Origin of the sequence: Achromobacter sp. 2789STDY5608621, assembly GCF_001299375.1 — a bacterium.
Lineage (GTDB): Bacteria > Pseudomonadota > Gammaproteobacteria > Burkholderiales > Burkholderiaceae_B > Achromobacter > Achromobacter insuavis.
Genome location: NZ_CYTU01000003.1, coordinates 295,223 through 337,040, shown reverse-complemented (window position 1 = coordinate 337,040; position 41,818 = coordinate 295,223). Strand labels below are relative to the sequence as shown.

The 41,818-nt window shown below is 66.5% G+C and carries 43 protein-coding genes; 35 read left to right on the top strand and 8 right to left on the bottom strand.

The window, feature by feature from the left end:
• A partial coding sequence (locus AOZ53_RS34655) for a RidA family protein (RefSeq protein ID WP_082385526.1) occupies positions 1-384 on the top strand: 384 nt, incomplete at its 5' end.
• Positions 385-415: 31 nt separating this feature from the next.
• Here AOZ53_RS34655 and AOZ53_RS05635 read toward each other — a convergent pair.
• Positions 416-1,333: a LysR family transcriptional regulator gene (locus AOZ53_RS05635; RefSeq protein ID WP_054429971.1), complete on the bottom strand. Its 918-nt coding sequence runs from the start codon at positions 1,331-1,333 to the stop codon at positions 416-418.
• Positions 1,334-1,476: 143 nt separating this feature from the next.
• Here AOZ53_RS05635 and AOZ53_RS05630 point away from each other — a divergent pair, with 143 nt between their 5' ends.
• The 3 genes from AOZ53_RS05630 to AOZ53_RS05620 all read left to right on the top strand — a co-directional run bounded on the left by AOZ53_RS05630 (position 1,477) and on the right by AOZ53_RS05620 (position 3,435).
• Positions 1,477-2,625 (top strand): DSD1 family PLP-dependent enzyme, encoded by a 1,149-nt coding sequence (locus AOZ53_RS05630; protein ID WP_054487167.1) that lies wholly within the window; start codon positions 1,477-1,479, stop codon positions 2,623-2,625.
• Between the two features lie 28 nt (positions 2,626-2,653).
• Complete coding sequence (locus AOZ53_RS05625; RefSeq protein WP_054429968.1) at positions 2,654-3,049, top strand: RidA family protein; 396 nt, start codon at positions 2,654-2,656, stop codon at positions 3,047-3,049.
• 113 nt (positions 3,050-3,162) lie between these two features.
• The gene (locus AOZ53_RS05620; protein ID WP_054429966.1) at positions 3,163-3,435 is read left to right on the top strand and encodes a hypothetical protein; all 273 of its coding nucleotides are present in this window, start codon (positions 3,163-3,165) and stop codon (positions 3,433-3,435) included.
• A gap of 4 nt (positions 3,436-3,439) precedes the next feature.
• Here AOZ53_RS05620 and AOZ53_RS05615 read toward each other — a convergent pair whose 3' ends face one another.
• The gene (locus AOZ53_RS05615) at positions 3,440-3,739 is read right to left on the bottom strand and encodes a DUF2513 domain-containing protein (RefSeq protein WP_054478538.1); all 300 of its coding nucleotides are present in this window, start codon (positions 3,737-3,739) and stop codon (positions 3,440-3,442) included.
• A 122-nt stretch (positions 3,740-3,861) separates the two neighbouring features.
• Between AOZ53_RS05615 and AOZ53_RS05610 the strand changes: the two genes are divergently transcribed.
• The 5 genes from AOZ53_RS05610 (at position 3,862) to AOZ53_RS05590 (ending at position 6,429) form a co-directional block, all read left to right on the top strand.
• Positions 3,862-4,260 (top strand): hypothetical protein, encoded by a 399-nt coding sequence (locus AOZ53_RS05610; RefSeq protein ID WP_054429962.1) that lies wholly within the window; start codon positions 3,862-3,864, stop codon positions 4,258-4,260.
• Between the two features lie 90 nt (positions 4,261-4,350).
• Positions 4,351-4,671, top strand: coding sequence for a hypothetical protein (locus AOZ53_RS05605; protein ID WP_006395877.1), 321 nt, complete (start codon positions 4,351-4,353; stop codon positions 4,669-4,671).
• A 370-nt stretch (positions 4,672-5,041) separates the two neighbouring features.
• On the top strand, positions 5,042-5,245 hold the full coding sequence (locus tag AOZ53_RS05600) for a cold-shock protein (RefSeq protein WP_006220190.1): 204 nt from the start codon (positions 5,042-5,044) through the stop codon (positions 5,243-5,245).
• Between the two features lie 124 nt (positions 5,246-5,369).
• Positions 5,370-5,933, top strand: a complete 564-nt coding sequence (locus AOZ53_RS05595) for a DUF924 family protein (RefSeq protein WP_054487166.1) — start codon at positions 5,370-5,372, stop codon at positions 5,931-5,933.
• Between the two features lie 289 nt (positions 5,934-6,222).
• Positions 6,223-6,429, top strand: a complete 207-nt coding sequence (locus tag AOZ53_RS05590) for a cold-shock protein (RefSeq protein WP_006225311.1) — start codon at positions 6,223-6,225, stop codon at positions 6,427-6,429.
• 98 nt (positions 6,430-6,527) lie between these two features.
• Here AOZ53_RS05590 and AOZ53_RS05585 read toward each other — a convergent pair whose 3' ends face one another.
• Positions 6,528-7,073 carry a TIGR00645 family protein gene (locus AOZ53_RS05585; protein WP_006395875.1) on the bottom strand — a complete coding sequence of 182 codons (546 nt, stop codon included), beginning with the start codon at positions 7,071-7,073 and terminating at the stop codon, positions 6,528-6,530.
• A gap of 258 nt (positions 7,074-7,331) precedes the next feature.
• Between AOZ53_RS05585 and AOZ53_RS05580 the strand changes: the two genes are divergently transcribed.
• The 5 genes from AOZ53_RS05580 to lon all read left to right on the top strand — a co-directional run bounded on the left by AOZ53_RS05580 (position 7,332) and on the right by lon (position 14,319).
• Complete coding sequence (locus AOZ53_RS05580) at positions 7,332-8,087, top strand: metalloprotease LoiP (RefSeq protein WP_054429958.1); 756 nt, start codon at positions 7,332-7,334, stop codon at positions 8,085-8,087.
• 168 nt (positions 8,088-8,255) lie between these two features.
• Positions 8,256-9,566 carry a trigger factor gene (gene tig / locus AOZ53_RS05575; protein WP_054429956.1) on the top strand — a complete coding sequence of 437 codons (1,311 nt, stop codon included), beginning with the start codon at positions 8,256-8,258 and terminating at the stop codon, positions 9,564-9,566.
• Positions 9,567-9,570: 4 nt separating this feature from the next.
• Positions 9,571-10,224, top strand: a complete 654-nt coding sequence (gene clpP, locus AOZ53_RS05570; RefSeq protein ID WP_006395872.1) for an ATP-dependent Clp endopeptidase proteolytic subunit ClpP — start codon at positions 9,571-9,573, stop codon at positions 10,222-10,224.
• A gap of 95 nt (positions 10,225-10,319) precedes the next feature.
• Positions 10,320-11,618, top strand: coding sequence for an ATP-dependent Clp protease ATP-binding subunit ClpX (gene clpX, locus AOZ53_RS05565; RefSeq protein WP_006395871.1), 1,299 nt, complete (start codon positions 10,320-10,322; stop codon positions 11,616-11,618).
• 250 nt (positions 11,619-11,868) lie between these two features.
• The gene (gene lon / locus AOZ53_RS05560; protein WP_006395870.1) at positions 11,869-14,319 is read left to right on the top strand and encodes an endopeptidase La; all 2,451 of its coding nucleotides are present in this window, start codon (positions 11,869-11,871) and stop codon (positions 14,317-14,319) included.
• A gap of 115 nt (positions 14,320-14,434) precedes the next feature.
• Here the strand turns inward: lon and lexA are convergent, their stop codons facing one another.
• Positions 14,435-15,085, bottom strand: a complete 651-nt coding sequence (lexA, locus tag AOZ53_RS05555) for a transcriptional repressor LexA (protein WP_054429954.1) — start codon at positions 15,083-15,085, stop codon at positions 14,435-14,437.
• A 155-nt stretch (positions 15,086-15,240) separates the two neighbouring features.
• Positions 15,241-16,440, bottom strand: a complete 1,200-nt coding sequence (locus AOZ53_RS05550) for an amino acid aminotransferase (RefSeq protein ID WP_054487164.1) — start codon at positions 16,438-16,440, stop codon at positions 15,241-15,243.
• A gap of 77 nt (positions 16,441-16,517) precedes the next feature.
• Here AOZ53_RS05550 and uvrB point away from each other — a divergent pair, with 77 nt between their 5' ends.
• The 12 genes from uvrB to AOZ53_RS05490 all read left to right on the top strand — a co-directional run bounded on the left by uvrB (position 16,518) and on the right by AOZ53_RS05490 (position 28,427).
• Complete coding sequence (uvrB, locus tag AOZ53_RS05545; protein ID WP_231689756.1) at positions 16,518-18,644, top strand: excinuclease ABC subunit UvrB; 2,127 nt, start codon at positions 16,518-16,520, stop codon at positions 18,642-18,644.
• 248 nt (positions 18,645-18,892) lie between these two features.
• Positions 18,893-19,384, top strand: coding sequence for a low molecular weight protein-tyrosine-phosphatase (locus AOZ53_RS05540; protein ID WP_006386176.1), 492 nt, complete (start codon positions 18,893-18,895; stop codon positions 19,382-19,384).
• Positions 19,385-19,574: 190 nt separating this feature from the next.
• Positions 19,575-20,117 carry a Fe-S cluster assembly transcriptional regulator IscR gene (gene iscR / locus AOZ53_RS05535; RefSeq protein WP_035360559.1) on the top strand — a complete coding sequence of 181 codons (543 nt, stop codon included), beginning with the start codon at positions 19,575-19,577 and terminating at the stop codon, positions 20,115-20,117.
• An 18-nt stretch (positions 20,118-20,135) separates the two neighbouring features.
• Positions 20,136-21,347: an IscS subfamily cysteine desulfurase gene (locus AOZ53_RS05530; protein WP_006395865.1), complete on the top strand. Its 1,212-nt coding sequence runs from the start codon at positions 20,136-20,138 to the stop codon at positions 21,345-21,347.
• Positions 21,348-21,380: 33 nt separating this feature from the next.
• Positions 21,381-21,785, top strand: a complete 405-nt coding sequence (gene iscU / locus AOZ53_RS05525; RefSeq protein ID WP_006386173.1) for a Fe-S cluster assembly scaffold IscU — start codon at positions 21,381-21,383, stop codon at positions 21,783-21,785.
• Positions 21,786-21,787: 2 nt separating this feature from the next.
• Positions 21,788-22,111, top strand: coding sequence for an iron-sulfur cluster assembly protein IscA (gene iscA, locus AOZ53_RS05520; RefSeq protein ID WP_054429950.1), 324 nt, complete (start codon positions 21,788-21,790; stop codon positions 22,109-22,111).
• Between the two features lie 3 nt (positions 22,112-22,114).
• Positions 22,115-22,627 carry a Fe-S protein assembly co-chaperone HscB gene (gene hscB, locus AOZ53_RS05515; protein ID WP_054487162.1) on the top strand — a complete coding sequence of 171 codons (513 nt, stop codon included), beginning with the start codon at positions 22,115-22,117 and terminating at the stop codon, positions 22,625-22,627.
• A 73-nt stretch (positions 22,628-22,700) separates the two neighbouring features.
• Positions 22,701-24,563, top strand: a complete 1,863-nt coding sequence (gene hscA / locus AOZ53_RS05510) for a Fe-S protein assembly chaperone HscA (RefSeq protein ID WP_054429946.1) — start codon at positions 22,701-22,703, stop codon at positions 24,561-24,563.
• Positions 24,564-24,572: 9 nt separating this feature from the next.
• Positions 24,573-24,914: an ISC system 2Fe-2S type ferredoxin gene (gene fdx / locus AOZ53_RS05505; protein WP_006395860.1), complete on the top strand. Its 342-nt coding sequence runs from the start codon at positions 24,573-24,575 to the stop codon at positions 24,912-24,914.
• Positions 24,914-25,108: a Fe-S cluster assembly protein IscX gene (gene iscX, locus AOZ53_RS05500; protein ID WP_006395859.1), complete on the top strand. Its 195-nt coding sequence runs from the start codon at positions 24,914-24,916 to the stop codon at positions 25,106-25,108. The genes fdx and iscX overlap by 1 nt, the downstream gene beginning before the upstream one ends.
• Before the next feature lie 103 nt (positions 25,109-25,211).
• Complete coding sequence (locus tag AOZ53_RS05495) at positions 25,212-26,102, top strand: methylglyoxal synthase (RefSeq protein WP_054487161.1); 891 nt, start codon at positions 25,212-25,214, stop codon at positions 26,100-26,102.
• 222 nt (positions 26,103-26,324) lie between these two features.
• Positions 26,325-28,427: a TonB-dependent siderophore receptor gene (locus AOZ53_RS05490; protein WP_054487159.1), complete on the top strand. Its 2,103-nt coding sequence runs from the start codon at positions 26,325-26,327 to the stop codon at positions 28,425-28,427.
• A gap of 9 nt (positions 28,428-28,436) precedes the next feature.
• Here AOZ53_RS05490 and AOZ53_RS05485 read toward each other — a convergent pair whose 3' ends face one another.
• A complete protein-coding gene (locus tag AOZ53_RS05485) occupies positions 28,437-29,240 on the bottom strand; it encodes an enoyl-CoA hydratase/isomerase family protein (protein WP_054487158.1) in 804 nt (267 codons plus the stop codon).
• A 258-nt stretch (positions 29,241-29,498) separates the two neighbouring features.
• On the opposite strand from AOZ53_RS05485, the gene AOZ53_RS05480 reads away from it, so the two are divergent.
• The 8 genes from AOZ53_RS05480 to AOZ53_RS05445 all read left to right on the top strand — a co-directional run bounded on the left by AOZ53_RS05480 (position 29,499) and on the right by AOZ53_RS05445 (position 37,926).
• On the top strand, positions 29,499-30,296 hold the full coding sequence (locus tag AOZ53_RS05480; RefSeq protein ID WP_369816787.1) for an ABC transporter ATP-binding protein: 798 nt from the start codon (positions 29,499-29,501) through the stop codon (positions 30,294-30,296).
• Positions 30,296-31,174: a branched-chain amino acid ABC transporter permease gene (locus tag AOZ53_RS05475; RefSeq protein WP_054429938.1), complete on the top strand. Its 879-nt coding sequence runs from the start codon at positions 30,296-30,298 to the stop codon at positions 31,172-31,174. The genes AOZ53_RS05480 and AOZ53_RS05475 overlap by 1 nt, the downstream gene beginning before the upstream one ends.
• Positions 31,175-31,176: 2 nt before the next feature.
• The gene (locus tag AOZ53_RS05470; RefSeq protein ID WP_054487154.1) at positions 31,177-32,214 is read left to right on the top strand and encodes a branched-chain amino acid ABC transporter permease; all 1,038 of its coding nucleotides are present in this window, start codon (positions 31,177-31,179) and stop codon (positions 32,212-32,214) included.
• A gap of 41 nt (positions 32,215-32,255) precedes the next feature.
• On the top strand, positions 32,256-33,437 hold the full coding sequence (locus AOZ53_RS05465; RefSeq protein WP_054487152.1) for an ABC transporter substrate-binding protein: 1,182 nt from the start codon (positions 32,256-32,258) through the stop codon (positions 33,435-33,437).
• Positions 33,438-33,477: 40 nt separating this feature from the next.
• Positions 33,478-34,272, top strand: coding sequence for an ABC transporter ATP-binding protein (locus AOZ53_RS05460; RefSeq protein ID WP_054471927.1), 795 nt, complete (start codon positions 33,478-33,480; stop codon positions 34,270-34,272).
• A 62-nt stretch (positions 34,273-34,334) separates the two neighbouring features.
• Positions 34,335-36,125 carry an AMP-dependent synthetase/ligase gene (locus tag AOZ53_RS05455; protein ID WP_231690570.1) on the top strand — a complete coding sequence of 597 codons (1,791 nt, stop codon included), beginning with the start codon at positions 34,335-34,337 and terminating at the stop codon, positions 36,123-36,125.
• Positions 36,122-37,276, top strand: coding sequence for a thiolase family protein (locus AOZ53_RS05450; RefSeq protein WP_054487149.1), 1,155 nt, complete (start codon positions 36,122-36,124; stop codon positions 37,274-37,276). Before AOZ53_RS05455 ends, AOZ53_RS05450 begins: the two co-directional genes overlap by 4 nt.
• Complete coding sequence (locus tag AOZ53_RS05445; RefSeq protein ID WP_054429926.1) at positions 37,273-37,926, top strand: TetR/AcrR family transcriptional regulator; 654 nt, start codon at positions 37,273-37,275, stop codon at positions 37,924-37,926. The genes AOZ53_RS05450 and AOZ53_RS05445 overlap by 4 nt, the downstream gene beginning before the upstream one ends.
• 13 nt (positions 37,927-37,939) lie before the next feature.
• On the opposite strand, the gene AOZ53_RS05440 is transcribed toward AOZ53_RS05445, so the two are convergent.
• Together AOZ53_RS05440 and AOZ53_RS05435 are read right to left on the bottom strand one after the other, a co-directional pair.
• Positions 37,940-38,767, bottom strand: coding sequence for a YggS family pyridoxal phosphate-dependent enzyme (locus AOZ53_RS05440; protein ID WP_180188962.1), 828 nt, complete (start codon positions 38,765-38,767; stop codon positions 37,940-37,942).
• The gene (locus AOZ53_RS05435) at positions 38,764-40,011 is read right to left on the bottom strand and encodes a benzoate/H(+) symporter BenE family transporter (RefSeq protein WP_054429923.1); all 1,248 of its coding nucleotides are present in this window, start codon (positions 40,009-40,011) and stop codon (positions 38,764-38,766) included. The genes AOZ53_RS05440 and AOZ53_RS05435 overlap by 4 nt, the downstream gene beginning before the upstream one ends.
• A gap of 178 nt (positions 40,012-40,189) precedes the next feature.
• On the opposite strand from AOZ53_RS05435, the gene AOZ53_RS05430 reads away from it, so the two are divergent.
• A complete protein-coding gene (locus tag AOZ53_RS05430; RefSeq protein WP_054487147.1) occupies positions 40,190-41,701 on the top strand; it encodes a MocR-like pyridoxine biosynthesis transcription factor PdxR in 1,512 nt (503 codons plus the stop codon).
• Positions 41,702-41,818 lie beyond the last annotated feature (117 nt).

Below are 41,818 nucleotides of genomic sequence, written 5' to 3'. Positions count from 1 at the left end.
GTCAATCCCGACACCGTCTTCAACACCGTGCAGTACGGCTTCAGCCAGGCCGTCATCGTCACGGGCCAGCGCCGCATGTTGCTGTCCGGCCAGGTCGGCGTCGATGCGCAGGAGCGCACCGTCGGCCCCGGCCTGCGCGAGCAGACCGATGCCGCGCTGGACAACATCGGGCGGGTGCTGGCCGCGGCGGGGGGCACGCTGGCGCAGGTCATCATGCTGCGCATCTACATCTGCGAAACGGCGCGCGAGGATCAGGAAGCGATCGCCCAGGCGCTGCGCGACCGCTTTCCGGTCGATCCGCCGCCGTCGTCCTGGATCATCGTCAGCGGCCTGTCGCTGCCCGAGTGGCTGGTCGAGATCGAGGCCGAGGCCATGCTGGACTGATCCGGCGCCAGGCGCGCAGCCGGCGCTCGCCTCAGGCGGACGCCTTGTCGCGCCACGGCGGCGCCGCGAAGGCCTCGCGCAGGTGGGCCAGGAAGCCGGCGGTGCGCGCCGGCAGCTCCTGGCGCGACTTGACCAGCGCCACCACGTTGGCTTCGGGCAGCGTCCAGCCCGACAGCAGCGGCACCAGGGCGCGGGTTTTCACATGCTCGGCCACATCCCATTCCGATCGCGCCACGATGCCGTGGCCGGCCAGGGCCCAGGCCACGGCGGCGGCGCCGGCGTTGCTGGACAGCACCGGCGCGATGCGCACGCCCACCGCCGGCCCGCGCCCGCGCTTGAAGCGCCACAGGGTCACGTCTTCCTCGTTCTCGCGCAGGGCGATGCAATCGTGTTCGCGCAGGTCCTCGGGCTTGGCGGGCGCGCCATGCCGCGCCAGATAGGCGGGCGAGGCGCACAGGATGCGCCGGTTCGGCGCCAGCGGATAGGCCACCAGCGTGGAATCGCGCAGTTCGCCGATGTGGATCATCACATCCCAGTCGTCGCTGGCCAGGCGCGGCGGTCCATCGGACAGGAGCAGGCTGGCGGTCACGTTCTCGCTTTCCTGGCGAAAATCGGCCACCAGCCCGGCGACGTAGCGCTGGCCGAAGCCCAGCGGCGCTACCACGCGCAGGTGGCCGGCCACCACGCCCCGCCGGCCTGCCAGCTCATCGGCCAGGTCATTCAATTCGCCGCAGATCTGGCCGGCCCGCAGCGCCAGCAGCCGGCCTTCGTCGGTCAGCGCGGTGCCGCGTCCCGAGCGGTTGACCAGCCGCACGCCCAGGCGCTTTTCCAGCGCGTGCAGGCGCTGCGTCACGGCCGGCGGCGTCACGTCCAGCGCGCGCGCCGCCTGCGCCAGCGAGCTGGTGGCCGCCAGGCTCAGGAAAAACCGCAGGTCGTCCGTCGTAATCATTCAGAAACGCCTTAATGATTGATTAAGTCCTTATTAAACACGCAAGCCGCGTGGCGCGCCATACTGCGGGCATGCGGTCGCGTCCCGGGCGGCGCCCGCGTCAATTCTCTTTCATCCGCCCCTCCCGTTTCGCCGATACCGCCATGACCACAGCCTCCGCCACCCTCGATACGCTGGAAACGCCCTGCCTGCTGCTGGACGAAACTCGCATGACGCGCAATATCGAGCGCCTGAACGGCCTGATGGCCGGCCATGGCGTGCAATTGCGTCCGCATCTGAAGACGCCCAAGTCGATCGAGGTGGCGCGCCGCGTCATGACGCGTCCCGAGGGCCCGGCGGCCGTGTCGACGCTGCAGGAAGCCGAGCAATTCGCCGCCGCCGGCGTGACCGACCTGCTGTACGCGGTGGGCGTGGCGCCGGCCAAGCTCGGCCGCGTGCTGGCGCTGCGCCGCCAGGGCGTCGACCTGACCGTGGTGGTCGACAGCATCGATGCCGCCGAGGCGGTGGCCGCGCGCGCCCGGGAAGAGGGCGCCGCCATCCCCGCGCTGATCGAGATCGATTGCGACGGCCACCGCGCCGGCGTGCAGCCGGGCCACACCGACCAGTTGCTGGCGATCGCGCGGACGCTGCATGCGGCGGACTGCCTGCGCGGCGTCATGACCCACGCCGGCGAGTCCTATGGCTGCCGCAGCGTGCGGGCGATCGCCGACATGGCGGAACAGGAACGCGCGGCCGCCGTCGGCTGCGCCGAGGCCATCCGCGCGGCGGGACTGCCGTGTCCGGTGGTCAGCGTGGGCTCGACGCCCACCGCGCATTTCGCCCGCAACCTCGAAGGCGTGACCGAAGTGCGCGCCGGCGTGTATGTGTTCTTCGATCTGGTCATGGCCGGGCTCGGCGTCTGCGAGGTGGACGACATCGCCGCCACCGTGCTGACCACGGTGATCGGCCACCAGCCCGACAAGGGCTGGATCCTGGTGGACGCGGGCTGGATGGCCATGTCGCGCGACCGCGGCACCGCCAGGCAGCCGGTGGACCAGTTGTACGGGCTGGTGTGCGATGCCGACGGCAAGGTCTACCCCGACCTGCTGCTGGCCGAAACCAACCAGGAGCAGGGCATCATCAAGCTGCGCGCCGGCAGCGGCGCCGCCTTGCCGGAACTGCCGCTGGGCGCCAAACTGCGCATCGTGCCAAACCATGCCTGCGCCACCTGCGCCCAGCACGACGCCTATGCGGTCGTGCGCGACGGCGACCGCCGTGTCGTGGCGCAATGGCAGCGCTTTCGCGGCTGGTAAGCCCGGCCGCTCCGCCAAAGGAATCGAGATGGACCTGATCCACACCCCCCATGCCACGCCGCCGGCCGGCCACTATTCGCAGGCCGTGCGCGCCAATGGCTTCGTGTTCGTTTCCGGACAATTGGGATTCCTGCCCGCCGCCAAGCCGGGCGAACGGCCGCAGCTGGCGCAGGGCGTCGCCGCGCAGACCGAGGCCGCGCTGCGCAGCCTGGCCGCCATCCTGCAGGCCGCCGGCGCGTCGATGGCGTCGGTGGTCAATGTCACCGTCTACATTCCCGACGTCGGCCTCTGGAACGACGTGAACAGCGTCTACGAGCGCAGCTTCGGCGACCACAAGCCGGCCCGCGCGATCGTGCCCACGCGCGAATTGCACTATGGGGCGCTGGTGGAAATCAGCGCCGTTGCCGTCGTTCCCCAGGGTTGAACAAGGCGCCGGCGACGGTCTGGTCCGGATGCCGGTATCCCGCCTCGGGGACGGATGGGGCGCCTGCCCACCTATAATGCGGGCGCCGCAACATCCCAGGGGAGTCCGTCCGCATGCAGTACGAATACCTGTTCTGGTCCATGGCCGCCATGGTGGCGCTGGCATTGGTGGGCGGGTCGCTCTGCGGCCGCCTGCGTTCACCCGGCCGGGTGCTGGCGGGCGTGGCCGCGCTGGCCCTCGCGGTCTGCGCCAGCGTGGTGGCGCTGTCGCGATCGGCCGGTTTCGGCGATCAGGCGGCGATGCTGGCGATCGCCGCGTTCATGTTCAGCCTGGTGATCGGCGCCGCCGCCGCGTTGCTGACGCGGCGTATCCTGCGGCGCCGTTGAACGCTCATTCCTCGTCGTCGAAGTCCTCGTCCTCTTCGTCTTCCTCGTCCTGTTCCAGGGCGTCGTAGCCCTTCCAGGTGATGCGCCAGCGCGTGTCGCCCGCGGTCGCCGCGGTTTCGCTGATCTGCTTGACCAGGCCGGCGTCGGCCAGCAGGTCCAGGTGGTGCGCAATCAGTTGCAGACCTTGTTCCTGCGCGTGGGGCGCCAGGGCGGCCTCTTTGATGTCATGGGTGCTCAGGTTGGGGCCCGCCGCGTCGCGCAGGGCTCCCAGGATCGTGACGACCAGATCGAAATCGCGTTGCATGATGTCCGCCGTAGGGGGTTGGAGTGGAACAGCCCACAATAGCAGAGTTCCGTGGCGGCGACGCGACAGCCGGCCGGGTCGGGTTACAGTGCGGGATTACCGATCACAGATAGGCTGTATCAATGAAGAAACCCGCCGAGCGCGATTGCCTCGCCCTGGTCCCTGGCTACACCGGCCAGGCCGCCAAGCTGTTCCTGACGCGCACCGAGGAAGGCGCCATCGTTGGCGTCACCGTGTTCGACCTGCTGGGGCACATCAAGCAAGAGGGCGATGCCCAGGCCGCCGCCGACTGGGTGGCCAGCTGGCTCGCGCAAGAGGCCGACAACCGCAAGGCGCGCCGCACGCAACTGCTGGCCCAGATGTTCCTGTGCAAGCTGGTCGGCGACGAGAAGACCGTGTTCCTGGACGCCCAGAAGCCGCTGCTGGCCGCGCTCGCCGCGGCCGGGGTGCGCAGCCGTAGCGTGGCCGCCACGTCCGGCGCCGCCCGCCGCTCGCTGGGGCCGGCTGTCAGGAAGCCTTAGCATAAGGCTGTTATAGTCGCGCCTGGGCGTACACGCATCCGTGCGGGCGCGCCCAGGCGGGCCTGGCCCGCAAGTCAAGGAAGAGTGATCATGGAAATACTGAGTCGGCATGTTGCCGACGTGGCGGGCGGCGTTGAGCTGCACACAACGCTGGATGGCGAGAGCATCAGCGTCTATGTCGTGACCGATGTGGACGATCTCAACGCGATCGCCGACATCGTGCCCCCCGAGAAAGTCGAAGCCGGCGCGGACATACACGCCGCCAGTGTCGACAATGTTGATAATGCGCAAGAACAAATCGACCAAGTCCTGGAAAATATGAATCCCGGCGACGTGGCGGTTTTCCTTTGCTCGGGCCCCGATGCTTTCGGCGCGGCGCTTGATCTGTTGGGTTTACCTATCGACGAGTAAGCCTGACGGCAAACCAAAGTGCCCGTCCAAACGGCGTATGCATCCAATACGCTCTTTGGCGGCATTTAAATAAGCCTTGATTGTTTTTTTATGATGCGTGGGTGTTTACACCTATGCAGGACTTCTTTTTCCCTATGAAAACGTGCAAATTCTGTTCGCAGTTTCTCTTTGTTGCATTATTGGCACGTATTTTTTAGGATTATGTTGACTTGTGAGGGGAACATAACGATAGTGTCGGCACACGATCACAAGCGTTGCGATTTTCGTTCAGTGCCGTGCCTTTTCCGGCTCAGCGTTATTGTTCTACTGTCCCCTCCTTGATTGATTCGTGACCTCCGGGCATTTGCCCATTATCTCTAGGAAATACAGTATGGAAACCGGCGTCGTTAAGTGGTTCAATTCGGAAAAAGGCTATGGCTTCATCACCCCGGAAGCGGGTGGTAAGGACCTGTTCGCTCACTTCTCCGAAATTCAGGGCTCGGGCTTCAAGTCTCTGGAAGAGAACCAGCGCGTCAGCTTTGTGACGGCCAATGGCCCCAAGGGCCCGCAAGCCACGAAGATCCAGGTCCTGTAAGGTTCTGGCTTTTCGGAAAAGCCCCTTCGGGGGCTTTTTTGCATTTGGGCTCCGCGCGGTATCCTTGCCCCTGTCTCCCGCCGCACAGCCTGGCCGGACCCGCCATCGACAGAGGACGATCTCCATGACCCACCCTGGCCAAGCCCCCGCATCCCTGACGCCGCAGGACGTCGTCGCGTTCTGGCGCGACGCCGGGCCGCAGCAATGGTTCACCAAGGACGCGGCCTTCGACGAGCGCTTCCGCCAGCATTGCGGCGCCGCCCACATGGCCGCCGCCGCGCGCCAGCTGGATGCCTGGCTGGATGAGCCGGACGGCGCGCTGGCCCTGATGATCCTGCTGGACCAGTACCCCCGCAACGCCTACCGCGGCACGGCTCACATGTTCGCCACCGACCCGCTGGCGCTGCTGTTCGCCGAGCGCGCCATCGCTGCCGGCCATGACCTCGCCGTCGATCCGGCGCTGCGCCAGTTCTTCTACATGCCCTTCGAGCACGCCGAGACCGTGGCCGCGCAGAACCGGGCGGTCGCGTTGATGGAGCCGCTGGGCGCCGACGCGGTGCGCTGGGCCGTCCTGCACCGCGACATCATCAAGCGCTTCGGCCGCTTTCCCCATCGCAACGCCGCGCTGGGCCGGCAGACCACGCAGCCCGAGCAGGAGTTCCTGGACACCGGCGGCTTCTCCGGCTGACACGCGGCGGCGCGGCTGGCGACACGAGCGTATCCGCATGTATCGACGCATGGCGAGTTGAAAGACCGCGAGCGCCACGGCCGCGCGCCCGGCGCGGCGTCGGTGGCGCGATCACCGCATATTTGACGTTTTTCCGGGTTCGCCAATACACTGAGTTCAGCGAGATTTTCAAGAGACGCGGTCTGCGTTTAACTTGTCGCGGTCAGTGGTGCTGCGGTTGCTTTCCTCTCCCATCCTTGATCATCTGGCGCCCCGCGAGCAATCGCTTCTTTAGGTTCGAGGAAATTCCATGGCAACCGGCATCGTCAAGTGGTTCAACGCCGAAAAAGGGTATGGCTTCATCATGCCCGACGACGGCAGCAAGGATCTGTTCGCCCACTACTCGGAAATCCGCAGCGAAGGCTACAAGTCGCTGCAGGAAAACCAGCGCGTCACGTTCGAGGTCGGTACCGGCCCCAAGGGTCCCAGCGCCAAGAACATCAAGGTGGCGGCCTGAGTACAGGTCCGCGGCGGGCCGTCTCCGGTCCGCCGCCATGAAAAAAGCCCCTGCACGCAAGTGCCGGGGCTTTTCTTTTTCCGCGCGGCGCGGGGCGTTCAGTGCTTGGGGTGCGACGGCGTGGACAGCTTGTCGACCAGGGCGATGCCCAGCGCCGACAGGATGAACAGCGCGTGGATGATGGTCTGCCACATCACGCCCGCCTCCGAGAAGCGCGCGTTGGGCGTGCCCAGCGTGCCCGCCTCGATGAAGGTGCGCAGCAGGTGGATCGACGAGATGCCGATGATGGCCATGGCCAGCTTGACCTTGAGGACGCTGGCGTTGACGTGGCTGAGCCATTCCGGCTGGTCCGGGTGGCCCTGCAGGCGCAGGCGCGACACGAAGGTCTCGTAGCCGCCGACGATCACCATCACCAGCAGGTTCGAGATCATCACCACGTCGATCAGGCCCAGCACCAGCAGCATGATTTCCATTTCGCCGAAGCTGTTGGCGTGCGTCAGCAGATGCCAGAGTTCCTTCAGGAACAGCATCACGTAGACGCCCTGGGCGACGATCAGTCCCAGATAGAGCGGCAGTTGCAGCCAGCGCGAGCTGAAAATTAGGCTGGGCAGCAGGCCAAGACGGGGAGGGGTGTTGGGGGTCATGATGGGGGCGAGCCGTTATAGGGATACGGAAAAAGTGCGGCGGCAATTCTAACAATGCCGCGCTCTCCCGGCATTTGTTTTTGATGACGAATAGATGGCGGGGCAGGGGTACTTACCACGGTAAGAAGTCTTCCGCATGCCTTTTATGTAAGTGAAATTCGCATTTGCGAAACTCTGTGGCGAAACGGTTTGAGCGCTTTTGCCGTATATAGAATTGCCGCCTCACTCGAACAGAGTCAGTCAAGAGGAGTTTTTTCCATGAAGATCCGCTACACCGTTGCCGCGCTGGCCGTCGCACTTGCCCCTTATTCCGCGTCGCATGCCCTCGATATCGGGGGTCTGGTGGGCGCCGGCAGCAAGGTGGTGCAGGCCGCCACCCTGAGCGATGCCGAAATCAAGACCTTGTCGGACAAGGCTTGCGCGCAAAGCGATTCCCAGGAAAAGATTGCCGCCCCGGGCAGCAAGTACGACGTGCGCCTGCAGAAGATCGCCAAGCAGCTGGGCGGCACCGTCAACGGCCAGAAGGCCAACTACAAGGTCTACGTCACCAAGGACGTCAACGCCTGGGCCATGGCCAACGGCTGCATCCGCGTCTACAGCGGCCTGATGGACATGATGACCGACGACGAAGTGCTGGGCGTGGTCGGCCATGAAATCGGCCACGTGGCGCTGGGCCACAGCAAGAAGGCCATGCAGACCGCCTACACGGTCTCGGCCGCGCGCGACGCCGCCGGCGCCGCCGGTGGCGCCACGGTCGCCGCCCTGAACTCGTCGCAGCTGGGCGACCTGACCGAGAAGTTCATCAATGCACAATTCTCGCAGTCGCAGGAAAGCGCCGCCGACGACTACTCGTTCGACCAGCTGCAAGCCAAGAAGCTGAACACCCGCGGCCTGGTGACGGCGTTCCAGAAGCTGGCCGAGCTGGACGGCGGCAAGAGCGATATGATGAGCTCGCACCCGTCTTCGGCCAAGCGCGCGCAGCACATCGAAGATCGCATCGCCAAGGCCAAATAAAGCGCCCTGGCGGGCAATTTGCCGCCCTTTCCGGGTGGAAAACGGGGCGCGAGCATCCGGGCTTATCCGGGTGCTCGCGCCCCTTTGCGTCAGGGGTCCGGAAGTTTCCGGTAAAATGCCGCGTTTATCCGCCCGTCATCTCATATCTTTCGGAAAATAGGTCTTTTAATGCAGCCTGTGGTTGAAACCCTCTCCGGCCTCGAGCGCCGTGTTGATCTGGCCGTCTCGGTGGCCGACGTCGAAAAGGAAGTCCAGGCGCAGTTGAAGCGCGTGGCCCGTACCGCCAAGGTTCCCGGCTTCCGTCCCGGCAAGGCGCCGCTCGCCATGCTCGAGCGCAGCCATGGCCCCGGCATCCGCTACGACGTGATCAACAGCCAGGTCGGCCGTGCATTCGAACAAGCCGTCGACGGCGCCAAGCTGCGCGTCGCTGGCGCCCCGAACCTGGAACCCAAGACGGAAGGCGTCGGCGAAGACACGCTGGCCTTCACCGCCACGTTCGAGGTCTACCCCGAAGTCGCCGTGCCGGATCTGTCGGCCCTGGCCGTGACCCGCTTCGAGACCGCCGTCACCGACGCCGAAGTGCAGCAGACCCTGGACGTCCTGCGCAAGCAGCGCGCCACGTTCGAAGCCCGTGAAGGCCGCGCCTCGCAAGACGGCGACCGTGTCACGCTGGACTTCGCCGGCACCATCGACGGCGTGCCGTTCGAAGGCGGCAAGGCCGAAGACTTCCCGTTCGTGCTCGGCCAAGGCCGCATGCTGCCGGAATTCGAAGAAGCCGCCCGCGGCCTGAAGGCTGGCGAAAGCAAGGTCTTCCCGCTCAAGTTCCCCGATGACTACCAAGGCAAGGAAGTCGCCGGCAAGACCGCCGAATTCACCATCACCGTCAAGGAAGTGGCTGAAGGCGTCCTGCCCGAGCTGAACGCCGAATTCGCCAAGTCGCTCGGCCAGGCCGAAGGCGACATCGAAAAGCTGAAGGCCGACATCCGCAGCAACATCGAACGCGAAGTCAAGGTGCGCTCGCAAGGCCGCACCAAGTCCAGCGTGATGGACGCCCTGGTCGAAGCCGGCAAGTTCGACGTGCCGAAGTCGCTGATCGACAACGACGTGCAAGGCCGCATCGCCGCCGCTCGCGAAGAGCTCAAGCAGCGTGGCGTGCCCAACGCCGAGTCGGTGCCGATCCCGGCCGAAGCCTTCTCCACCGAATCCGAGCGCCGCGTGCGCCTGGGCCTGCTGGTGTCGGAACTGGTCAAGCAAGCCCAGCTGCAAGCCAAGCCGGAACAGGTTCGCGCCCGCATCGAGGAATTCGCGGAAAACTACGAACAACCCGCCCAGGTTGTCAGCTATTACCTGGCCGACCGCCAGCGTCGTGCTGAAATCGAGGCTATCGTGCTCGAAGACAACGTCGTCGCGCACGTTCTGGAAAAGGCCAAGGTCACCGACGAAAAGGTGCCTTTCGATCAGTTGATGGGGATGGCGTAACACTATGCAGAGATTCACCGATTTCTATGCGGCAATGAATGGCGGGTCGTCGGTGACCCCCACCGGCCTGGGCTACATTCCCATGGTGATCGAGCAGTCGGGGCGCGGCGAACGCGCCTACGACATCTATTCGCGTCTGCTCCGCGAGCGGCTCATTTTCCTGGTGGGTCCGGTCAACGACGCGACGGCCAACCTGGTCGTGGCGCAGTTGCTGTTCCTGGAATCGGAGAATCCTGACAAGGACATTTCCCTGTACATCAACTCGCCTGGCGGGTCGGTGTACGCGGGCATGGCCATCTACGACACCATGCAGTTCATCAAGCCGGACGTGTCGACCCTGTGCACCGGCCTGGCGGCCAGCATGGGCGCCTTCCTGCTGGCGGCCGGCAAGAAGGGCAAGCGCTTCACCTTGCCCAACTCGCGCATCATGATCCACCAGCCCTCGGGCGGCGCCCAGGGCCAGGCCTCCGACATCCAGATCCAGGCTCGCGAGATCCTGGACCTGCGCGAGCGTCTCAATCGCATCCTGGCCGACAACACCGGCCAGTCGATCGAGCGCATCGCCCTGGACACGGAACGTGACAACTTCATGTCCGCCGAAGATGCGGTATCGTATGGACTGGTCGACAAGGTGATGACCTCCCGTTCGGAAGGCTGACTTCCCGGTTGAGTCCCACCCGCTGTTGCCATGTTTGAGTAAGCGCCGGGCCCTTCACCCGGTCCGGCGCTTCTTTACCTGAGATACGAATACATATGCCAGAAAAAAAGGGATCGGCAGACGCTAAAGTGCTGCATTGCTCGTTTTGCAATAAAAGCCAGCACGAAGTCCGCAAGCTGATCGCGGGTCCGTCCGTATTCATCTGCGATGAATGCATCGACCTGTGCAACGACATCATCCGCGAGGAAGCGCAGGCGACCGCGCGCGCGGCGATTCGTTCCGAGCTGCCCACTCCGGCTGAAATCAAGACGTTCCTCGACCAGTACGTGATCGGGCAGAGTTCGCCCAAGCGCATGCTGGCGGTGGCCGTCTACAACCACTACAAGCGCATCCGCCACGGCGAGATCAAGGGCGACGAAGTCGAGCTGTCCAAGAGCAACATCATGCTGATCGGCCCCACCGGGTCGGGCAAGACGCTGCTGGCGCAGACCCTCGCGCGCATGCTGAATGTGCCGTTCGTCATGGCCGACGCCACCACGCTGACCGAAGCCGGTTACGTTGGTGAAGACGTCGAGAACATCATTCAGAAGTTGCTGCAGAACTGCAACTACGAAGTCGAGAAGGCGCAGCGCGCCATCATCTACATCGATGAAATCGACAAGATTTCCCGCAAGTCCGACAACCCGTCCATCACCCGCGACGTGTCGGGCGAGGGCGTGCAGCAGGCCCTGCTCAAGCTGATCGAAGGCACGGTGGCCTCGGTGCCGCCGCAGGGCGGGCGCAAGCACCCCAACCAGGACTTCGTCCAGGTCGACACGACCAACATCCTGTTCATCGTCGGCGGCGCCTTCGACGGGCTGGAAAAGGTCATCCGCGACCGCACCGAAAAGTCCGGCATCGGCTTCTCGGCCGCCGTGCGCGCCAAGTCCGAGCGCGGCGTGGGCGAGCTGTTCTCCGAGGTCGAGCCCGAAGACCTGATCAAGTTCGGCCTGATCCCCGAACTGGTCGGCCGCCTGCCGGTGGTCGCCACGCTGGACGAGCTCGACGAGGCTGCCCTGGTGCAGATCCTCACCGAGCCCAAGAACGCCCTGCTCAAGCAATTCCAGAAGCTGTTCGCCATGGAAGGCGCCGAGCTGGACGTGCGCCCCGCGGCGCTCAAGGCCATCGCCCGCAAGGCGCTCAAGCGCAAGACCGGCGCCCGCGGCCTGCGTTCCATCATCGAGCAGGCCCTGCTCGACACCATGTATGACCTGCCGTCGCAAGGCAACGTCAAGCGCGTGGTGCTCGACGAAGGCGCGATCGAAGGCGAGGGCAAGCCCTTGCTGATCTACGCCGACGAAGAGGGGACGGCCGAAAAGCCCGAGCGCGGAGAAGTCCGCGATGCCGCGGCCTGACGGATATTTCAAAAAAACCCGTTTCCGTAACGGGTTTTTTTGTCTCCGGCGCCTGATTGAACGCACACTGCCAGGGTGTGTCCAATAAAACGGGATACCGGCCGCCGATTTTTTTGCCGTTTTGTTTATCCGGCCGCCGGGACCTTGAATTTTCGGCTATTGTTCCCATAACAGACGTAACCGACGGGGCTGTCCGGGTATACCCGGTCATCCTGTCCCCGATACGCCGAGTCATACCGAGGAACCTCCTATGTCTGCCAGCCAGACCCTGCCTTCCGACCCGATCGACCTTCCCCTGCTGCCGCTGCGCGACGTCGTGGTGTTCCCGCACATGGTCATCCCGCTGTTCGTCGGCCGTCCGCGCTCCATCCGCGCGCTCGAGGTTGCGATGGAAGCGGGCAAGAGCATCATGCTTGTGGCCCAAAAATCCGCCGGCAAGGATGATCCCACTCCCGAAGACGTCTACGAGATCGGCTGCGTTGCCGGCATCCTGCAGATGCTCAAGCTGCCCGACGGCACCGTCAAGGTGCTGGTCGAAGGCACCCAGCGCGCCCGCATCAACAGCATCGAGGACGCCGATTCGCACTTCACTTGCCAGGTCACCCCGATCGAGCCGGACGCCGTCCAGGGCTCCGAGACCGAGGCCCTGCGCCGCGCGATCGTCGCCCAGTTCGAGCAATACGTAAAACTCAACAAGAAGATCCCCCCGGAGATCCTGACCTCGCTCGCCGGTATCGATGACGCCGGCCGCCTGGCCGACACGATCGCCGCGCATCTTCCGCTGAAACTCGAGCAGAAGCAGAAGATGCTCGAGATCGTCGGCACCTCCGAGCGCCTCGAAGGCTTGCTCACGCAGCTGGAAACCGAAATCGACATCCTCCAGGTCGAGAAGCGGATCCGCGGCCGCGTGAAGAAGCAGATGGAAAAGAGCCAGCGCGACTACTACCTGAATGAGCAGGTCAAGGCCATTCAGAAAGAGTTGGGCGAAGGCGAAGAGGGCGCCGACATCGAGGAGCTCGAAAAGAAGATCATCGCCGCGCACATGCCCAAGGAGGCACGCAAGAAGGCCGATGCCGAGCTCAAGAAGCTCAAGCTCATGTCGCCCATGTCGGCCGAAGCCACCGTGGTGCGCAACTACATCGATACGCTCATCAACCTCCCCTGGAGGAAGAAGAGCAAGATCAACAACTCCATCTCCAACGCCGAGACCGTGCTCGACAACGACCACTACGGCCTGGAGAAGGTGAAGGAACGCATCCTCGAATATCTCGCCGTGCAGCAGCGCGTCGACAAGGTCAAGGCGCCGATCCTGTGCCTGGTCGGTCCTCCTGGGGTCGGCAAGACCTCGCTGGGCCAGTCCATCGCCAAGGCCACGAACCGCAAGTTCGTGCGCATGGCCCTGGGCGGCGTGCGCGACGAAGCCGAGATCCGCGGCCACCGCCGTACGTACATCGGCTCGATGCCCGGCAAGATCGTCCAGAACATGTCGAAGGTCGGCGTGCGCAATCCCCTGTTCCTGCTCGATGAAATCGACAAGCTGGGCATGGATTTCCGCGGCGATCCCTCGTCGGCGCTGCTCGAAGTGCTGGACCCGGAACAGAACCACACGTTCCAGGACCACTACATCGAAGTCGACTTCGACCTGTCGGACGTCATGTTCGTGGCCACCAGCAACACGCTGAACATTCCGCCGGCCCTGCTGGACCGCATGGAAGTGATCCGCCTGTCCGGCTACACCGAGGAAGAAAAGATCCACATCGCCCGTGACCATCTGCTGCCCAAGCTGATGAAGAACAACGGCGTCAAGGATACCGAGCTGACCGTCGATGACAGCGCGCTGCGCGACATCGTGCGCTACTACACCCGCGAAGCCGGCGTGCGTGCGCTCGAACGCGAAGTGGGCAAGATCTGCCGCAAGGTGATCAAGCAGTTGCTGACCCAGAGCGATCGCGCCAAGGCCGAAGGCAAGACCTTCGAACTCAAGCCGGTCAACGTCACGGGCGACAACCTCAGCGATTACCTCGGCGTGCGCCGCTACACCTTCGGCATGGCCGAAAAGGAAAACCAGATCGGTCAGGTGACCGGCCTGGCCTGGACGGAAGTCGGTGGCGACCTGCTCACGATCGAAGTGGCGGACATGCCCGGCAAGGGCGTGATCCAACGCACCGGCTCGCTCGGCGACGTGATGAAGGAATCGGTCGAGGCGGCCCGCACCGTGGTGCGCTCGCGGGCGCGTCGCCTGGGCTTTGCCGACAGCGTGTTCGAGAAGCACGACATGCACGTGCACGTGCCGGAAGGCGCGACGCCCAAGGACGGCCCGTCCGCCGGTATCGCGATCACCACGGCCATGGTGTCGGCCCTGTCGCGCATCCCGGTGCGCGCCGACGTCGCCATGACCGGCGAGATCACGCTGCGTGGCGAAGTCCTGCCGATCGGCGGCCTGAAGGAAAAGCTGCTGGCCGCCCACCGCGGTGGCATCAAGACGGTCTTGATCCCGGAAGAAAACGTCAAGGACTTGGCGGAGATCCCGGACAACGTCAAGAACCATCTCGAGATTGTGCCGGTCCGCTGGATCGACAAGGTGCTGGAACTGGCCCTGGAACGCCTGCCGGAGCCGCTGGCTGAAGACGAAGCGGTCAAGGAACCGCTGGTCGCCAAGCCGGCCGAACCGGGCTCGACGGATCCCGTGCTCAAGCACTGATGCCTGGCCCGAGGCGCCCCTTGCACAAGGGGCGCCCGCAAAAAGAAACCCCGCGCAAGCGGGGTTTCTTTTTTGGCGCGGCGATCGAGCCGGCGCCGGATCGGAAGTCGGGAATTCAGTGCAGCGTGTGCGGCCGGATCAGCCCGACCGCGATGCCTTCCAGCGCGAATTCCTGGTCGGCCTCGACCACGATGACATTGAAATCGGGGTTCTCGGGCAGCAGTTCGATGCGGCCGTTCTGGCGCTGCAGGCGCTTGACGGTGACGTCGTCACCCAGCCGCGCCACCACGATCTGGCCGTTGCGGGCCTCGGACACCTTCTTGACGGCCAGCAGGTCGCCTTCGAGGATGCCGGCGTCGCGCATGCTCATGCCGCGCACCTTGAGCAGGTAGTCGGGGGCCTGCGCGAACAGGCTGGTATCGACGCCGATCTCGCGTTCGACGTGCTCGGCCGCCAGGATCGGGCTGCCGGCGGCCACGCGGCCCACCAGCGGCAGCAGCAGCTGCGCCAGGCCGGGCAGGGGCAGCGGCGCCTGGGTCTGGGCGGGCGAGGCGTCCTTCAGGCGGATGCCGCGCGAAGCGCCGGCCGTGAGCTCGATGGCGCCCTTGCGGGCCAGCGCCTTCAGATGGTCTTCGGCCGCATTGGGCGAGCGGAATCCGAGGGCCTGGGCGATCTCGGCGCGGGTGGGCGGAAAGCCGGTGCGCGCGACGGTCTGCCGGATGAGGTCCAGGATTTGCTGTTGACGATCAGTGAGTTTGCTGGCCATGGCGATGATCCGTTGATGAGTCGGACTGTACATATATACAGCGGCATTCTGGGGGACATAACGCAAAAATGCAAGTGTTGATCGGCCCGGTAATGTGACAGGCAATGAAAACGGGACCCGAAGGTCCCGTTTGAGGGTGTTGCTGGCGGTGTGTCTTACAGCACCGCGGCGATGCCCTTGGCCACCTGGTCGATGTTGCCGCTGTTGAGCGCGGCGACGCAGATGCGACCGCTGGAGACGGCGTAGACGCCGTGCTCTTCGCGCAGGCGATCCACCTGGGCCGAGGTCAGGCCCGAGTAGGAGAACATGCCGCGCTGCTCCAGCACGAAGCTGAAGTCCTGCTTGCCGCCGTGTTCCTTGATCTTCTCGACCAGCTGCTTGCGCATCAGGCGGATGCGGTCGCGCATGGCGCCGAGTTCCTCTTCCCACATGGCGAACAGCTCGGGCGAGTTCAGCACGGTGGAGACGATCGTGCCGCCATGGGTGGGCGGGTTGGAGTAGTTGGTGCGGATGACGCGCTTGAGCTGGCTCAGCACGCGGGCGGCTTCGTCCTTGCTGCCGGCCACGACCGTCAGGGCGCCGACGCGCTCGCCGTACAGCGAGAACGACTTCGAGAACGACGAGCTGATGAACATCGTCAGGTCGAGGTCGGCGAACAGGCGCACGACCGCGGCGTCTTCGCGCAGGCCTTCGCCGAAGCCCTGGTAGGCGATGTCCAGGAACGGCACCAGCTTGTTTTCCTTGACGACCGCGGCGATTTGCTTCCATTGGTCGAAGGTGGGGTCGACGCCGGTCGGGTTGTGGCAGCAGGCGTGCAGCACGACCACGGTGTTGGCCGGCGCGGCCTTCAGGGCGGCCAGCATGCCGTCGAAGTTCAGGCCGCGGGTGGCGGCGTTGTAGTAGGCGTAGGTGCCGACTTCGAAGCCGGCGCGTTCGAACAGCGCGCGGTGGTTTTCCCAGCTGGGATCGCTGATCAGGACCTTGGAGGTCGGCAGCAGCTGGCGCAGGAAGTCGGCGCCGATCTTGAGCGCGCCGGTGCCGCCCAGGGCCTGGGTGGTCAGGACGCGGCCGGCGGCGGCCAGCGGGGAATCCTTGCCGATCAGCAGGGCTTGCGCGCCCTGGTTGTAGCCGGCGATGCCTTCGATCGGCAGGTAGCCGCGGGCGGCGGCGGCCTCGATGCGGGCGATTTCCGCCTTGCGCACGGCGCCCAGCAGGGGAATGCGACCCTGGTCGTCGTAGTACACGCCCACGCCCAGATTGACTTTACCGGGGCGGGTGTCCGCGTTGTATTGTTCGTTCAGACCAAGAATGGGGTCGCGCGGCGCGAGTTCGACGGAATCGAAAAGGGTGCTCATGGGACTCTGCTGAGGGTGAGTGGACGCAGTCGGAAGTGCTGTGGATAATGGGGGGTTTACCCTGGGAACAGTCTAGCATGCCTAAGAGCGCAATAGACCCGAGCGCGGCGGGTGCCGCAGCCATTGGCGCCGTCACCGACGGGGCGGCCGATACGGCCCCTGGCGCTGCCGCGGCGGCCCCAGGCCCGGGGTTCATCGATTACCCCGACAGCCCGTTTCACCTGTACCAACCGTATCCGCCCGCCGGCGACCAGCCGGGCGCAATAGAGGGACTGATCCAGGGCGTGCAGGACGGCCTGATGTACCAGACCCTGCTGGGCGTGACCGGTTCGGGCAAGACCTACACCATGGCCAACGTCATCGCCCAGTTGGGGCGGCCGGCGCTGGTGCTGGCGCCCAACAAGACGCTGGCGGCGCAGCTGTACGCGGAAATGCGCGAGTTCTTCCCCAAGAACGCGGTGGAGTACTTCGTCTCGTACTACGACTACTACCAGCCCGAGGCCTACGTGCCGACGCGCGACCTGTTCATCGAAAAGGACTCGTCGATCAACGAGCACATCGAGCAGATGCGCCTGTCGGCCACCAAGAGCCTGCTGGAACGTCGCGACACCATCATCGTCGGCACGGTGTCGTGCATCTACGGTATCGGCAACCCCGGCGACTACCACGCGATGGTGCTGATCCTGCGCGCCGGCGACCAGATCTCGCGGCGCGAGATCCTGGCGCGGCTGGTGGCCATGCAGTACACCCGCAATGACGCCGAATTCACGCGCGGCGTGTTCCGCGTGCGCGGCGAGACCATCGACATCTTCCCGGCGGAAAGCGCCGAGCTGGCGCTGCGCCTGACGCTGTTCGATGACGAGATCGAAAGCCTCGAGCTGTTCGACCCGCTGACCGGCCGCATCCGCCAGAAGCTGCCGCGCTTCACGGTCTATCCCGGTTCGCACTATGTGACGCCGCGCGACACCGTGCTGCGCGCCATCGAGACCATCAAGGAGGAGCTGCGCGAGCGCACCAAGCGCTTCGTCGACGACGGCCATCTGGTCGAGGCCCAGCGCCTGGAGCAGCGCACCCGCTTCGACCTGGAAATGCTGCAGGAACTGGGCTTCTGCAAGGGCATCGAGAACTACTCGCGCCATCTGTCGGGCGCCGCGCCCGGCGAGCCGCCGCCCACGCTGATCGACTACCTGCCGGGCGACGCGCTGATGTTCATCGACGAGAGCCACGTCACCATCGGCCAGCTCAGCGCCATGTACCGGGGCGACCGCTCGCGCAAGGAAACCCTGGTGCAGTATGGCTTCCGCCTGCCGTCGGCGCTGGACAACCGGCCGCTCAAGCTCGAGGAGTTCGAGGCCCGCATGCGCCAGTGCGTGTTCGTGTCGGCCACGCCCGCGGCCTATGAAAAGGAACACGCCGACAACGTGGTCGAGCAGGTGGTGCGGCCCACTGGCCTGGTCGATCCGATCGTCGAGGTGCTGCCAGCCCGCACCCAGGTCGATGATCTGCTGGGGCAGATCAAGGTCCGCACGGGGCAGGGCGACCGCGTGCTGGTCACCACCCTGACCAAGCGCATGGCCGAGGACCTGACCGACTTCCTGACCGAGCACGGCGTGCGGGTGCGCTATCTGCACTCCGACATCGACACCGTCGAACGCGTGGAAATCATCCGCGACCTGCGCCTGGGCACGTTCGACGTGCTGGTGGGCATCAACCTGCTGCGCGAGGGCCTGGATATTCCGGAAGTGTCGCTGGTGGCCATCCTGGATGCCGACAAGGAAGGCTTCCTGCGTTCCGAGCGCAGCCTGATCCAGACGATCGGGCGCGCCGCGCGCAACCTGAACGGCCACGCCATCCTGTACGCCGACCGCATCACCGATTCGATGCAGCGCGCCATGGAGGAAACCAGCCGTCGCCGCGCCAAGCAGCTGCAGTTCAACGCCGACCATGGCATCACCGCCCGTGGCGTGCATAAGGCGGTGCGCGAACTGATCGACGGCATCGTCGCGCCGGTGCAGCACGACGCGCTCGAAGCCGCGGTGCCGGCCGAATTGCTCAAGGACGAGAAGGCCCTGGCGCGCGAAATCAAGCGCCTGGAAAAGCTGATGATGGACCATGCCCGCAACCTCGAGTTCGAGCAGGCCGCCGCCGCCCGCGACGCCCTGACGGCGTTGAAGCAGCGGGTGCTGCTGGACGGCGCGGTATGAACGCAATCCGTATCTAAACGTATCTTTTCGCTGACAACGTGCTGAATATTGGAAGAAGTCATCATGTTGTCAGCGGATGTCCGAAATTTGCGCGAGTGACGCATCCGCAGCCTTCCGGGGTGTCTCAGATATAGATGTTAACTATATGATTTATTGGCGTTATTTTCGGGTCCGGGCTGGCTTGTAACGGATGGCGAAACCACAAAAAAAGCTTGCCTTATCTCGGGTTTTCCCGCACACTTACTCCCATGATGACCAAGGTACTTTTCGTTTGCATGGGCAATATCTGTCGCTCGCCGAGCGCAGAGGGCGTGTTTCGCCATTTGGTGAACGACGCGGGTTTGGGCGATGTGGTTCGCATCGACTCCGCGGGCACGCACGCGTTTCACATCGGCGAGGCGCCTGATGCCCGGGCGCAGGCCGCAGCGCGCAAGCGCGGCTACGAGATCACGCACTGTGAGGCCCGCCAGGTCACCGCGGAAGACTTCCGCGACTTCGACCTCATCCTCGCCATGGACTGGGACAATCTGTCCGCCATGCAGCAACAGTGCCCCAAGGCGTACCAGCACAAGCTGATGCTGCTGATGCGCTTCGCCAATGAGTTCGAAGAGGCCACCGTGCCCGATCCGTACTACGGCGGTGCCGATGGCTTCGGCAAGGTACTGGACTACCTCGAAGACGCCTGTCAGGGCGTGCTCGAACTGGTCCGCAAGCGCGCTACCCAATACCAGGCGGCTTGATCCCCTGTGCGCCGGGGCGCCCTGCGGGGCGCCTGGCCGATTGGCAGTGAAAAGAACCGCGCGACAGCGCGGTTTTTTCTAGCCGGGAGCCATACCAAATTACTCGGGAATTTGCTATACTTGAGCCAATTACTCGGGTATTGACCGCCGGATTCGCCGGCGGCCATTGCCGAATCACAGGGAATTCACCATGCGGCTAACTACCAAAGGGCGTTTCGCCGTGACTGCCATGATCGATCTGGCTATGCGGCAGCATAGCGGCCCGGTCACTCTTGCGGCCATCAGCCAGCGTCAGAATATTTCGCTTTCCTATCTGGAACAGCTGTTCGGGAAACTGCGCCGCCACGAACTCGTGGACAGCGTGCGCGGCCCCGGCGGCGGTTACTCGCTCGCCCGCCTGGCGCGCAACGTGACCGTGGCCGACATCATCTTCGCCGTCGACGAACCGCTGGACGCGACCAGCTGCGGCGGCAAGCGGGACTGTACGAGCGGCAACGACGGCAAGCCTGGCAAGTGCATGACGCATGAACTCTGGGCCACGTTGAATCGCAAGATGGTCGATTACCTGGATTCGGTGTCGCTGCAAGATCTGGTCGATCAGCAGCGCGTGCGCCAATTGCAGGAAGCCAACAATCAAGCGCAGGCCTGCGCGGTGCGCGTGAATCGGGTGGGAGGCACCAATAACGCCGCCAATGCCCCGACCACCACCGTCGCGGCCAATGCCACCGTATAAGCAGTAGGAGTTGTAGATATGACCACCCGCCCGATTTACCTGGACTACTCGGCCACGACCCCGGTCGACCCGCGCGTCGTCGAAAAGATGGTGCCCTGGCTGTACGAAAGCTTTGGCAACCCCGCTTCGCGCAGCCACTCGTTCGGCTGGGAAGCCGAAGACGCCGTCGAACGTGCCCGCGAGGAAGTCGCCAAGCTGGTGAACGCCGATCCGCGCGAAATCGTCTGGACCTCCGGCGCCACCGAGTCGGACAACCTGGCCATCAAGGGCGCCGCCAACTTCTACGCCGAGCGCGGCAAGCACATCATCACCATCAAGACCGAGCACAAGGCCGTGCTCGACACCTGTCGTGAACTCGAGCGCCAGGGCTTTGAAGTGACCTACCTGGACGTCAAGGACAACGGCCTGATCGATCTGGACGTCTTCAAGGCGGCGCTGCGGCCCGACACCGTGCTGGTGTCGGTGATGATGGTGAACAACGAAATCGGCGTCATCCAGGACATCGAAGCCCTGGGCGAGATCTGCCGCGAGAAGGGCATCATCTTCCACGTCGACGCCGCGCAAGCCACCGGCAAGGTCGAGATCGACCTGCAGAAGCTGAAGGTCGACCTGATGGCGTTCTCGGCCCACAAGACCTACGGCCCCAAGGGCATCGGCGCGCTGTACGTGCGCCGCAAGCCGCGTGTGCGCATCGAAGCGCAGATGCACGGCGGCGGCCACGAGCGCGGTTTCCGCTCGGGCACGCTGGCCACGCACCAGATCGTCGGCATGGGCGAGGCCTTCCGCCTGGCCCGTGAAGAAATGGGCACCGAAAACGAGCGCATCCGCATGCTGCGTGATCGCCTCTGGGCTGGCCTGTCGCAGATCGAAGAGGTCTACCTCAACGGCGACATGGACCACCGCGTGCCGCACAACCTGAACGTCAGCTTCAACTATGTCGAAGGCGAGTCCCTGATCATGGCGATCAAGGAACTGGCCGTGTCCAGCGGTTCGGCCTGCACCTCGGCCAGCCTGGAACCTTCCTACGTGCTGCGCGCTCTGGGCCGCAACGACGAGCTGGCGCACAGCTCGATCCGCTTCACGCTGGGCCGCTTCACCACCGAGCAGGAAGTCGACTACACCATCGAACTGCTCAAGAGCCGTGTCGGCAAGCTGCGCGATATGTCGCCGCTGTGGGAAATGGCCAAGGAAGGCATCGATCTGAATACCGTGCAGTGGGCCGCGCACTAAGCGCCCGCGCCAAAGAATACGTGGAGAACTAACATGTCTTACAGCACCAAAGTCCTGGATCACTACGAAAACCCGCGCAACGTCGGTTCGTTCGACAAGTCGGACGACTCGGTGGGCACCGGCATGGTCGGCGCGCCGGCCTGTGGCGACGTCATGAAGCTGCAGATCAAGGTGAACGAAGCCGGCGTCATCGAAGACGCGCGCTTCAAGACCTATGGCTGTGGCTCGGCCATTGCCTCCAGCTCGCTCGTGACCGAATGGGTCAAGGGCAAGACGCTGGACGAAGCGATGAACATCCGCAACACGCAGATCGCTGAAGAACTGGCCCTGCCGCCCGTGAAGGTGCACTGCTCGATCCTGGCCGAAGACGCGATCAAGGCCGCCGTGCAGAACTACAAGGAAAAGCATTCGGTTCCGGCCGAAGCTGTTGCGAGCTGAACATGTCCGTTACCCTGACCCAACAGGCCGCCACCCACATCGGCCGCTACTTGCAAAAGCGCGGCAAGGGGATCGGCTTGCGCCTCGGCGTTAGGACGACGGGTTGTTCCGGCATGGCCTACAAGCTGGAGTACGTGGACGACGCGGCGCCCGAGGACGAGGTGTTCGAGAGCTTCGGCGTGAAGGTGTTCGTCGATCCCAAGAGCCTGGCCTACCTGGACGGCACCGAGCTCGACTACGCCCGCGAAGGCCTGAACGAAGGCTTCAAGTTCCGCAACCCCAACGAGAAGGCGACCTGCGGCTGCGGCGAGTCGTTCACGGTGTAAGTCTTGGCTGGAGACGATCACTTCAGCCTGTTCGGCTTGCCGTCACGCTTCGACCTGGACGCCCAGGCGCTGGAATCGGCGTGGCGCACCGTCGCCGCGCAGGTGCATCCCGACCGCTTTGCCACCGCCAGTCCCGCGGAACGCCGCGTGGCCATGCAGTGGGCGGCGCGCGCCAATGAGGCCTACCGCCAGTTGCGCGATCCGCTGTTGCGGGCGCGCTATCTGTGCGAGCAGGCTGGCGTGGATCTGCAGACCGAGAGCAATACGTCGATGGACACGGCTTTCCTGATGCAGCAGATGACCTGGCGCGAAATGATGGACGATGCGCGCGACGACGCCGGCGTCCTGGCCGCGTTGCGGACCGAGCTGGAGGAAGCCCGGCAGCAGATGCGCACGGTGTTGACGCGCCTGCTGGACGAACAGCGCGACTTCGCCGCCGCGGGTCTCAAGGTGCGGGAATGGATGTTCGTGGAGAAGCTGGCGCAAGAGCTGGCCCACGCCCATCCCGATTCCTAGCCAACGGGACCGGGCAAGGCCCGGCCGCGAGGCGACCCGGACTTCGCCGCCTACTGAGTAGAAAAGAACAATCATGGCCTTATTGCAGATATCCGAGCCCGGCGAATCGCCCGCGCCGCACCAGCGCAAGCTGGCGGTGGGGATCGACCTGGGCACCACCAATTCCCTGGTTGCCGCGGTGCGCAGCAGCGTTGCCGAAGTCCTGCCCGATGCGCAGGGCCATGTGCTGCTGCCCTCGGCGGTGCGCTATTTTCCCGGCGGCAAGGTCACGACGGGCCGCGAGCCCCTGGCGCAGCAGGCCGAGGATCCGCTGAACACGGTGGTGTCGGTCAAGCGTTTCATGGGCCGTTCGCTGGAAGAGGCGCGCGCCACGCGCGCGCCGTACGAATTCGTGGATGCGCCCGGCATGGTGCGCATCCGCACGGCGCAGGGCGACCTGAGCCCGGTGGAAGTGTCGGCGCAGATCCTGGCGGTGCTGCGCCAGCGCGCCGAGGACGTGCTGGGCGACGACCTGGTGGGCGCCGTCATCACGGTGCCTGCCTATTTCGACGACGCCCAGCGCCAAGCCACCCGTGACGCCGCGCGCCTGGCCGGCCTGAACGTGCTGCGCCTCTTGAACGAGCCGACCGCCGCGGCGATCGCCTACGGCCTGGATAATGCCGCCGAAGGCGTGTATGCCGTCTATGACCTGGGCGGCGGCACTTTCGATATTTCCATCCTGCGGTTGACGCAGGGCGTGTTCGAAGTGATCTCGACCGGCGGCGATACCGCGCTGGGCGGCGATGATTTCGATTCGCTCATTGTCGATCACGTGGTGGCGGCCGCGGGCGCCACCGACCTGACACACGCCGACCGGCGCGGCCTGCTGATGGCGGCGCGCGCGGCGCGCGAGGCGCTGTCGGACGCGCAGGACGCCACGCTGAAACTGACGCTGGCCAACGGCCAGGTCATCGATCACACGCTGACCCGCGCCCAGTTCGAGGCGCTGGCGCAGCCGCTGGTGCAGCGCACGCTGGAGAGCGCGCGCCGGGCGCTGCGCGACGCCGCGCTGAAACCCGCCGACGTGCGTGGCGTGGTGATGGTGGGCGGCGCCACGCGCATGCCGGTGGTGCGCGCCGCGGTCGGCGAGATGTTCGGCGCCGAGCCGCTGACCGATCTGGATCCGGACCAGGTGGTGGCGCTGGGCGCCGCGCTGCAGGCCAATCTGCTGGCCGGCAACCGCGCGCCGGGCGAGGACTGGCTGTTGCTGGACGTGACGCCGCTGTCGCTGGGCCTGGAAACCATGGGCGGGCTGGTCGAGCGCGTGATTCCGCGCAATAGCACCATTCCGGTGGCGCGCGCGCAGGAATTCACGACGTTCAAGGATGGCCAGACGGCCATGAGCATCCACGTGCTGCAGGGCGAGCGCGACCTGGTGACGGATTGCCGTTCGCTGGCGCGCTTCGAGCTGCGCGGGATTCCGCCGATGGTGGCGGGCGCCGCGCGCATCCGCGTGACGTTCCAGGTGGACGCGGATGGCCTGTTGAGCGTGACCGCGCGTGAACAGAGCACGGGCGTGGAAGCGGCGGTGTCGGTCAAGCCTTCGTATGGCCTGAGCGACGACGAAGTCGCGCGCATGCTGGCCGATAGCGTGGCGCAGGCCGACAACGATGCCCGCGCCCGCATGCTGCGCGAGCAGCAGGTGGAAGCGCGCCAGCTGGTCGAATCGGTGCAGGCCGCGCTGGCGGTGGACGGCGACCTGCTGAACGCAGAGGAACGCCAACGGGTCGATGAATGCCTGCAGGCGGCCGCCCGCGCCCAGGAGGCGCAGGACGTGGACGCGGTGAAGGCCACGGTCGAGGCCCTGTCGGCCGCGACCGATGAATTCGCCGCGCGCCGCATGGACCGCAGCATCCGCGCCGCGCTGGCCGGCCGCAAACTTGACGAAATCGCCTGATAAGAAGCTATGCCGAAACTGACTGTACTGCCTCATCCCGACTACTGCCCCGAGGGCGCCGTGATCGAGGACGCGCCCAAGGGCGTGTCGATCTGCCGCGTCCTGCTGGACAACCACATCGACATCGAACACGCCTGCGAGCTGTCGTGCGCGTGTACGACCTGTCACGTGGTGGTCAAGCAGGGTTATGCATCGCTGGAAGACGCGACCGACGACGAAGAGGATCTGCTGGACAAGGCCTGGGGCCTGACGCCGACCTCGCGCCTGTCGTGCCAGGCATTGGTGACGGACGCCGACCTGACGGTGGAGATTCCCAAGTACACCATCAACCACGCGAAAGAGGGCCATTGATGAAGTGGACCGATACTTACCAGATCGCCGAGGCGCTGGCGGATACGCATCCGGATGTCGACCCCAAGACGCTGCGTTTCACGCAGCTGCGCGAATGGGTGCTGGCCTTGCCGGGCTTCAATGACGACCCGGAACGCAGCGGCGAGAAGATCCTGGAGGCCATCCAGATGGCCTGGATCGACGAGGCCGACTGATCCTGGCGCGAAACGCTCCCCTCGGGGAGCGTTTTTTGCATTGGGGCCGCGCACGCGGGGTATCATCAAGGCTCTCTTCGTTGTCCTTGCCCTGAGTCTACCGATGCCCGCTGCTCCCCTGCGCTTTGGCCTGGCCGCCAACCGGCTGCACCATGAATCGCCCGATGCCGCCTTGTTCACCTGGCTGCGGGCCTGTTCGTCCACCATCCGCGAACTGGGCGTGCAGTTGCATACCGTGGGCCGCACCCACGATGCCATCGTGCGCGAGGGCATGCTGCAAGGCTATTCCGGCCTGATCCGCTATCCGTATGGCCGCGAAGGCGGGCTGATGAAGCTGGTGGCGCGCGTGACCGAGGGCCGCGATGGGCAGGAGCCGTTCGATGGCGCGATCTACCTGATCGATCCGGTGGACCCGTCGTCGATCTTTCCCGAGGCGCTGGCGCTCAAGCGCCAGTGCATTACGCATGGCCGGCCGTTCATCTCGACGCTGGCCGGCGCCATCGAGTGGATGGAGGTCGAGCGCGTGCATGCGGGCCTGGCGCCGGACATGGCGGTGTCGCGGCTGTTCAATTACACCGGCCAGACGCTGGCGCTGATCGCGCACGATGCGCTCAAGGACGAGATGGTGGCGTTCGCCGCCGAGCACTTCGACGTGCTGTCGCAATTCGCGCGGCGCGTGGCCACCGGCACCACCGGCGGCCGCCTGAACGAACTGGCCTGGTCGCGCGGCTGGCCCAAGGACACACCGTGGGTGCACCGCTACCTGAGCGGTCCGCTGGGCGGCGATGCGCAGATCGCGGAACTGGTGCTGGAGCACCAGTGCCAGCGCGTCATCTTCTTCGAAGATCCCCATGTGGCGCGCCAGCATGAGGCCGATATCCAGCTGCTCGAACGCGCGGTGCGCGTGGTGACGGAGTCGGCCACCTGCGCGACCTCGCCATCGGTGGCGCGGCGCTGGGCCAAGGCGGTGGAGTTGCGCGCCGGGCGCGGTTGACCCGGTTGTGTGTTGTCGAGGCGCCCTGTGGGGCGCCTTTTTTCTTGTCGTTTTCCCTGATGGGGGAGGGACGTTTGGGGCGTTTTGCCCGTGGGCGGCCTGTTGTAAACAGGGGAAGTCTTTCCTTTTGTAGGGAAAAGGAACGATTTCAATAACGAGAAACATTAACATTTGGCTCTTCAAAATTCATCAAGGGGAGCCACGTCGATGTTTGATCCTGCCATGTCCCGCCGCGCCAGCCTGGCGGCGGCGTTGAGCCTGCTGCCGGCCGCGCTGGTCGCGCAGTCCGCGCCCGTCGAACCGACCACGTTGCCGTCGGTCAAGGTGGAAGGCAGCGCGGAGACGGCGACCAGCCCGGTGCTGGGCTACGCCGCCACGCGTTCGGCCACCGCCACCAAGACGGACACGCCGCTGAACGAGACGGCGCAGTCGATCACCGTGGTGCCGCGCGACCAGATCGTGGACCAGGGCGCCACCAGCCTGCAGGAGGCGCTGGGCTATGCGGCCGGCGTGCGCTCCGACGCCTACGGCCTGGATTCGCGCAGCGACAGCGTGCGGGTGCGCGGGACCGATGTCGACGTCTACCTGGACGGCATGCGCCAGGCGTTCGATTACTACACCAGCACGACCCGCCCCGATCCGTACATGCTGGAACGCATCGAGGTGCTGCGCGGGCCGGCGGCCATGACGTATGGCCAGGGCAGCACGGGCGGCCTGATCAACATGGTCAGCAAGCGCCCGTTGGCCGAGGCGCAGCGCGAGGTCGGCGTGCAGGTGGGCAACCATGGGCGCAAGCAGGCGCAGATCGACCTGACGGGGCCGGTCACCGAGGATGGCCAATGGCTGTACCGCCTGGTGGCGTTGCAGCGCGATGCCGACACCCAGGTGCATCATGTGCCGGACGACCGCACGCTGGTGGCGCCGTCGCTGACCTGGCGGCCGAGCGCGGCGACGTCGCTGACGCTGCAGGCCCTGTACCAGAAGGACAAGTCGGGTTCGACCGCGCAGTTCATGCCGTGGTCGGGCATGCGCACGCCGAATCCGAACGGCATGATTCCGACTTATCGCTTCATCGGCGAACCGGACCATGACCGCTACGATTCCGAGCGCCGCAGTTTCGGCTGGCTGTTCGAGCACCAGTTCAACGACAAGTGGTCGTTCAGCCAGGGTTTCCGCCACGCCAACAACAAGGTGACGTACTTCACGCACTACGCGGACGCGTTCTCGGTGCCCGGCGGCTGGGCGGATGATCCGATCAAGCAGCGCATCATCGGCCGCTATGCCGATGACACCATCACCAAGGTGCGCATGGACACGCTGGACCAGCACCTGACGGGCGAGGTGAGCACCGGCGCGGTGACGCACAAGCTGCTGTTGGGGCTGGACTGGTCGCGCTACCGGCGCGACCGCCAGAGCGGCAGCGGCAAGGATACGATCGACGCCTATGATCCGGTGTACGGCAATGGCTATATCCCCGAGCTGACCGGCGAGCCGCGCTTCACGCAGCGCCAGACGGGCCTCTACCTGCAGGACCAGATGAAGATCGGCCAGCACTGGATCGTGACGGCGGGTCTGCGGTACGACCGCGCGCGCAGCCAGCTCGAGGGCGGGGATACGGACAAGGCGCAGGCCACCACCAAGCGGTTCGGGCTGATGTATGCGGCCAGCAACGGCTGGTCGCCGTATGTCAGCTACAGCGAGTCGTTCACGCCGGTGGCGAGCACCACGCGCAGCACGCCCGATGGCGACGTGCCGGAGCTGTACAAGCCGCTGCGCGGCAAGCAGTGGGAGGCGGGCGTCAAGTACCAGTCGGCGGATGGCGCCCACCTGGCCACCGCGTCGGTGTACGACCTGCGCGAGAAGAACCGCCTGGTGCCGGATCCGACGGCGGCGTTGAACAACATCCAGACCGGCAAGACGCGCACGCGCGGCCTGGAGCTGGAATGGCGCGGCCAGGTGACGTCGTCGTTCGACGTGATCGCGCACTACAACTACATCGACCTGGACCCGCAGCTGGAAGGCATTCCGCGCCATCAGGCCGCGGCGTGGGGGCGCTACCGTTTCGCGCTCGACAACCTGGATGGGCGCTTCACGGTGGGCGCGGGCACCCGCTGGATGGCGTCGTTCCGCGATGGCGATGGGCCGAAGCTGGCGCCGGTGTGGCTGGTGGACGCCATGATGGCGTACGAGACCAACCACTGGCGCTATGCCTTGAACGTCAACAACCTGACCGACAAGACCTATCTGGCGACGTGCCTGTCGCGCGGCGATTGCTGGTACGGCGCGCGCCGCAGCGCGATCGCCAGCGTCACCTACAAGTTCTGACGCGGGGCGTCAGCGGCCCTGGAAGCGCGGCGCGCGTTTTTCACGGAAGGCGCGCACGCCTTCGGCGAAATCCTCGCGCCGCGCGGTCTCCAGGAAGCAGGCGGTTTCTTCGGCCAGCTGCGTTTCGAGCGGGGCGTGCGCGGCGTTGCGCAGCAGGTGTTTGGCGCCGGCGATGCCGTGCGGCGCGTGGCTGGCGAGCTGACTGGCATAGGCCTGCGCCTGTTGCGCGAGCAGGCCCGTGTCGGCGACGCGGTTGAGCAGGCCCCAGTCCAATGCATCGGCGGCGCTGAAGGCGTCGTGGCGCAGCAGCAGGTCGAGCGCGCGGCGCGGGCCGAGCAGGCGGTTCAGGCCATGCGTCATGCCGGCATCGGGCGTGGCGCCGAGCTTCAGGTAGGCCGTCATGAAGCGCGTGTCGGCCTCGGCGATGGCCAGATCGCAGGCCAGCACCAGCGACAGGCCGGCGCCCGCGGCGACGCCGTGGACCTGCGCCAGCCAGAGCGAGTCCATGCGCGCGACGTGCGCGACGAAATCGTTGAGCGGCGTGAACAGGTCGAGCAGCTTGCCGCGCACCGCGTTGACGTCGCCTTCGAACAGCGTGATGTCGCCGCCGGCGCAGAAGGCCTTGCCGGCGCCGCGCAGCAGCACGACCCGGATGTCGGCGCGCGTTTCGAGCCATTGGGCGGCGCGTTGCAGGTCCAGCGCCATGGCGACGTCGATGGCGTTGAGCGTGGCGGGCTGGTTCAGCGTCAGCGTGGCGATGTCGTCGCCGGCTTCCAGCAAGAGGGTGGGAAAGACGGGCAGGGGTGGGTTCATGGCTTGTCTCCGTTATCGGGTAAATACCAACTTTCGATCCAAAAACCACGATGCTATGGTCGGAACCAAGCGCTTGCTCGGTTGCCGTCCGCCATGCAAGCGTAACGCATAGAACGATTTTCCGGCGCTGTACAGCGTAGGTAAAGACAGGTTCGCCGCATCGCCTGCCTCGGGGCTACGCTGATTCACCGCCAATAGAAAAACAGCTTCGCGATCAACAGCGAGGAGACAAAGGTGGATCAATCCGATAGCCCTCCCTTGCTGGAGGTGGATGGGGTCACGTTGGCGTTCGGCGGGGTCAAGGCGCTCACGGGCGTGGGCTTTCGCGTCGCGCCGGGATCCATCACCACGGTCATCGGCCCCAATGGCGCGGGCAAGACCTCGCTGTTCAACACCATCTCGGGTTTCTACCGGCCGGCCGCGGGCACCATCCGCTTCCTGGGCCGCGACATCACGCGCGTGGCCGCGCCGGAGCGCGCCCGCCAGGGGCTGGCGCGCAGCTTCCAGAACATCGCGCTGTTCCGCGGCATGACGGTGCTGGACAACATCAAGCTGGGGCGCCACGCCCACCTGCGCACCAATGTGCTCGATGCGCTGTTCTACCTCGGCCGGGCGCGGCGCGAGGAGATGGCGCTGCGCGCCGATATCGAAGAACGCATCATCGACTTTCTGGAGATCGACCACATCCGCCATGCGCCGGTGGCGGCGCTGTCGTACGGGCTGCGCAAGCGGGTGGAGCTGGCGCGGGCGCTGGCGATGCAGCCCAAGGTGCTGATGCTGGACGAGCCGGTGGCGGGCATGAACCGCGAGGAGACCGACGACATGGCGCGCTTCATCCTCGACGCGCGCGCCGAGTGGGGCGTGACGGTGCTGATGGTGGAGCACGACATGGGCATGGTGATGGACCTGTCGGACCACGTGGTGGTGCTGAACTTCGGCCAGGTGATCGCCGATGGCACGCCGGCGGCGGTGCAGGCCGATCCCGAGGTCATCAAGGCCTATCTGGGCGCGGGCGACGTCGGCGACCTGCGCCGGCGGCTGCGCGAGGCGGCCTGATGGACGGTCTGTTCTTCCTGGAGGTGACGCTGGCGGGGCTGGGTAGCGGCGGCCTGTACGCGCTGGCGGCGCTGGCGTTCGTGATCGTCTACAAGGCGACGCGGGTGGTGAACATCGCCATCGGCGAATTCCTGATGATGGGCGCCTATGTGTTCTATGCCTTCGCCGCTGGCATGGCCTGGCCGGTGTGGGCGGCGATCGCCGGGGCGGTGGCGCTGTCTGCCGTGCTGGGCGCGGTGGTGGAGCGGGTGACGATCCGGCCGATGCTGGGCGAGTCGCCGATCTCGGTGTTCATGATTACCGTGGGGTTGGCGTCGATCCTGGTGGGCGTGGTGGAACTGATCTGGACCGCGGACCAGCGCCGCCTGCCGGAGTTCATGCCGCGCGCGCCGGTGATGGTGGGCGAGGCGTTTGTCGCGCCCAAGGTGTTCTACGGCTTCTGGGTGGCGCTGGCGCTGGTGCTGCTGGTGCTGGCGGTGTTCCGCTACTGGCGCGGCGGGGTGGCGTTGCGCGCCACGGCGTCGGACCAGGGGGCGGCGTATGCGATGGGCATCAACGTGCCGCGGGTGTTCTCGCTGTCGTGGGCGGCGGCGGGCGCGATCGCGGCGGTGTCGGGGGTGATCGTGGGGGCGATCGGCGGCATCTCGTCGTCGATGGGCGTGTTCGGCCTGTCGGTGCTGGTGGTGGTGATCGTGGGCGGGCTGGACAGCGTGGCCGGGGCGCTGGTGGGGGGCATCTTCATCGGGCTGCTGGAGGCCTGGGCCGGGGCCTACCTGGGCGGCGAATACAAACTGCTGGCGACCTTCGTGGTGCTGGTGGCGGTGCTGATGATGCGGCCCTACGGGCTGTTCGGCACGCGCGAAATCGAGAGGCTGTAGCCATGCGCATCGCGACCGCGAAAGAGACCTACCGGGCCGACGAGGCGCTGTTCGACACAACAACCCAGCGGCTGTGGCTGGCGTTGCTGGCGGCGTCGCTGGCGCTGTTCCCGTTCGTGGCCGACGCCTACTGGCTGTACCTGGCGTGCCTGGTGGCGATCAACGTGGCCAGCGCCACGGGGTTGAACATCCTGACCGGCTACACCGGGCTGGTGAGCCTGGGACAGGCCGCGTTCATGGGACTGGGCGCGTACACGGTGGCGGTGATGGAGCTGCGGCTGGGCACGCCGGTGCTGCTGAATCTGTTGGGGGCCGGCGTGGTGGCGATGCTGGGCGGGTTGCTGGTGGGGATTCCGTCGCTGCGGGTCAAGGGGCTGTACCTGGCGATCTCGACCATCGCGGCGTCTTTCATCGCGCACTTCGTGTTCGCGAATTGGGCCTTCACCGGTGGCACGGGCGGGCTGCAGGTGCCGCCGGCGCGGCTGCTGGGGATCGATCTGGACACGTCGTTCAAGATCTATTGGCTGATCGTGCCGTTGACGGCGCTGATGGTGCTGGGCGCGGCCAACCTGTTCCGCACGCGCATCGGCCGCGCGTTCATCGCGATCCGCGACCGCGACATTTCCGCCGAGGTGCTGGGCATCCACCTGCTGCGCTACAAGCTGCTGTCGTTCGGGCTGTCGTCGTTCTATGCGGGCGTGGCGGGCGGCCTGTGGGCGTATTTCTTCCGCGTGGTCACGCCGGAGAGCTTTCCGCTGATCATGTCGATCTTCTTCCTGGCGGCCATCATCGTGGGCGGCATGGGGTCGATCCTGGGTTCCATCCTGGGCGCCGTGTTCATGACCATGGTGCCCGAACTGCTCAAGCTGGTGGTGGGCTGGCTGCCGGTGGGGGGCGATGCCCTGCGGCTGATCTCGCCGGTGCGCACCATCGTGTTCGGCCTGCTGATCGTGGGCTTTCTGATCTTCGAGCCGCACGGGCTCGCGGAAATCTGGCGCCGCGTGCGCCGCTACTTCCATCTGTGGCCATTCCGCACCTAGACGGCGGCCGCGTATTCCCAAGAGAACCAGGAGACGAAACCATGAAGCGCATCCGGATAGGCAGCGGTTTATCGAAGTTGCTGGCGCCCTTGGGCGTGGCATTGGTGCTGGCCGCCGCGCCGGCGGCCCAGGCCGAGGAGGACCTGGTGCTGGGCGGGTCGATCCCGCTGAGCGGGGTGTTCGCGTTCGCCGGGCAGGGCATCCATGCCGGCATCACCGACTACGTCAAGATCGTCAACGACCAGGGCGGCATCAAGGGCCGCAAGCTGCGTTACGTGCCGGAGGACACCGCCTACAAGGTGGACGCGTCGGTGGCGGCCTTCAAGAAGATCACCAGCCAGAACAAGGTCAATTTCTACTATGGCGATTCGACCGGGTTCTCCAAGACCATCAATGCCGAACTGAATCGCTCGGGCAACATCCTGATGACGGGGGCCTCGTTCGCGACCGAGCTGAACGATCCGGCCAAGTATCCGGCGCAGTTCATGCTGGGGCCGGACTACACGGAGATGTTCGGCATCCTGCTGCGCTACATCGCCAAGGAGAAGCCGGGCGCCAAGGTGGCGTTCGTGTATTCGGACACCGAGTTCGGCCGCGACCCGATCGCCAGTTCGCGCGCGGTGGCGCAGAAGCTGGGGCTGACGGTGGCCACCGAGATCATGACGCCGCCGGGCAGCGTCGATGTGTCGACCGAGGTCATCAAGCTGCGCCGCGCCGATCCGGACTTCACCATCTTCCACGGCTACGTGCTGGCGCCGATTCCCGAGTTCGTCGGGCAGGGCAAGCGCATGGGCCTGAAGACGCGCTACATGGGCACGTTCTGGACCATGGACAACTCCACCGTGATGCAGATGGGCGAGGACGCCGAGGGCTTCATGGGCGTGATGCCGTACCGCTATTACTACGACGAGACGGCCGATGCCCCGATGCTCAAGAAGATCCGCGAGATGCGGCCGCAATACCAGAGCACCGGCTACATGCAGGGCTTCCTGGCGGCGATGCTGTTCACCGAGGTGGCCAAGCGCACGCTGGAAGCGGGCAAGGAGCTGACCAGCGCCAACATGAAGGCGGCGCTGGAGGGTATCAAGGACTTCGACACCGGCGGGCTGATCGGCGTGCCGATCACCATCAAGGGCAATTCGATTCCGGTGGGCCGAATCTATCGCGCCGATACCAAGCAGAAGCAGATGGTGCCGGCTTCCGACTGGATCGTGCTGCAGTGAGGCGCCCGTGACTCCCGGACACGCCGCGTCGCCATCCACGGTGCTGGACATCAACAACATCGAGGTGGTCTACAACAAGGCGGTGCAGGTGCTGCGCGGCCTGTCGCTGTCGGTGCCGGCGGGCGCCATCGTGGCGCTGCTGGGCAGCAACGGCGCCGGCAAGTCGACCACGCTGAAGGCGGTGTCGCGCCTGCTCGACCTGGAGGACGGCGAGCTGGCGCGCGGGCGCATCCTGTTCGACGGCGGCGACACCGCCGGCGCGCGGCCGCAGAACCTGGTGCGCGCCGGGCTGGCGCATGTGATGGAAGGGCGCCGTGTGTTCGAGGATCTGTCGGTCGAGGAGAACCTGGTGGCCGCGACCTACGCGCTGAGCGGCAGGCGCGGCGCCAAGGCCGATTTCGATCTGGTGTACGGGTATTTTCCACGCCTGTACGAGCGTCGCCGCGGCCTGGCGGGCTATCTGTCGGGCGGCGAGCAGCAGATGCTGGCGATCGGGCGGGCGCTGATCGCGCAGCCCAAGCTGATGCTGTTGGACGAGCCGTCGCTGGGGTTGTCGCCAATGCTGGTGGAAACCATTTTTTCCATCATCGCCCGCATCAATCGCGAACAGGGGGTGTCGATGCTGCTGGTCGAGCAGAACGCGTCGGTGGCGTTGGCGGTGGCGCATTACGGCTACATCATGGAGACCGGCAAGGTGGTGATCGACGGCACGGCCGAGAAGCTGGCGGCCGACCCCGACGTGCGCGAGTTCTATCTGGGCGTGGGCGGGTCGGGCGAGGCGCGCGGCTTTCGCGACATAAAGCACTACAAGCGCCGCAAGCGCTGGCTGTCATGAGCGCCCCTGGCGGAGGTTCCCGCGTGAATCCGGATGCCTGGCCGGCGCTGACGCTGCCGCAGATGCTGCGCGAGCAGGCGCGCCGCCAGCCCGACGGCATCGCCGTGCGGCAGAAGGACTTCGGCATCTGGCGGCCGGTGTCGTGGGCGCAGTACTGGCGCCGCGCCTGCCGCGTGGGGCTGGGCCTGCAGGCGGCCGGCCTGTCGCGCGGCGGACGCGTGGCGATCGTGGCGGAGAACCGGCTGGAGTGGCTGTTGACGCAGCTGGGCGCGGGCGCCGTCGGCGGCGTGGCGGTGGGCGTCTACGCGACCAGCCCGGCCGAGGAAATGGGCTATGTGCTGGAGCACGCCGACGTCGAGCTGGTGGTGTGCGAGGACCAGGAGCAGACCGACAAGGTGCTGCAGGTGGCGCACCGCCTGCCGCTGTTGCGCCGCATCGTGGTGATGGAGACCAAGGGCCTGCGCTCCTATGCGCCGGCCGAGCGCGATCGCATCATCGCCTTCGCCGAACTGGAGGCCGACGGCCAGCGGATGGAGGCCGAGGCGCTGCCGGCGTTGAACAGCGTGCTGGACGGACAGCGGCTGGATGACCTGGGATTGATGATCTATACCTCGGGGTCGACCGGCAAGCCCAAGGGCGCGATGCTGAGCTATCGCAACATGCGCGGCGTGGCGCCGGGGATCGCCGACCGCCTGGGGATGGACGCGGCCAGCGTGCACCTGTCGTATCTGCCGCTGTGCCACGTGGCCGAGCAGATGCTGTCGACCTTCGTGCCCATCTACCTGGGCGCGCAGGTCAATTTCGGCGAGTCGATCCGCACCGTGCAGGAAGACCTGCGCGAAGTGGCGCCGACCGTGTTTCTGGGCGTGCCCCGCATCTGGGAGAAGCTGCACGCGTCGATCTCGATCAAGATGCAGGAGGCCGGCCGCCTGCAGCGCTGGCTGTACCAGCGGGCCATGGCGGCGTGCGCGCCGTTCGCGGAAAAGTCGGCCGGGCAGCGCAATGCGGGCGAACGGCTGACCTACGCCCTTTGGTACTGGCTGGTGTTGCGGGCCCTGCAGAACTTCATCGGCCTGCGGCGCGTGCGGGTGGCGATGACGGGGGCGGCGCCGATCGCGCCCGAGGTGGTGCGCTACTTCCGCAATCTCGGCGTGCCGCTGGTGGAGGTGTATGGCCTGACCGAGTCGACCGGCATGATCTTCGGCCAGCACCCGGACCGCGTGAAGGCGGGCACGGTGGGCGAGCCGATCCTGGGCGTCGAATGGCGCCTGGGCGAGGCGGGTGAATTGCAGATGCGCGGCGAGATGGTGTTCGCGGGCTACTACAAGAACGACGCCGCCACCGCCGACACGGTGCGCGACGGCTGGCTGCACACGGGCGACGTGGCCGCGGTGCGGGACGGCCAGCTGCGCATCGTAGATCGCCTGAAGGACATCATGATCACGGCCGGCGGCAAGAATCTGACGCCGTCCGAGATCGAGAACGCGGTCAAGAGCAGTCCCTACGTGAAGGAGTGCGTGGTCGTCGCCGACGGCCGGCGCTATGTGGCCGCGCTGATCCAGCTGGAGTTCGAGACGGTGGGCAAGTGGGCCGAATCGCAGCGCATCGCCTTCACCCATTTCCGTTCGCTGGCCGAGTGCGCGCAGGTGCGGGAACTGGTGGCCGGCGAGGTGGCGCGCGCCAACGCGGGGCTGGCGCCCGTGGCGCAGATCAAGCGCTTCCATCTGCTGACCAAGGAACTGGATCATGACGATGGCGAGGTGACCGCGACCATGAAGGTGCGGCGCGCCAGCATCTACCGCAGCTACGCGGACGAGATCGAACGGCTGTACGCCGAGGAGACGCCGGCATGAATGACGCGGTGATCGTGGAAGCGGTGCGCACCCCGTTCGGGCGGCGCGGCGGCTGGTGGGCCGATACCCGGCCCGATGACTTGCTGGCCATGGCCATCCAGGGCGTGCTGGCCCGCGCCGGCCTGCCGGCCGGACAGGTGGACGACGTGGTGGCCGGCTGCGTCAGCCAGGCGGGCGAGCAGGGCGCCAACATCGGCCGCCTGGCCGCGCTGCTGGCGGGCCTGCCGCAAACGGTGCCGGGCGTGGCCTTGAACCGCATGTGCGGGTCGAGCCAGCAAGCCGTGCATGTCGGGGCGCAGGCGATTGCCGCGGGCGATATGCGCTACGTGGTGGCGGGCGGCGTCGAGAGCATGAGCCGGGTGCCCATGTTCCTGGACGTGACGCTGGGGCAGGGCGAGTTCCGCGGCTTCGAATCGCTGAACCCCGGACTGCTGCAACGTTATCCGTTGATCCATCAGATCGAGAGCGCGGAGCGTATCGCCGAGCAGTGGCAGTTGCGCCGCGAAGAACTGGACGCGTGGTCGATGCAAAGCCATGCGCGCGCCTGGCAGGCGGCCAGCGCGGGCCGCCACGCCGAGCTGTTGCCGGGGCCGGCCGGCACGCCGGCGCGCGACGAAGGCATCCGCGAGCGCGCCGACCCGGCCAAGATGGCGGCGCTGGCGCCGGCCATGCGCGCGCCGGGGCAGGGCAACGTGACGGCGGCGCAGGCCAGCCAGCTGGCCGACGGCGCCGCCGCGGTGCTGCTGGCGGATCGCGCCGTGGCGCTGGCCGACGGGCTGCGGCCGCAGGCGCGGTTCCGCGCGCGCGTGGCGATCGGCTCGGACCCGGTGTTGCAGCTGACCGGCGTCATCCCCGCCACCGAGCAGGCCCTGGCGCGCGCCGGCCTGCGGCTGGCGGATATCGACTGGATCGAGATCAACGAGGCCTTCGCCAGCGTGGTGCTGGCCTGGCTGAAGACGCTGGGCGCGGATCCGTCGAAGGTCAATCCGTGGGGCGGGGCCATCGCCCATGGTCATCCCTTGGGCGCGACCGGCGCGGCGTTGATGGCCAAGATGCTGGCGGGACTGCGCGCCACCGGCGGCCAGTTCGGGCTGCAGGTCATGTGCATCGGCCATGGCATGGCGACCGCGACGATCATCGAACGCCTATGAGCCGGATCGACAGGGACGACCTGGGCGCGGCGCCGATCGGACACGAGGACGGCGCGGAATCGCTGCGTCGCGCCGAGGTGATCCTGACGGCGGCCCGCCTGTTCCGCAAGCATGGCTACGAGCGCACCACGGTGCGCGAGCTGGCGCGCGCCGTGGGCCTGCAGTCCGGCAGTCTGTTCCACCATTTCCGCAGCAAGGAGGAAATCCTGGTGGCGGTGATGAACAACGGCATCCAGGAAGTGCTGGATGCGGGCCGCCAGGCCCTGGCGTTGTACCAGGCGCCGGCCGACCGGCTGGCGGCGCTGTTTCGCGTGCACATGTGGAGCATGCTGCACGGCGCTGGCGGCGATGCCATGAATGCGCTGGTCTACGAGTGGCGCAGCCTGTCGGCGCCGAGCCAGGCCAGCGTCAAGGGGTTGAGCGACCGCTACGAGGCAATGTGGCAGGACGCGGTGGCGGCGGCGGTGGCCGCCGGCCTGCTGCGCGGCGACGCGCGCGTGATCAAGCGTTGCGTGCTGGGTGCGATGAACCTGACGGTGCAGTGGTACAAGCCCGACGGCCGGTTGCGGCCGGCGGCGTTCATCGATGAGATGCTGCGGGCCAGCCTGCCGGCGTTGCCGGAGGGGGCGGGGCGCTGGCCGGTGGCATGAAGCGCCCGGCGGATCAGGCGCTGCCCGGCCAGTAATGGCTGTCCGGCAACGCGCGCGCGCCGAAGATCGCCTGGCCGACGCGCACCAGGGTGGCGCCTTCTTCGATGGCGATCTCGAAGTCGCCGGACATGCCCATCGACAGTTCGTCCAGGTGGATGCCCGCGGGCGCTTCCTGGCGCAGGCGGTCGCGCAGGCCGCGCAGCAGCACGAAGCACTGGCGCACGCGTTCGGCCTCGCTGGAGAACAGCGCCAGCGTCATGAAGCCGCGCACGCGCAGCGCGGAGTAGGCCGGCAGCGCCTGGAGGAAGGCCGCCACGTCGTCGGGCGCCAGGCCATACTTGCTGGGCTCGCCGGAGGTGTTGACCTGCACGAACACGTCCAGCGCGCGGCCCTCGGCCTGCAGGCGCCGGTCCAGCGCCTCGGCCAGCCGCAGGCTGTCCAGCGCCTGGAACTCGCTGGCGAACTGCGCCACCAGCTTGGCCTTGTTGGTCTGCAGGTGGCCGATGACCGACCAGCGCAGATCGGCCAGGTCGGCGGTGTTTTCCCATTTGCGGTGGGCTTCCTGCACCTTGTTCTCGCCCAGCAGGCGGCAGCCGGCGGCGTGGGCCAGCCGGATGCGGGATTCGTCCATGGTCTTGCTGACCGGCAGCAATTGCACGCTGGCCGGATCGCGCCCGACGCGATCGCAGGCGGCCGCCATGCGGGCGTGGATCGTCGCCAGGTTGTGCTGGAAATCCTCGACGCTGAGGGCCTGCGGGTAGCGGCCATGCTGGTCGTGCCGGGTCTGGGTGTCGCCGTCGGCCGGCGTGGCCGCGGCGCTGTCGGGGGAAGTCGTCATCATTTCACCAGTTGCTTGTGCGCGGAGTCGGAACGCGTCGATGCAGTGTAACGGGCCGCGCGCCAGGGCAGGCGGCCGTTGAGCAGGGCGTGCGCCAGCAGGCCGATCACCAGGCCCCAGAAGGCGCCGCCGATGCCGAACAGCTTGATGTTGGCGGCGGCCGCCAGGAAGGTGATGAGCGAGGCCTCGCGCGATTTGGCGTCGGCCAGCGCGCTGGCCAGGCTGCCGCCGATGGTGCCCAGCAGGGCCAGGCCCGCCAAGGTGGTGATGAAGGCGGCCGGCAGCGCCATGAACACGGCGGCCAGCGTCACGCCGAAGATGCCGACCAGGATGTAGAAGACGCCCGCGGCGACGCCGGCGATCCAGCGCTTGGACGGGTCGTCATGGGCTTCGCGGCCGGTGCAGATGGCGGCGGTGATGGCGGCCAGGTTGAAGGCATGCGAGCCGAATGGCGCCATCAGCAGCGAGCCCAGGCCGGTGAGGGTGACGATGGGGTTGGCGCTGGTCTTGAAGCCGTCGTTGCGCAGCACCAGCATGCCGGGCATGTACTGGCCCGTCAGCGTGATCAGGAACAGCGGCAGCGCCACGCTCAGCAGTCCGTTGAGCGAGAACGCGGGCGCGGTGAAGACGGGCGCGGCGAATTCCAGCCGCAGCCCGGACAGGTCGACCCGGTCCTGCGCCAGCAGCAGCGCCAGGCCGGACACCAGGATGCCGACCACGGCGTAGCGCGCCGTATAGCGCTTGAGCGCGACGTAGGCCAGGATCAGCCAGCCCACCAGCAGCGGGTCCAGGCTCATGCCGCCGAAGGCGCCGATGCCGAACGGCAGCAGGATGCCCGCCAGCAGGCCGGCGGCCACGCCCGGGGGGATGAGGCGGATGGCCTTGTCGAAATAGCCGGACAGTCCGAGCAGGACGAAGGCGGCGGCCGAGATCAGGTAGGCGCCGATGGCCTCGGCATACGGCGTGGTCGCCAGGGCCGTGACCAGGAAGGCGGCGGCGGGCGTGGACCAGGCGGTGATGACCGGTTCGCGGCTGAGCCAGCTCAGCACGATGCCGGTGATGCCCACGCCGATCGACACCGACCAGACCCAGGAGGCGGTCAGCGCCGGACTGAGACCGGCGACCTTGGCGGCCTGGAACACCAGGATGAAGGTGCCGCCGTAGTTGACGATGACCGAGATCAGGCCGGCGACGATGGGATGGACTAGATCGCGCGGAAGCAGGGAGGAGGCGCTGGGGGAGGACATGGGGGGCGAGGGGATGCGGGAAGGGTTGAGTGGCAGCCCACTTTGTAGCGCCGTATTGGACTGTCACGTCAGTACACTTTATCGTTCCAGGCCAGACCACTTTTTTAGCCCGACGCGGCCGGCCGCGACTAGAATGGTCGGCTTTCATCGACGCTTTCATGGCTTTCGGGCAGACCGCATGAGCAAGACCTTCGCGCTGGATACCCTGAAGATCCGCATGGGCGACGCCGACCTGGCGCCGCTCGATCTGCATCTGCGCATCCAGCGCGCCCTGCGCGCGCTGGTGCTGGACGGCGATCTGGACCCGGGCGTGAAACTGCCCGCCACGCGCGCGCTGGCGCAGTCGCTGGGCGTGGCCCGCGACACGGTCGAAAACGCCTACGTGCAGTTGCAGCGCGACGGCTTCATCGCGCGGCGCAAGGGCTCGGGCAGCTACGTGTCCGAGACCATCGGCACCGAACTGCGCGGATCGGCGCGGCGCCGCCCGCCGGCCCGCGAACGCCGGCCCGAGGCGCCGCAACCGGCCGCGCCGACGGCGGGCCTGAGCCGGCGCGGGCGCGCGATCTTCGACAGCGGCGGCGTGGCCGACCAGCAGACGATCCAGGCCTTCGCCACCGGCCTGCCCGAGACCCGCACCTTTCCGACCGGCGTGTGGGAACGGCTGCAGCGGCAGGTGATGAAGGATCATCGCGGCACGGTGCTGCTGCATGGCGATCCGCAGGGCGCCGAGCCCTTGCGCAAGGCTATCGCGACCTACCTGAACCTGGAGCGCGGCGCCAAGGTCCGCGCCGAGCAGATCGTGGTGCTGAGCAGCACGCGCCAGGCGCTGTTCCTGTGCGCGCAGCTGCTGGTGGACGCGGGCAAGCCGATCCTGTTGGAGAATCCGGGCTACTTCGGCGCCCGCAAGGCATTCGAATTCGCCGAGGCCCGGGTGGTGCCGATCGATGTCGACGCGCAGGGCATCCGCACCGACCTGCTGCGGGCCGACCGCAGCGGCGCCAGCTGCGTCTACGTGACGCCGTCGCACCAGTATCCGACCGGGGCGACCCTGTCGCTGGAGCGGCGGCTCGACCTGACGCGCTGGGCGGCCGAGAGCGGCAAGTGGATCATCGAGGACGACTACGACAGCGAATTCCATTACGACGGCCTGCCGACCGCCTGCGTGCAGGGGCTGGACCGGCATGGCCGCACGATATACCTCGGCACCTTCAGCAAGACGCTCTATCCGGGCCTGCGGATGGGCTACATGGCACTGCCGGACGAGCTGGTCGGCGCCTTCAGCCGCGCGCGCAGCATCGTTGACGGCCATACGCCGCAGATCCTGCAACTGACGCTGGCGCGCTTCATGGCCGACGGCCACTACAACGCGCACGTGCGGGCCATGCGCAAGCTGTACGCGGCGCGGCGCGAGGCGATGCTGGCGGCGGTCGGCAAACACCTGGCGGGGGTGGCGCGCGCGCTGCGCCCCGAGGGCGGGCTGCAGGTGCCCTGCCTGCTGGAGCCGGGGTGGTCGGAGGCGGACACCATCCGCCGCGCCGCGCAGGCCGGCCTGGTGTTGCCGGGCCTGGCGCGGCTGTATGCGGGCACGCCGGCGCTGCAAGGCTGGCTGCTGGGCTATGCCTCGCTGAGCGCGCACGAGATCGATCTCGCCATGCGGCGCCTGGCGGTCGCGATAAGGAAGAAGGGGTAGGGCGGCGCCACGCACGGCGGCCGCCCGTCGCGCGGGATCAGCCCTTGCGCTTGAGGAAGGCGCCGACGCCGCAGGCCACCGCGATCGCCAGCAGGGCGGCTGCGATGGTCAGGAGGA

Excerpts from the sequence above, each read along its gene's own strand:
- AOZ53_RS05495 (WP_054487161.1), top strand. The coding sequence starts at position 25,212 with ATGCCCGCTGCTCCCCTGCGCTTTGGCCTGGCCGCCAACCGGCTGCAC.
- fdx (WP_006395860.1), top strand. The coding sequence starts at position 24,573 with ATGCCGAAACTGACTGTACTGCCTCATCCCGACTACTGCCCCGAGGGC.
- AOZ53_RS05445 (WP_054429926.1), top strand. The coding sequence starts at position 37,273 with ATGAGCCGGATCGACAGGGACGACCTGGGCGCGGCGCCGATCGGACAC.
- AOZ53_RS05580 (WP_054429958.1), top strand. The coding sequence starts at position 7,332 with ATGAAGATCCGCTACACCGTTGCCGCGCTGGCCGTCGCACTTGCCCCT.
- AOZ53_RS05455 (WP_231690570.1), top strand. The coding sequence starts at position 34,335 with ATGCTGCGCGAGCAGGCGCGCCGCCAGCCCGACGGCATCGCCGTGCGG.
- iscX (WP_006395859.1), top strand. The coding sequence starts at position 24,914 with ATGAAGTGGACCGATACTTACCAGATCGCCGAGGCGCTGGCGGATACG.
- iscU (WP_006386173.1), top strand. The coding sequence starts at position 21,381 with ATGTCTTACAGCACCAAAGTCCTGGATCACTACGAAAACCCGCGCAAC.
- AOZ53_RS05620 (WP_054429966.1), top strand. The coding sequence starts at position 3,163 with ATGCAGTACGAATACCTGTTCTGGTCCATGGCCGCCATGGTGGCGCTG.
- AOZ53_RS05615 (WP_054478538.1), bottom strand. The coding sequence starts at position 3,739 with ATGCAACGCGATTTCGATCTGGTCGTCACGATCCTGGGAGCCCTGCGC.
- AOZ53_RS05440 (WP_180188962.1), bottom strand. The coding sequence starts at position 38,767 with ATGATGACGACTTCCCCCGACAGCGCCGCGGCCACGCCGGCCGACGGC.
- AOZ53_RS05430 (WP_054487147.1), top strand. The coding sequence starts at position 40,190 with ATGAGCAAGACCTTCGCGCTGGATACCCTGAAGATCCGCATGGGCGAC.
- AOZ53_RS05595 (WP_054487166.1), top strand. The coding sequence starts at position 5,370 with ATGACCCACCCTGGCCAAGCCCCCGCATCCCTGACGCCGCAGGACGTC.
- AOZ53_RS05600 (WP_006220190.1), top strand. The coding sequence starts at position 5,042 with ATGGAAACCGGCGTCGTTAAGTGGTTCAATTCGGAAAAAGGCTATGGC.
- hscA (WP_054429946.1), top strand. The coding sequence starts at position 22,701 with ATGGCCTTATTGCAGATATCCGAGCCCGGCGAATCGCCCGCGCCGCAC.
- AOZ53_RS05485 (WP_054487158.1), bottom strand. The coding sequence starts at position 29,240 with ATGAACCCACCCCTGCCCGTCTTTCCCACCCTCTTGCTGGAAGCCGGC.
- AOZ53_RS05540 (WP_006386176.1), top strand. The coding sequence starts at position 18,893 with ATGATGACCAAGGTACTTTTCGTTTGCATGGGCAATATCTGTCGCTCG.
- AOZ53_RS05635 (WP_054429971.1), bottom strand. The coding sequence starts at position 1,333 with ATGATTACGACGGACGACCTGCGGTTTTTCCTGAGCCTGGCGGCCACC.
- AOZ53_RS05625 (WP_054429968.1), top strand. The coding sequence starts at position 2,654 with ATGGACCTGATCCACACCCCCCATGCCACGCCGCCGGCCGGCCACTAT.
- AOZ53_RS05490 (WP_054487159.1), top strand. The coding sequence starts at position 26,325 with ATGTCCCGCCGCGCCAGCCTGGCGGCGGCGTTGAGCCTGCTGCCGGCC.
- AOZ53_RS05605 (WP_006395877.1), top strand. The coding sequence starts at position 4,351 with ATGGAAATACTGAGTCGGCATGTTGCCGACGTGGCGGGCGGCGTTGAG.
- AOZ53_RS05550 (WP_054487164.1), bottom strand. The coding sequence starts at position 16,440 with ATGAGCACCCTTTTCGATTCCGTCGAACTCGCGCCGCGCGACCCCATT.
- AOZ53_RS05470 (WP_054487154.1), top strand. The coding sequence starts at position 31,177 with ATGCGCATCGCGACCGCGAAAGAGACCTACCGGGCCGACGAGGCGCTG.
- iscR (WP_035360559.1), top strand. The coding sequence starts at position 19,575 with ATGCGGCTAACTACCAAAGGGCGTTTCGCCGTGACTGCCATGATCGAT.
- lexA (WP_054429954.1), bottom strand. The coding sequence starts at position 15,085 with ATGGCCAGCAAACTCACTGATCGTCAACAGCAAATCCTGGACCTCATC.
- AOZ53_RS05630 (WP_054487167.1), top strand. The coding sequence starts at position 1,477 with ATGACCACAGCCTCCGCCACCCTCGATACGCTGGAAACGCCCTGCCTG.
- AOZ53_RS05465 (WP_054487152.1), top strand. The coding sequence starts at position 32,256 with ATGAAGCGCATCCGGATAGGCAGCGGTTTATCGAAGTTGCTGGCGCCC.
- uvrB (WP_231689756.1), top strand. The coding sequence starts at position 16,518 with ATGCCTAAGAGCGCAATAGACCCGAGCGCGGCGGGTGCCGCAGCCATT.
- lon (WP_006395870.1), top strand. The coding sequence starts at position 11,869 with ATGTCTGCCAGCCAGACCCTGCCTTCCGACCCGATCGACCTTCCCCTG.
- iscA (WP_054429950.1), top strand. The coding sequence starts at position 21,788 with ATGTCCGTTACCCTGACCCAACAGGCCGCCACCCACATCGGCCGCTAC.
- AOZ53_RS05585 (WP_006395875.1), bottom strand. The coding sequence starts at position 7,073 with ATGACCCCCAACACCCCTCCCCGTCTTGGCCTGCTGCCCAGCCTAATT.
- AOZ53_RS05475 (WP_054429938.1), top strand. The coding sequence starts at position 30,296 with ATGGACGGTCTGTTCTTCCTGGAGGTGACGCTGGCGGGGCTGGGTAGC.
- AOZ53_RS05450 (WP_054487149.1), top strand. The coding sequence starts at position 36,122 with ATGAATGACGCGGTGATCGTGGAAGCGGTGCGCACCCCGTTCGGGCGG.
- clpX (WP_006395871.1), top strand. The coding sequence starts at position 10,320 with ATGCCAGAAAAAAAGGGATCGGCAGACGCTAAAGTGCTGCATTGCTCG.
- tig (WP_054429956.1), top strand. The coding sequence starts at position 8,256 with ATGCAGCCTGTGGTTGAAACCCTCTCCGGCCTCGAGCGCCGTGTTGAT.
- AOZ53_RS05590 (WP_006225311.1), top strand. The coding sequence starts at position 6,223 with ATGGCAACCGGCATCGTCAAGTGGTTCAACGCCGAAAAAGGGTATGGC.
- clpP (WP_006395872.1), top strand. The coding sequence starts at position 9,571 with ATGCAGAGATTCACCGATTTCTATGCGGCAATGAATGGCGGGTCGTCG.
- AOZ53_RS05610 (WP_054429962.1), top strand. The coding sequence starts at position 3,862 with ATGAAGAAACCCGCCGAGCGCGATTGCCTCGCCCTGGTCCCTGGCTAC.
- AOZ53_RS05435 (WP_054429923.1), bottom strand. The coding sequence starts at position 40,011 with ATGTCCTCCCCCAGCGCCTCCTCCCTGCTTCCGCGCGATCTAGTCCAT.
- AOZ53_RS05530 (WP_006395865.1), top strand. The coding sequence starts at position 20,136 with ATGACCACCCGCCCGATTTACCTGGACTACTCGGCCACGACCCCGGTC.